Source organism: Pseudomonas sp. W15Feb34, from assembly GCF_023127765.1.
GTDB classification, from domain to species: Bacteria; Pseudomonadota; Gammaproteobacteria; order Pseudomonadales; family Pseudomonadaceae; genus Aquipseudomonas; species Aquipseudomonas synxantha_A.
Genome location: NZ_SPKN01000029.1, coordinates 855 through 55,888 on the forward strand (window position 1 = coordinate 855; position 55,034 = coordinate 55,888).

General features: G+C 59.2%; 56 protein-coding genes. 26 read left to right on the forward strand and 30 right to left on the reverse strand.

Annotation, left to right across the window (positions count from 1 at the left end):
* The 3 genes from E4O97_RS13670 to E4O97_RS13680 all read right to left on the reverse strand — a co-directional run.
* Positions 1-1,845: DUF6531 domain-containing protein (locus tag E4O97_RS13670; RefSeq protein WP_248161525.1), on the reverse strand; the 1,845-nt coding region annotated here is incomplete at its 3' end.
* Positions 1,846-2,043: 198 nt separating this feature from the next.
* Positions 2,044-3,525 (reverse strand): methyl-accepting chemotaxis protein, encoded by a 1,482-nt coding sequence (locus E4O97_RS13675; RefSeq protein ID WP_032877149.1) that lies wholly within the window; start codon positions 3,523-3,525, stop codon positions 2,044-2,046.
* A 96-nt stretch (positions 3,526-3,621) separates the two neighbouring features.
* Entirely contained in the window at positions 3,622-4,428 is an 807-nt protein-coding gene (locus tag E4O97_RS13680; protein ID WP_032877148.1) for a TatD family hydrolase, read from the reverse strand.
* A gap of 236 nt (positions 4,429-4,664) precedes the next feature.
* Between E4O97_RS13680 and E4O97_RS13685 the strand changes: the two genes are divergently transcribed.
* The 3 genes from E4O97_RS13685 to E4O97_RS13695 all read left to right on the forward strand — a co-directional run bounded on the left by E4O97_RS13685 (position 4,665) and on the right by E4O97_RS13695 (position 7,193).
* Complete coding sequence (locus E4O97_RS13685; protein ID WP_248133330.1) at positions 4,665-6,086, forward strand: transglycosylase SLT domain-containing protein; 1,422 nt, start codon at positions 4,665-4,667, stop codon at positions 6,084-6,086.
* A 104-nt stretch (positions 6,087-6,190) separates the two neighbouring features.
* A complete protein-coding gene (locus tag E4O97_RS13690; protein WP_032877146.1) occupies positions 6,191-6,625 on the forward strand; it encodes a DoxX family protein in 435 nt (144 codons plus the stop codon).
* Between the two features lie 259 nt (positions 6,626-6,884).
* On the forward strand, positions 6,885-7,193 hold the full coding sequence (locus tag E4O97_RS13695) for a hypothetical protein (protein WP_032877145.1): 309 nt from the start codon (positions 6,885-6,887) through the stop codon (positions 7,191-7,193).
* A 4-nt stretch (positions 7,194-7,197) separates the two neighbouring features.
* Here E4O97_RS13695 and E4O97_RS13700 read toward each other — a convergent pair whose 3' ends face one another.
* The 3 genes from E4O97_RS13700 to E4O97_RS13710 are packed head-to-tail and all read right to left on the reverse strand — an operon-like array spanning position 7,198 to position 10,604.
* On the reverse strand, positions 7,198-8,940 hold the full coding sequence (locus tag E4O97_RS13700) for a Gldg family protein (protein ID WP_248161526.1): 1,743 nt from the start codon (positions 8,938-8,940) through the stop codon (positions 7,198-7,200).
* Positions 8,941-8,955: 15 nt separating this feature from the next.
* Positions 8,956-9,681 (reverse strand): ABC transporter permease, encoded by a 726-nt coding sequence (locus E4O97_RS13705; protein ID WP_248161527.1) that lies wholly within the window; start codon positions 9,679-9,681, stop codon positions 8,956-8,958.
* The gene (locus tag E4O97_RS13710) at positions 9,678-10,604 is read right to left on the reverse strand and encodes an ABC transporter ATP-binding protein (RefSeq protein WP_078820693.1); all 927 of its coding nucleotides are present in this window, start codon (positions 10,602-10,604) and stop codon (positions 9,678-9,680) included. Before E4O97_RS13710 ends, E4O97_RS13705 begins: the two co-directional genes overlap by 4 nt.
* A 238-nt stretch (positions 10,605-10,842) precedes the next feature.
* Here E4O97_RS13710 and E4O97_RS13715 point away from each other — a divergent pair, with 238 nt between their 5' ends.
* A complete protein-coding gene (locus E4O97_RS13715) occupies positions 10,843-11,841 on the forward strand; it encodes a hypothetical protein (protein ID WP_078820694.1) in 999 nt (332 codons plus the stop codon).
* Between the two features lie 112 nt (positions 11,842-11,953).
* Complete coding sequence (gene greB, locus E4O97_RS13720) at positions 11,954-12,433, forward strand: transcription elongation factor GreB (RefSeq protein WP_005786387.1); 480 nt, start codon at positions 11,954-11,956, stop codon at positions 12,431-12,433.
* Positions 12,434-12,471: 38 nt separating this feature from the next.
* Here greB and E4O97_RS13725 read toward each other — a convergent pair whose 3' ends face one another.
* Both E4O97_RS13725 and E4O97_RS13730 read right to left on the reverse strand, forming a co-directional pair.
* Positions 12,472-14,982, reverse strand: coding sequence for an ABC transporter permease (locus tag E4O97_RS13725; RefSeq protein ID WP_032877140.1), 2,511 nt, complete (start codon positions 14,980-14,982; stop codon positions 12,472-12,474).
* Positions 14,982-15,665 (reverse strand): ABC transporter ATP-binding protein, encoded by a 684-nt coding sequence (locus E4O97_RS13730; protein WP_005786391.1) that lies wholly within the window; start codon positions 15,663-15,665, stop codon positions 14,982-14,984. Before E4O97_RS13730 ends, E4O97_RS13725 begins: the two co-directional genes overlap by 1 nt.
* Positions 15,666-15,675: 10 nt before the next feature.
* Here E4O97_RS13730 and E4O97_RS13735 point away from each other — a divergent pair, with 10 nt between their 5' ends.
* From E4O97_RS13735 to E4O97_RS13745, 3 genes are all read left to right on the forward strand, one after another.
* Positions 15,676-16,281, forward strand: a complete 606-nt coding sequence (locus tag E4O97_RS13735; RefSeq protein WP_032877139.1) for an arylesterase — start codon at positions 15,676-15,678, stop codon at positions 16,279-16,281.
* 58 nt (positions 16,282-16,339) lie between these two features.
* Positions 16,340-16,633 (forward strand): hypothetical protein, encoded by a 294-nt coding sequence (locus E4O97_RS13740; protein ID WP_003189866.1) that lies wholly within the window; start codon positions 16,340-16,342, stop codon positions 16,631-16,633.
* 78 nt (positions 16,634-16,711) lie between these two features.
* Positions 16,712-17,674, forward strand: coding sequence for a L,D-transpeptidase family protein (locus tag E4O97_RS13745; RefSeq protein ID WP_248161528.1), 963 nt, complete (start codon positions 16,712-16,714; stop codon positions 17,672-17,674).
* Between the two features lie 71 nt (positions 17,675-17,745).
* Here E4O97_RS13745 and oprI read toward each other — a convergent pair whose 3' ends face one another.
* Positions 17,746-17,997 (reverse strand): outer membrane lipoprotei OprI, encoded by a 252-nt coding sequence (gene oprI, locus E4O97_RS13750; RefSeq protein ID WP_003172710.1) that lies wholly within the window; start codon positions 17,995-17,997, stop codon positions 17,746-17,748.
* A 613-nt stretch (positions 17,998-18,610) separates the two neighbouring features.
* Here oprI and E4O97_RS13755 point away from each other — a divergent pair.
* Entirely contained in the window at positions 18,611-18,892 is a 282-nt protein-coding gene (locus tag E4O97_RS13755; protein WP_003189869.1) for a GNAT family N-acetyltransferase, read from the forward strand.
* A gap of 75 nt (positions 18,893-18,967) precedes the next feature.
* On the opposite strand, the gene E4O97_RS13760 is transcribed toward E4O97_RS13755, so the two are convergent.
* Together E4O97_RS13760 and E4O97_RS13765 are read right to left on the reverse strand one after the other, a co-directional pair.
* Positions 18,968-20,044 (reverse strand): 3-deoxy-7-phosphoheptulonate synthase, encoded by a 1,077-nt coding sequence (locus E4O97_RS13760; RefSeq protein WP_032877137.1) that lies wholly within the window; start codon positions 20,042-20,044, stop codon positions 18,968-18,970.
* A 130-nt stretch (positions 20,045-20,174) separates the two neighbouring features.
* Positions 20,175-20,609 carry a pilus assembly protein PilZ gene (locus tag E4O97_RS13765; protein ID WP_078820697.1) on the reverse strand — a complete coding sequence of 145 codons (435 nt, stop codon included), beginning with the start codon at positions 20,607-20,609 and terminating at the stop codon, positions 20,175-20,177.
* Here E4O97_RS13765 and E4O97_RS13770 point away from each other — a divergent pair.
* From E4O97_RS13770 to cysB, 5 genes are all read left to right on the forward strand, one after another.
* Positions 20,608-20,994 carry a hypothetical protein gene (locus tag E4O97_RS13770; RefSeq protein ID WP_005786417.1) on the forward strand — a complete coding sequence of 129 codons (387 nt, stop codon included), beginning with the start codon at positions 20,608-20,610 and terminating at the stop codon, positions 20,992-20,994. The genes E4O97_RS13765 and E4O97_RS13770 overlap by 2 nt on opposite strands.
* The gene (locus E4O97_RS13775; RefSeq protein WP_078820698.1) at positions 20,991-21,953 is read left to right on the forward strand and encodes a putative 2-dehydropantoate 2-reductase; all 963 of its coding nucleotides are present in this window, start codon (positions 20,991-20,993) and stop codon (positions 21,951-21,953) included. The genes E4O97_RS13770 and E4O97_RS13775 overlap by 4 nt, the downstream gene beginning before the upstream one ends.
* Before the next feature lie 15 nt (positions 21,954-21,968).
* Positions 21,969-22,886, forward strand: a complete 918-nt coding sequence (locus E4O97_RS13780) for a 5'-nucleotidase (protein WP_005786420.1) — start codon at positions 21,969-21,971, stop codon at positions 22,884-22,886.
* Positions 22,887-22,934: 48 nt separating this feature from the next.
* Entirely contained in the window at positions 22,935-23,435 is a 501-nt protein-coding gene (locus tag E4O97_RS13785) for a universal stress protein (protein WP_032877135.1), read from the forward strand.
* Positions 23,436-23,538: 103 nt separating this feature from the next.
* Positions 23,539-24,513 carry an HTH-type transcriptional regulator CysB gene (cysB, locus tag E4O97_RS13790; protein ID WP_005786423.1) on the forward strand — a complete coding sequence of 325 codons (975 nt, stop codon included), beginning with the start codon at positions 23,539-23,541 and terminating at the stop codon, positions 24,511-24,513.
* 5 nt (positions 24,514-24,518) lie between these two features.
* On the opposite strand, the gene E4O97_RS13795 is transcribed toward cysB, so the two are convergent.
* Together E4O97_RS13795 and E4O97_RS13800 are read right to left on the reverse strand one after the other, a co-directional pair.
* Positions 24,519-25,001, reverse strand: a complete 483-nt coding sequence (locus tag E4O97_RS13795; protein WP_005786425.1) for a GreA/GreB family elongation factor — start codon at positions 24,999-25,001, stop codon at positions 24,519-24,521.
* 5 nt (positions 25,002-25,006) lie between these two features.
* On the reverse strand, positions 25,007-25,375 hold the full coding sequence (locus E4O97_RS13800) for a hypothetical protein (protein ID WP_005786426.1): 369 nt from the start codon (positions 25,373-25,375) through the stop codon (positions 25,007-25,009).
* 132 nt (positions 25,376-25,507) lie between these two features.
* Between E4O97_RS13800 and earP the strand changes: the two genes are divergently transcribed.
* Positions 25,508-26,641, forward strand: a complete 1,134-nt coding sequence (earP, locus tag E4O97_RS13805) for an elongation factor P maturation arginine rhamnosyltransferase EarP (protein ID WP_248161529.1) — start codon at positions 25,508-25,510, stop codon at positions 26,639-26,641.
* A gap of 49 nt (positions 26,642-26,690) precedes the next feature.
* Positions 26,691-27,263 carry an elongation factor P gene (locus tag E4O97_RS13810; protein WP_003172723.1) on the forward strand — a complete coding sequence of 191 codons (573 nt, stop codon included), beginning with the start codon at positions 26,691-26,693 and terminating at the stop codon, positions 27,261-27,263.
* 65 nt (positions 27,264-27,328) lie between these two features.
* Here the strand turns inward: E4O97_RS13810 and E4O97_RS13815 are convergent, their stop codons facing one another.
* From E4O97_RS13815 to E4O97_RS13825, 3 genes are all read right to left on the reverse strand, one after another.
* Entirely contained in the window at positions 27,329-27,748 is a 420-nt protein-coding gene (locus E4O97_RS13815) for an organic hydroperoxide resistance protein (RefSeq protein ID WP_005786430.1), read from the reverse strand.
* A 167-nt stretch (positions 27,749-27,915) separates the two neighbouring features.
* Complete coding sequence (locus E4O97_RS13820; protein WP_005786431.1) at positions 27,916-28,368, reverse strand: MarR family transcriptional regulator; 453 nt, start codon at positions 28,366-28,368, stop codon at positions 27,916-27,918.
* Positions 28,369-28,448: 80 nt separating this feature from the next.
* Positions 28,449-29,399 (reverse strand): LysR family transcriptional regulator, encoded by a 951-nt coding sequence (locus E4O97_RS13825; RefSeq protein WP_248161531.1) that lies wholly within the window; start codon positions 29,397-29,399, stop codon positions 28,449-28,451.
* 106 nt (positions 29,400-29,505) lie between these two features.
* Here E4O97_RS13825 and E4O97_RS13830 point away from each other — a divergent pair, with 106 nt between their 5' ends.
* On the forward strand, positions 29,506-30,255 hold the full coding sequence (locus E4O97_RS13830; protein ID WP_032877131.1) for a sulfite exporter TauE/SafE family protein: 750 nt from the start codon (positions 29,506-29,508) through the stop codon (positions 30,253-30,255).
* On the opposite strand, the gene E4O97_RS13835 is transcribed toward E4O97_RS13830, so the two are convergent.
* Positions 30,245-31,126 carry a LysR family transcriptional regulator gene (locus E4O97_RS13835; RefSeq protein WP_248161533.1) on the reverse strand — a complete coding sequence of 294 codons (882 nt, stop codon included), beginning with the start codon at positions 31,124-31,126 and terminating at the stop codon, positions 30,245-30,247. The two genes, E4O97_RS13830 and E4O97_RS13835, sit on opposite strands and share 11 nt — an antisense overlap.
* Positions 31,127-31,196: 70 nt before the next feature.
* Here E4O97_RS13835 and E4O97_RS13840 point away from each other — a divergent pair, with 70 nt between their 5' ends.
* Positions 31,197-31,403, forward strand: a complete 207-nt coding sequence (locus tag E4O97_RS13840; RefSeq protein WP_032877129.1) for a DUF1127 domain-containing protein — start codon at positions 31,197-31,199, stop codon at positions 31,401-31,403.
* 45 nt (positions 31,404-31,448) lie between these two features.
* Positions 31,449-32,669, forward strand: coding sequence for a winged helix-turn-helix domain-containing protein (locus E4O97_RS13845; protein WP_248161535.1), 1,221 nt, complete (start codon positions 31,449-31,451; stop codon positions 32,667-32,669).
* Here the strand turns inward: E4O97_RS13845 and E4O97_RS13850 are convergent.
* Entirely contained in the window at positions 32,659-34,005 is a 1,347-nt protein-coding gene (locus E4O97_RS13850) for a 3-deoxy-7-phosphoheptulonate synthase class II (protein ID WP_248161537.1), read from the reverse strand. The two genes, E4O97_RS13845 and E4O97_RS13850, sit on opposite strands and share 11 nt — an antisense overlap.
* A 122-nt stretch (positions 34,006-34,127) precedes the next feature.
* Between E4O97_RS13850 and E4O97_RS13855 the strand changes: the two genes are divergently transcribed.
* On the forward strand, positions 34,128-34,883 hold the full coding sequence (locus E4O97_RS13855; RefSeq protein WP_078820702.1) for a spermidine synthase: 756 nt from the start codon (positions 34,128-34,130) through the stop codon (positions 34,881-34,883).
* A gap of 118 nt (positions 34,884-35,001) precedes the next feature.
* On the opposite strand, the gene E4O97_RS13860 is transcribed toward E4O97_RS13855, so the two are convergent.
* On the reverse strand, positions 35,002-35,793 hold the full coding sequence (locus tag E4O97_RS13860; protein ID WP_005786443.1) for a crotonase/enoyl-CoA hydratase family protein: 792 nt from the start codon (positions 35,791-35,793) through the stop codon (positions 35,002-35,004).
* 422 nt (positions 35,794-36,215) lie between these two features.
* On the opposite strand from E4O97_RS13860, the gene E4O97_RS13865 reads away from it, so the two are divergent.
* Positions 36,216-37,889 carry a DEAD/DEAH box helicase gene (locus E4O97_RS13865; RefSeq protein WP_005786445.1) on the forward strand — a complete coding sequence of 558 codons (1,674 nt, stop codon included), beginning with the start codon at positions 36,216-36,218 and terminating at the stop codon, positions 37,887-37,889.
* An 89-nt stretch (positions 37,890-37,978) separates the two neighbouring features.
* Here E4O97_RS13865 and E4O97_RS13870 read toward each other — a convergent pair whose 3' ends face one another.
* Positions 37,979-38,746 carry a class III extradiol ring-cleavage dioxygenase gene (locus E4O97_RS13870; protein ID WP_248133336.1) on the reverse strand — a complete coding sequence of 256 codons (768 nt, stop codon included), beginning with the start codon at positions 38,744-38,746 and terminating at the stop codon, positions 37,979-37,981.
* Between the two features lie 104 nt (positions 38,747-38,850).
* On the opposite strand from E4O97_RS13870, the gene E4O97_RS13875 reads away from it, so the two are divergent.
* Positions 38,851-39,507 carry a thiopurine S-methyltransferase gene (locus E4O97_RS13875; protein ID WP_248133337.1) on the forward strand — a complete coding sequence of 219 codons (657 nt, stop codon included), beginning with the start codon at positions 38,851-38,853 and terminating at the stop codon, positions 39,505-39,507.
* A gap of 57 nt (positions 39,508-39,564) precedes the next feature.
* On the opposite strand, the gene htpX is transcribed toward E4O97_RS13875, so the two are convergent.
* Together htpX and E4O97_RS13885 are read right to left on the reverse strand one after the other, a co-directional pair.
* Entirely contained in the window at positions 39,565-40,452 is an 888-nt protein-coding gene (gene htpX, locus E4O97_RS13880) for a protease HtpX (protein WP_005786451.1), read from the reverse strand.
* Between the two features lie 304 nt (positions 40,453-40,756).
* Entirely contained in the window at positions 40,757-41,968 is a 1,212-nt protein-coding gene (locus E4O97_RS13885) for a pyridoxal phosphate-dependent aminotransferase (RefSeq protein WP_003189906.1), read from the reverse strand.
* A gap of 202 nt (positions 41,969-42,170) precedes the next feature.
* On the opposite strand from E4O97_RS13885, the gene msrB reads away from it, so the two are divergent.
* Together msrB and E4O97_RS13895 are read left to right on the forward strand one after the other, a co-directional pair.
* On the forward strand, positions 42,171-42,569 hold the full coding sequence (gene msrB, locus E4O97_RS13890) for a peptide-methionine (R)-S-oxide reductase MsrB (protein WP_005786454.1): 399 nt from the start codon (positions 42,171-42,173) through the stop codon (positions 42,567-42,569).
* Positions 42,570-42,643: 74 nt separating this feature from the next.
* Complete coding sequence (locus E4O97_RS13895; protein ID WP_005786456.1) at positions 42,644-43,129, forward strand: glutathione peroxidase; 486 nt, start codon at positions 42,644-42,646, stop codon at positions 43,127-43,129.
* 22 nt (positions 43,130-43,151) lie between these two features.
* On the opposite strand, the gene E4O97_RS13900 is transcribed toward E4O97_RS13895, so the two are convergent.
* On the reverse strand, positions 43,152-45,461 hold the full coding sequence (locus tag E4O97_RS13900) for a response regulator (RefSeq protein ID WP_248161650.1): 2,310 nt from the start codon (positions 45,459-45,461) through the stop codon (positions 43,152-43,154).
* Positions 45,462-45,625: 164 nt separating this feature from the next.
* Between E4O97_RS13900 and E4O97_RS13905 the strand changes: the two genes are divergently transcribed.
* Positions 45,626-46,516 carry an ATP-binding protein gene (locus tag E4O97_RS13905; protein ID WP_032877123.1) on the forward strand — a complete coding sequence of 297 codons (891 nt, stop codon included), beginning with the start codon at positions 45,626-45,628 and terminating at the stop codon, positions 46,514-46,516.
* Positions 46,513-46,995, forward strand: a complete 483-nt coding sequence (locus E4O97_RS13910; RefSeq protein WP_032877122.1) for a GAF domain-containing protein — start codon at positions 46,513-46,515, stop codon at positions 46,993-46,995. The genes E4O97_RS13905 and E4O97_RS13910 overlap by 4 nt, the downstream gene beginning before the upstream one ends.
* Positions 46,996-47,062: 67 nt before the next feature.
* Here E4O97_RS13910 and E4O97_RS13915 read toward each other — a convergent pair whose 3' ends face one another.
* The 7 genes from E4O97_RS13915 to E4O97_RS13945 form a co-directional block, all read right to left on the reverse strand.
* Complete coding sequence (locus tag E4O97_RS13915; RefSeq protein ID WP_078820706.1) at positions 47,063-50,698, reverse strand: transporter substrate-binding domain-containing protein; 3,636 nt, start codon at positions 50,696-50,698, stop codon at positions 47,063-47,065.
* A gap of 8 nt (positions 50,699-50,706) precedes the next feature.
* Positions 50,707-51,333 (reverse strand): response regulator transcription factor, encoded by a 627-nt coding sequence (locus E4O97_RS13920; protein WP_005786466.1) that lies wholly within the window; start codon positions 51,331-51,333, stop codon positions 50,707-50,709.
* 269 nt (positions 51,334-51,602) lie between these two features.
* A complete protein-coding gene (locus E4O97_RS13925) occupies positions 51,603-51,983 on the reverse strand; it encodes a response regulator (protein WP_248161651.1) in 381 nt (126 codons plus the stop codon).
* A gap of 169 nt (positions 51,984-52,152) precedes the next feature.
* Positions 52,153-53,484, reverse strand: coding sequence for a deoxyguanosinetriphosphate triphosphohydrolase (locus tag E4O97_RS13930; protein WP_005786469.1), 1,332 nt, complete (start codon positions 53,482-53,484; stop codon positions 52,153-52,155).
* 163 nt (positions 53,485-53,647) lie between these two features.
* Positions 53,648-53,986 carry a hypothetical protein gene (locus E4O97_RS13935; protein ID WP_032877120.1) on the reverse strand — a complete coding sequence of 113 codons (339 nt, stop codon included), beginning with the start codon at positions 53,984-53,986 and terminating at the stop codon, positions 53,648-53,650.
* Positions 53,983-54,387 carry a phage holin family protein gene (locus tag E4O97_RS13940; protein ID WP_005786473.1) on the reverse strand — a complete coding sequence of 135 codons (405 nt, stop codon included), beginning with the start codon at positions 54,385-54,387 and terminating at the stop codon, positions 53,983-53,985. Before E4O97_RS13940 ends, E4O97_RS13935 begins: the two co-directional genes overlap by 4 nt.
* 2 nt (positions 54,388-54,389) lie before the next feature.
* The gene (locus tag E4O97_RS13945) at positions 54,390-54,704 is read right to left on the reverse strand and encodes a YqjD family protein (RefSeq protein WP_005786475.1); all 315 of its coding nucleotides are present in this window, start codon (positions 54,702-54,704) and stop codon (positions 54,390-54,392) included.
* Between the last annotated feature and the right edge of the window lie 330 nt (positions 54,705-55,034).

The following is a 55,034-nucleotide window of genomic DNA, read 5'->3' on the forward strand; positions in this document are numbered from 1 at the left end:
ATCTTCGTCATAGGCGTAGGAAACAACGTTCTGCTCGGTTTCCCAGACGTAAGGTGCACGCCCTGTGGCGCGATGAACCTGGTAGTCCACCGCGACGATTCGATCCAGCTCATAACGCAGCAGCAGCGAGCGACCAGCACCGTTATCCAACCGCTCAATTCGCCCGGAACGATCACGGCAAATGCGTAGACGGTTGTCATACGCATCGCTGATCGCAGTCAGTACACCGTCGCGAAAGTGATAGAACCGCGACGCCTGGGCCAGCACCAGCTCATCAGGAGCCGAGCCTAAATAGATCGCCGCTTCGGCCAGGCTATTGGTGATCGCTGGCCGAGAATCGGTGGGCAAGGGAAACTGCGTACGGCGGTTCTCATGATCAGTCCACACCACCGAATCGCCCGACACACAAAGCCTGTGCGCCAGCGCATGGCTCCAGCCAAACCCCAACCCGCAATCCACATCCACCGCACTGGTGCGATACAGCCGTGTCCACTCAAACGGCAAGATCCCGTCCAGCGCACCATCGGTAAGAGTGAGCAATTCTTCCCCGGTGACCATCGACACCGGGCAGCCGTTAGTAACCGTCTTGTCCGCAGGTGCCGCCGCATCCCCCTTCGGATTGGAAGCCACGGCAGGCGCATCATCCACATGCTCCTGCCGGACCAATACCGTCTGCCGAGTCTTGTTGCGAACCACCGGCACCGGGTTCGAAACCAGCGTGTCGCCGGCCTTCAACGGCACCACCGGCACGGCCTTGACCGGCGTCGCCGAACTGCTCAGCAACACAGGCTTGGCGGCCTCAACATGCGTGTCCAGCCGCGGCCCCGCCACCTGCCTGGCCAGCAACTCCAACAACGCCCGCGCCCCGCCGGACTTGACGCCACTCAGCACCTGCGCACCCAGCCGCAGCTGTACGCCAATACCCCGCGTAGCCCAGATCAGTAGCAAATTGATCAACACTTCGCCGGTGATTTCACCCAGCAGCTCGTACATTTCGGGCGGCGGCAGCATCCGTATCCAGGCCACCACCGCTGCCACGTAGATAAACAGCAGCGGCTCATCACTGAGCACCAGCAATCCCTTGGCCAGCGTGTCTTTACCCAGCGCAAGCAGCGCGTCCAGTTCGGCCCGGGAGAGGTACTTCAGCAACTTTTCGCTGTTGGATTTGAGGTTCGCGAGCAGGTCATACAGCTCGGTGATGCTGTCCCACAGGTTGTAGAGCGCCTTGCCAAGTCCGGTAGCGAAGGCAATGCCCTGCATCGCACTGCGCTTGTAAGCAGGATCTTTGGCAAAGTCTGCCCATTGAGGCGCGAAACGCTCGTCCCACTGTTTACGCAGATCAGCTTCCAACCCGGCAATCACTGACGTGTAGGAGGCATACAGCGCCTTGACGTGATCCCTGGAGACATTGGGGTAAAAGGTGATTTGGTACTGCTGATCGCGGGTACAGTCGTTGACTTCGAGAATGCCGCTGGGGCCGATGGTCCGATGAAGCGGCGCGCCGACTGGGCTGCCATCCCGAGCCAGGGCTTGCAGTTCCACCTGGGTGTTGCCGATGGGTACAAACCGGGTACTTTCAAACAGATGCACCAGGGTCAACCCACCCTGGGCTTTGCATTGAGCGACGGTACGGCTGGGTTTATCGGAAGAAGCCGGCGCGACCAGTGCGACGTCTTCCCCAACCTTGAACACCTGCTCCACGGCAAGTGCCGAACCACCCAACAGGCTGTCGGCCCACGAGTCGAACGTGTTCAGGCAGGTACGAAAATCCGCTAGAACGCGAGTGACATCCGGCGCCTTGGGATCCATGGGGGCCAACACAAAGCCAGCGATCACCGGAATCAAGAGCCAGCCCCGTCAACCAGGGCTCTAACGAAAACAACCATCTGCAATCCCTCGCACTGTTTGATCAGGCGAGGGACTTTGCAGAGGTTCTTGGGTAAAAGAAGTCGGCGTTATTCGCGGAGATGGCGAGGAAGTTTCGCCTAAACTTCAGGTAAACCGAGGCTTGGTGGTAGGAATCGGATTACAGGTGGAACAGTCTTACAGCTTCAACTGCCCAATCGCCTTGCTCAACTCACCCGCCAACGTCGCCAGTTCATTGCTGGTGGTCGCCGACGACACGGTCTGCTGTACAGTGTTTTCGGTGACATCGCGAATACTCACCACGGCGCGGTTCATCTCTTCGGCCACATGGCTTTGCTGTTCGGCGGCGACGGCGATCTGAGTATTGCTTTCGCGCATCTGCGCCACGGCACCGGTGATTTGCGCCAGTGCGGCGCCAGCTTCCTGGGCTTGTTGTACGCAGTCGTCGGCCTTGAATGAGCTTTCCTGCATAAAGTCCACCGCATCGCGAGTACCGGCTTGCAATGCCGAGACCATGCGGGTGATTTCGTCGGTAGAGCTTTGCACGCGCTTGGCCAGGTTGCGAACTTCGTCGGCAACCACCGCGAAACCTCGGCCCATTTCCCCGGCGCGGGCGGCTTCGATGGCGGCGTTGAGGGCGAGCAGGTTGGTCTGTTCGGCGATGCTGTGGATCACCCCGACCACGCCGTTGATCTGTTGGCTGTCCTGGGCCAGTTTCTGGATCATTTCGGCGGTCTGTTGTACGCCGTTGGACAGCCCGGCGATTGAACGCTGTACGCGGATGACCACCTCCTGGCCGCTGCCGGCGAGGGTGTCGGCGGTCTGGGACAGGTCGCGGGTAGCGCCGGCGTGCTGGGCGATATGGTGGACGGTGGCGGTCATCTCATTGATGGCGGTGGCGGCCTGGTCGGTTTCGCTCTGCTGGCCGAGCATACCGTGCTGCACCTCGTTCATGCTGCTGGCCAGGCGTGCGGCGCCGTCATCCAGTTGCCGGGCGGTGCGTGCCACGGTGTTGACCACGCGCTGGTAGCCGGCCTGCATGGCGTTGAATGCACTGGCCATCTGGCCGACTTCGTCCTTGCAGGCCAAGGGCACGCGTGCCGACAGGTCGCCGGTTTTCTCGACGTGCAGCATCACGTCCTTGAGGGTGTTGAGTTGGCTGAGCAGGAAGCGGATCAACAGTTGTGAGGCGCCGAGCATGGCCAGCATCAGGATTGCCACGGCGACGGCATAGTTGGCGAAGCGCTCGCTGAACACTTGGCCAAGGCTGGGTGCGTAGGCGAGGACGGCGACGTGTTGACCGTCAACGCGATCGATCACCTCGGCGCCTATCAGTGGGTTTTTGCCCAACAGCGGCATGTGATTGAGTTCGACCCAGCCGCTGGCAGTACTCAAGGCTGGAAGAGGCTGGTCGCCCAATTGTGGGATTTGCCCCTGGGCATAGGCCAGCCATTGCTCGCCGGTGGGCAGGGCTTTGTCGGCTGGCCAGGCGCTGAGCAACCGCCCCTGAGCCTGGGCCGAAGCCTGGGATGCCTGGCTGCGTGCCTGTTGCTCAAGCTGTACCGCGTACAGCACCAGCAGCAGGGTGGTAATGAAGGCGACCGCATTGACGGCCCAGAATTTGTACTTGAGCGAGATATTGCTAAGCCAGGCACCCATGGAAGGTTTTCTCTGATAGCGGAAACAGTATTGGCAAGGTGCCATTATTGTGCCGCTACTCAGAAAAGCGTTTTTGACATGCGTCAATGCACGGCATCAATCCACATCAGGTAAGCCGAAAAAACGGCGGGCGCAGGCGGTGCTGTGCAATGCCAGGTCTTCGAGGGTTTCATGACGGTGCAAGGCCACTTCGCGCAGGACTTCGGGCAAGTACGCCGGTTCATTGCGACCGTTTTTTGGCTTGGGGCGCAGGGTGCGCGGCAGCAGGTACGGCGCGTCGCTTTCCAGCATCAGGCGGCCCCTGGGAATTTCCCTGACCAGCGGATGCAGGTGCGTCCCACGGCGTTCATCGCAGATCCAGCCGGTGATGCCGATATGCAAGTCCAGGTCCAGGTAGCTGAACAGCGCCGCTTGTTCACCGGTGAAGCAGTGCACCACGGCGGCGGGCAGGTGGTCGCGGTAGTCTTTGAGGATCTCCAGCAGGCGCTGGTTGGCGTCGCGCTCGTGGAGAAACACCGGCAGTTTCAGCTCGACGGCCAGGGCCAGGTGGTGTTCGAGGACTTTTTCCTGCTGGGGGCGAGGGGAGAAGTCGCGGTTGAAATCCAGCCCGCACTCGCCCACGGCACGCACCCGACTTTCTCCCAACAGGCTACGCAGGCGCTGTGCACTGTCGCCGTTCCAGTCGCTGGCAGAGTGAGGGTGGATGCCAGCGGTACTGAACAAGCGCTGGCCGCTTTCATCAAGTTTTGCACACAGCTCCAGGGCCTGTTCACTGCCCTCGATGCTGGTGCCGGTGAGCACCAATTGCTGCACGCCAGCGGCGTAGGCGCGTTCGAGGACAGCCTGGTGCCTCTCGTCGAAACTGGGGTTGGTCAGGTTGACGCCGATATCAATGAGTTGCATGGTGCTATCTCCGCCTGCGGCCGGAAAGCATATCAGAGCTGTAGATTTATAAGAAAAACCAAGAACTACAACGCGTTATCGCTGTCTTTGAACGTCGCAAGCGACATTGTGGTTGGCCAGTTGCCTGTCACTGTGTCGCCGTTGCGCGCCTTGCCAGCGCATAGAGCGCTCTGTTTCTGACCTCCAGCACTTTGTTATTCGCGAAGGCGCTGGCCAGTATTCTTTCCGGAGAGCGGATGATCCGACCCTCGGCGTTGCTTATGTTGTGCCTGACGTTGCTACTGCCCATGGCGGCGGTCGCACGTCTGGACGGGCCGTTGGAAGTCACCAAGCCTGGCAAGGTGCGTGACCTGGCGCAAATTCGTTCCAGTCGCACCCTGCGCGTACTGGTCAACCAGAGCCGCAACAGCTCCGGTGAAGTGCAGGGCCAGGCCATCGGCGTCGAATACCATCGGTTGCGTGCCTTCGAACAGTACCTCAACGGTCACGCCCGCGATGGCCAGGAAATCAACCTCAAGATCATCCCCAAGGCCAAGGACCAGTTACTCGGCGCGTTGGCCCGTGGCGAAGGCGACCTGGTGGCGCCCGGCGAGTTGCTGGATGTGAAGGCCATACACAAAATCAGCGCCAGCGAGCCGATTGTCAGCGATGTGCCGTTGTGGCTGGTCGGCGTCAAGGGAGAGCGACGATTTACCAAGTTGGAGCAATTATCTGGTCGCACGTTGACGCTGACCACCGGCAGTGCGGCGGCGGATGCCATCAGTCAGGTCAATCAGAAACTGGCGCTGCACAAACGAGCGCCGGTGAAGGTGGAGTGGGTTGACCCTAGCCTGGCGGTAGAGGATGTACTGGAGATGGTGCAGGCCGGGATTTTTCACCTGACGATCGTTGAAAAACCGATTGCCGAGCGCTGGTCGAAAATCCTGCCCAAGCTGCGCTTTGACAAGCAGGTGGTAATCAGCGAACCGGGTGACGAGTTCTGGTTCGTGCGCCAGGACGCTTCGATGCTGCGCGCCAGCATTGACCGATTTCTCAAGACCTATCGAACCCCTGCCGATCAGGACGTGGCGTTCCAGCGTATCTACCGACGCCTCTATCAGGTGCGCAACCCGCTGGCGCGCGCCGACCGCCAGCGTCTGGAAAAACTGCGCCCGGTCCTGCAAAAACATGCGCGCGAGCAAGGGATGGACTGGCTGAACCTGGCGGCGTTGGCATTCAAGGAGTCCTCCCTGGACCCAGGCGCACGCAATAGCGGCGGCCCGACCGGCCTGATGCAAATCACGCCTTCGGCGGCGCAACGGGTGGGGGTCAACAACATCGAGAGTCTCGATAGCAATGTGCAAGCTGGCGCACGTTACCTGGCGTTGATCCGGCGTAAATTTTTCTCCAGCCCCAAGCTCAACGAGCGCGAGCGCATGGCTTTTGTGCTGGCGGCCTACAACATGGGCCCGGAGCGGGTCCAGGGGATGCGCACCGAGGCCAGGCGCCGCGGGCTGAACCCCAATCAATGGTTCTTCCAGGTTGAACGCATCGCCATGGAGCAGGTGGGGATGGGCGGCGTCAGCTATGTTAATAGCGTCAACAAGTATTACTTGGCGTTCGACCGGGAGCGAGAGTCCCTGGAGCCGCCTGCAGCAAAAATTGCCTTACGCAAATAATCAAATTTATCGATATTAATTAGGCAATATTTGCGCTTTTGTCATTGTTTAAACTGATTAATATAGCGGCCAACCAACCCCTACCTGGAAAAGGATTTACTTAAATGAGCCCAATGATTACACGCGTCCTGTCCACCCGCGCCGGTTACGGCCTGACTATCCTGCGCATCTTCGTCGGCATCATCTTTGCCGCTCACGGTTCGCAAAAACTGTTCGGCTGGTTTGGCGGCGGCGGCCTGGCGGGTACTGCCCAATTCATGGAAAGCCTCGGCCTGACGCCGGGTACCCTGATGGCAGTGTTGTCGGGCGGTACCGAGTTTTTCGCCGGCCTGGCCCTGATCATTGGTTTGCTCGCTCGCCCGGCAGCATTGGGCCTGACCTTCCTCACGCTGGTTGCGATCTTCTCGGTGCATATCCATAACGGCTTGTTCATGGCCAACAACGGGTATGAATTTGCTTTGGCTTTGCTCGGCGGGGCGCTGGCGGTATTGCTCGAAGGTGCGGGCAAACTGTCGGTTGATCGCGCCATCACTGACTGATCTGTTTGCATGTCCCGGAAAAGGCCCGCATCTGCGGGCCTTTTCGTTGCTCGGGATTCTTGACACTGCCCCACCGGCTTCTCTAGGATGCTGTTCATGCGCCGATTTAAACAGCTAATTGCGGGGCGCCACTGGGACTCAATGCAGCCCGATAGAAGTCCGTATCCTCACCCAGGGCGCTCTTCGAAATACCGCTAAAGCGCTGGTTCGGTGTTGCCTCTCACCTGCCCGCAGACTTTTGAGGCAGAGACACGACACGATGAATGCACCACGCCCTCTCATACGCCTGGCCCCGATTACCGCGGACCTGACTCAACGCAATCCGAAAATCCTCCTGGGTGGTAAACACCAGCCGACGCTCCTGCGTTATCTGGACGGCTGGCCACGCCGTAGCGGTCGGCCCTCGGCGTTCCTGATCCAGTTTGTCGAGGACGGCGAATCCCTGGCTCGTTTTGCCAGCAATAGTTTCGACCTTGCAGTGATCCAGGCGCCCAATGCCGGCGACGCCCATGAAGTGATTCACCAACTGACGCGTATTGCCCGCCAGGGGTTGATTGCGCGGCGTTGAGCCGTCAGTCATAGACCGCTGGCGCGGCTGATCGGCGTCGACGTTGGTGGAGGGAAAGTCCCCAGGCAATCAGGCATAACAGTAACGGCATCGTGGCGATCATCAGCCCTTTAAGGTATCGCTCGAAACGCTGCAAGGGCGCGTATGCCTGGGCTTTGAGTGCATGCAACTCGATGGGCAATTGCAGGCGTTCCTTGTTGAGTGCCTGCAACTGGGTGTTGGTATCCACGGCCTGTGTGACCAGGCTTGCGTGCCCTGGATTCAGCCTTTGCCATGCTTGCTCTGTGAGCTCTTGTCGTCGCTCCAGTTCAACCGCACTTTTGCGATAAGCCTGTGCGGCTTCTTCGCGCATGTGTTCGAGCCTGTGCAGTGGCTGGGTGATGACGCGCGGTCGGATGCGCCTGAGTATCTCCGGAACTGCCAGGTTATCCAGGGTATTCAATACAAATTGCGCATTACCGTTGGGCTGAGCGTTGCTGACAGCGTCCGCGAGTACGTCAGTGTCGGCCACGACCACCACCTGGATCTGCTCGGCATGTTGCATCCCCGGTGGCTGGCCCTTGAGGCCGTCGGGAAACACTGAATAAGCGGGGCCCTCAACGCGGGCGGCAATCACGTGGCGCTCTCCTGTCGTGGCGGTTTCATCGATGAGTGAGTCGAACGTGGTCGCAGAAGCAAAGCGCCCTGCATCCAGCAGTGCGGACTGCCGGGAGCTCTGTAGCAAGGGGGTCAGCAGCGTACGATTTTTGTTGGACAGGGAGAGGGCGCCGCTGCTCGACACGGTCACGGCATCCAGGTTCCAGGTGCTCAGGTCTGTCGGGTTCATTGCCTGCCGTGGAAGTTCCAGCCTGGCTGGGTGCAGTACCTTTGGCATTCCGGGGCCGGGCGTAGCCGATGAGGCGTAAATATTATCGACCAACAGCTTGTCCGCAGGCATTTGTATACCCCATGCAGTGAGCAGCGCATCCAGCCTGGCGTTGGTCGTTATGGCTTGCGCAGCTATCTCGCTCACCGGGTCGATAAAGGCCATCAGCGTTGCGCCTCTCATTACCGCTTGCTCAATGGCATACAGAGCCTGCTCGGGCAGGGCACCGGGCTGTACGACCATCAATGTACTTATCGATGACGGCACTTGAGCGATGGTCGATGCCAGTTCCACCACGTTGAATTGTTCGCGCATCTGTTCCAGTAGTTCGCCGGCAGGTTCATGTAGCGCCAGTCCCGACAGCAGGCCGATAGTGGGACGTTCAGGGTGCATGAGTTTGTGGAGCAGGTGGCTGATTTCATATTCAAGCAATGACTCATGCTCGGGATTGAACAGGTCAATGCGTTGCGCGCTATGGCCGGCACGGGTGCCAATAAGGCCTAGGAATCCTTGCGTGTCATCCAGGCCAAACAAACCGGCTTTGTAAGCGTCTTCTGAAAAAGGCGTTGGGTTGATGACATGTAGATTGATCATGCCGTTGGCCGCTTTTTCGACTTCCTTGAGCATGTCTTCAACGCGACGGCCGTAACGCCTCACTGCCTGGCTCCGTTGAGGGGCATTGATAGCATTGAAGTAATACAGGTCCAGTGGGGTTTCAAGTGTTGTCAGCAGTTGGCGCGTTGATGACGATAAGGTATGGATTTGCGTGTGTGAAAAGTCCCAGCGGATATTGGGTAGTTTCGGTACCCAGACCAGATTGAAGGCCAGAAACAGTAGCGATATGACAAGTAAGGTCATACCCGCACGAAGAGCGGATCCCATCAGTGGCTTTCCTTCTCAGCTGTTCTTGTAGTTGAGTGTGATGGTCGTCGCAAAGAGAAAAGCCAGGATCATACTTATAAAGTAAAAGCCGTCATGCAGTGTCAGTTTGCCGTTATCCATCGTGCTAAAGCGAGCAATAGGGTCAAGGGACATCAGGCTGTCGATAATCCAAATGGGTGTCTGGCTATCAAGTGCATCCAGCATTGAGGAAAGCGCGCTGGCAATCAGCAATAAGCCCAGAGTGAGCAGGAAAATAATGATGCGTTGCTTGGCAAGTACACAGATGAAGCAGCCCACCGAGAGATAACTTCCGGCCAGCAACCAACTGGCCAGGAATTGTGACGCGATAACGGCATTATCTGGTGTGCCCAGATAGTTGACCGCGATCACCAAAGGGAAATTAAACATTAAGGCAATGGCGCAGACGGTCCAGGCTGCCATGAATTTTCCGACCACCTGTTCAGTGGCGGTGACAGGCAAGGATTTCAGCGTGTCGCAAAAGCTGCTGTTGTATTCATCCGACCACAACTGCGTCGATAAAATGGGGACCAACAATAGATAAAGCCAGGGGTGCAGTTCGAAGAAAGCCTGCAAATTGCTGCTGTTTCGCTCCATCCATTGCTGGGTGTCCAATCCCAATGTCGTACACAGCACGAGAAAAACCGCCACACTCAGGTAAGTGCTTGGTGAGCAGGCATAACTGGCGAGTTGACGCTTGAAAATAACAGGTAGCAGTCTCAAGCAGGTATCTCCTGGCTCAGATGGTGAACGACATCGCCCAGGCGACCCGGCTCCAGGCTCAAAGACGTTATGTTCCAGCCGCGATGTGCGATAAGCGCGTTAATCGAGGGGAAGATGGAGTGCCCGGGCATGGCCAGGACAGTCACCTTGCCCTGTGCATGTCGGTCCTCCTCGATGCCCGCGACACCGGGTAATACGGCAAGTGCGAGTAAGTCCAAGGGGCTGTCTGATGCCAGGGTCACCGCCTGGAAATGCCGGGAACTGCGCTGCAGATCCGCCAGCGAAGCATCGGCGGCCAGGCGGCCACCGGCGATGACCAGGGCACGGGTGCACATGTCCGTCAGTTCGTGGTACTGGCGGGAGGCGATAACGACCGTCATGTCCTCGGTCAGGGACTTGATGAGTGCGCTGAACTTGAGCCTTTGATCAGGGCATAGCCCCTGCGTGGGTTCATCGAGCAGGAGCAGGCTTGGGGAGTGGACTAAAGCCTGGGCCAATGCAACTCTGCGCTTCAAATCAGGGGGCAGTATGTCGGCGGGGCAGTCGAGCACGGGCATCAGGTCCAGCCGTGCGGCTACCTGCTCTACCTGGCTGCGCTTTTCCAGGCCCCTCAAACCACGAATGGCCGCAATAAAATCAAGTATGTTTTTGACGGACATTCTATGGTGGGTGAGTCCGCCTTGAAGTTGATAGCCAATGGCTTTTTTGGCTTGAAGTGAATGAGTTTGGGTATTGAACCCCAGAATATTGATTTGCCCAGAAGTCGGTTTGATCGTACCGGCGATCAAGTTCAATAAGGTCGTTTTCCCTGCGCCACTTTCTCCCAGCAGGCCCACGCATTCCTGATGCTGCGCACTGAAGGAAATATTGGTAATTGCGCTTGTTCTGCCCAGCTGTTTTGTTAAGTTGCTTATCTCGATCATGTCGTTACCGAATAAGTGTTCGGGGCGTGTGCGAAGCGGCGCTGTATAGGGAAGGGCCTTAAAAAGAGTACGTTCATTAGTTGTGGTTGGGAACGCACGGCGCGACTTATAAGAAGAATCCTACGTTCGGCTCGATAATTCGCTGAAACAATTGTTTTGTTTGGAGGGCTTATTAATGTTCGGATGTTTATCTGATGTTTATATAAGGTTTTCTCTTTTGTAACGAGGCCTGATCGCCATGATGCTTCTACGTACTCTTGTTCTTGAGCGCAGCGATGCGCAGGCACCTGTAAACGGTGCGCTGCTCTGTGGGTTTGCTGTCGCCCAAACCGCTTCTAACTTTCTTGTGTATAGCCTCGATGAAGAAGCCGAACCTGGTCATTCCAGGGTCTACATCGCGGTTCTGCGTAAAAAGCTTGAACGCTATTTCCTGGGCGGCGTTGATTCGAAGGAGGATTTGCAGGTGGCGATGCAGGTCTTCAAGCAGGTTCTGACGCAGGCGGCCGCACCAGGCTCCAAGGCGATTCCGGCTGCCGAGCCCCAGGTTCCGTTCCATTTCATTGACCTGAAGGGGTGCAGGTTGCCGCCTGCCCGACCCGAGGATCACCATTCGGTGATCATCAAGAAAGCGTTGGTGATGAAGGTGATTACCCTGGGCATGTCAGCCCCTGCGCTGCCTGCCATCGAAAGTAGTACGGTGATCGTGCCGTCGATCCGCTTCTCATCGCAAATGGTTGCACCGCCACGCAACCCAACCCCACCCAGGATTGCGCCACAGCCTGTGGTGGAAGATATCGTGGAAGAACCGGTGCCATCGTTTGTGCAGATGCCGCAGGCGCCCGCTGAGGCAGTTAAGGTGCCTTTTCAGGTTGAACAGCCTGAAGTCCCACCGTTTGAGGAGCCTGCGCCGCTGGAGCAAGAGTCTTTGCTTGAGATGGATAGCACCCTGAGCAATCTCGCCAAGGTCGCTCAGGAGCTGACGCAAAAAAAACGCGCTGTCCTCGAAAAGGAAGAGCAACTTGAGCAGTGGCAGATGCGGCTGCAAGAGCAGCAAAGCCAATTGGACGAAAAACACCGAGAGCTGGAGCAGCGTCATACTCAATTGCAGGATCAGCAATCAGAGGTCAACCAAAAGGCGGAAAAGCTGGCGATGATGATGTCGCAGCTGTCAGGAGTGCGCCAGCATCTGCACGGGACGCTCTTTGGCCTGGATCAGGTCCTGGATGGCCAGGGATAAGCCGATGGGCTCGCCGCCCAGGTTCATTTATCATCACCCCCAGCCAGCCAACGCCTGGGCATGATGCCTGGCGTATTTGGCACCATTGGACACTGCCTGGGGATGCAAGCGTTTGAGTACCAAGCTGATTACCAAAGAAGGCCATGAAGCGCTTAAAAAAGAGTTGGATTACCTGTGGCGGGAAAAGCGTCCGGACACCACGCGCAAAGTGACTTGGGCGGCCTCCCTGGGCGATCGCAGTGAAAACGCGGACTACCAGTACAACAAGAAACTGTTGCGGGAGATCGACCGGCGGGTGCGCTACCTGCGTAAACGCCTGGAAGATATGCGCGTGGTGGAATACATGCCCGAGCAGGAGGGCAAGGTGTTTTTCGGCGCATGGGTCGAAATCGAAAACGAACAGGGTGACACCAAGCGTTTTCGTATCGTGGGTTATGACGAGATTTATGACCGAATGGATTACATCTCCATCGACTCGCCCATGGCACGGGCTCTGCTGCGCAAGGAGGTGGACGATGAGGCAATCGTGCACACCCCAGGCGGCGAGGTGTGCTGGTGGATCACCAAGATTGAATATGTGAAGCAGGCATAATGGCCCGTGCTCTGAACCGAGCACGGGCCAGCCAGGTCTCAGCCTTCGCGCAATACGGTCAGCGGGCTGGCATTCAGTGCGCGACGCGTGCCGAATACCCCGGCAGCGCCGATCAGCACGGCCCCGATCACGGGTAGCAGTAGCAGCCACGGGTGGGGGTGCCACGCCAGGTCAAAGGCGTAGCGGTACAGCACCCACGTCACCAGTTCGGTGCCCAATGCCGCCAGCAGGCCACTGACGGCACCCAGCAGGCCGAACTCAATGCGTCGCGCCTTGATCAGCAATTTGCGCTCGGCACCCAGGGCTCGCAGCAAGGCTCCCTGGCGGATGCGTTCGTCCAGAGTGGCCTGCAAGCCGGAGAACAACACCGCCATGCCCGCCGCCAACACAAACAACAGCACGTACTCCACCGCCAGGGTCACTTGGGCAAGGATGCTGCGCAACTGCTCCAGCAACGCTTCGACCTGCAGGATAGTGACAGCCGGGAAGGCCCGTGCAAGATCGACGATCTGTTGGTCGTGACCGGGTGCCAGGTAGAAACTGGTCAGGTAGGTCGCGGGTAAGTCTTTCAAGGTGCCGGGCTGGAAGATCATGAAGAAGTTAGGCTGGAAATTATCCCAGTTGATGGTCCGCAGGCTGGTGACCCGTGCCTCGCGGTTTTCCCCGCCGATGGTGAACAGCAAATGGTCGTTGAGCTTGAGTTTCAGGCTCTCGGCCACCTTGGCTTCCACCGACACGCCAGGAATCTCATCGCTTGGTTGCGCCGACCACCAGGCGCCTGCCGTCAGGGCGTTACCCGGAGGTAAATCGGCAGCCCAGGTCAGGCTCAGATCGCGTTGAATCGCACGGTCGCCACTGGAGTCCTTGCTGACAATCTCTTGCACGGGTTCGCCGTTGATGCTGATCAATCGCCCCGGCACTACCGGATACAACGGTGCCGCTTGCGCCTGTACTTCCAGCAGGCGGGCGCCAAAGGTGTCCTTGTCGGCCGGCAGGATATTCAATGCGAAGTAGTTGGGCGCGTCTTTGGGCAGTTGATTTTGCCAGGTGTCGAGCAATTCGCCCCGCAACAGTGCGATCAATCCCATGGACAGCAGAATCAGGCCAAAGGCCAGGGATTGGCCTGCCGCCGCCAGCGGGTGGCGCAGCAATTGGCCCAGGCCCAGGCGCCAGGGCAAGGAGGCGCGAGCCAATAGGCGTCGCAGGCTTTGCAACATCAGCAGCAACAAGCCGCCAAGGATCAATGCCGCGACCACGCCGCCGCCCAGCAGAGCGAAGGTCAATACCAGGTCCAGGCTCAGGCGCCACATGATCAGGCCCAAGGCAAACAGCGCCGCGCCGTAGACCATCCAGGTGCTTGAGGGGATGGGCAGCAAATCGCGGCGCAATACCCGCAGCGGCGGTACGCGCCCCAGTGCCGCCAGTGGTGGGAGGGCGAAGCCTGCGAGGGCGACCAGCCCGGTGCCGATCCCCGCGACGGCCGGCAGCAATCCGCCCGGCGGCACATCGGCGGGCAGCAGGTCGTGGAGGAAATAGAACAAACCAAATTGCGCCAGCCAGCCGAGCAGGGCGCCGACCAGGCTTGCCAGCAAGCCCAGTACGCTCAGTTGCAGGCTGAACAGCAACATGGCTTCACGTCGTGACAATCCCAGGCAGCGCAACAACGCGCTGGCATCGAAACGACGACTGGCGAATCGGTTGGCCGACAGTGCCACGGCTACGCCGGCCAGCAGCACGGCCACCAGGCTGGCCATGTTCAGGTAGCGCTCGGCCTTGCCCAGGGCGCCGCCGATCTGCTGGTTGCCATCGCGCGAGTCCTGCAGTCGCTGGTTGGCGGCAAGGCCAGGCTTGATCAAGTCGCGATAGGTTTGCAGCGCCGTGCTGCCTTGCGGGGCGCGCCACAGTTCGCGGTAACTCACACGGCTACCTGGCTGGACTACTCCGGTGGCGTCCAAGTCGGTCAGGTTGATCATCACCCTGGGCGTGAGGCTGTAGAAGTTGCCGGCCCGGTCGGGCTCATACGTCAGGATACGCGCCAGGCGCAGGGTCTTCATGCCGACATCGATGCTGTCGCCGACTTTCAGGTCCAGCGCGGTCAGCAGCCTTGCTTCCACCCAGGCTTCACCGGGTTTGGGGCCGCCGCCCTGCGTTTGCGTACCGAAGGGCTCGGCGCTGCTTTTCAACTCGCCGCGCAAGGGGTACTGCTCGTTGACGGCCTTGATACTGGAAAGCTGAATGCCATTGTCCGTGGCGATAACGCTGGAGAACTCCACGATGCGGGCGTGATCCAGGCCCAGTTCGGCCCCGGACCTGATTTGCTCGGGGCGGGCAGGTGAGCTGCCTTCGAGCACCAGGTCGGCGCCGAGGAACTCGGTGGCACGCAACAGCATGGCGCCGTTGAGGCGCGCGCCGAAGTAGCCGATGGCGGTGCTGGCCGCCACGGCCACCAGCAGGGCAAAGAACAGCACGCGCAGTTCACCTGCGCGGGCGTCGCGCAGTAACTGGCGCATGGCAAGGCTGAACAGGCGCAACAGCGGCAAACGTGCCATCAAGGCTCCAGGGGCGCGACCATCAGGCCGGCTTCAAGGCGGATCAGGCGTCGGCAACGGTGGGCCAGGCGCTCGTCATGGGTGACCAGTACCAGGGTCGTGCCGCTCTCTTTATTGAGCTCGAACAGCAGGTCGCTGATGCGCTCGCCGGTATGGCTGTCGAGGTTGCCGGTGGGTTCGTCGGCAAACAGCACGTCCGGTTCGGCGGCAAACGCGCGGGCAATGGCGACCCGTTGCTGCTCGCCACCGGACAGTTGGCGCGGCGAGTGGGTCAGGCGCTGGCCCAGACCCACACGTTCCAACAGATGCCGGGCACGCTCGCGGGCGTCCTTGCGGCCGTCCAGCTCCAGCGGCAGCATCACGTTTTCCAGTGCGTTGAGGCTGTCGAGCAGTTGGAAGGATTGAAAGACGAAACCCACATGTTCGGCACGGATGCGTGCACGCTGGTCTTCGTCAAGCGTGCTCAAGGCTTGCCCCGCCAGAGTGACTTCGCCGCTGCTGGGCAGGTCGAGGCCGGCCAGCAGGCCCAGCAGGGTGGATTTACCGGAACCGGAGCTGCCGACGATAGCCAGGCTATCGCCCTTGTTCAGTTCCAGGCTCAGTTCGTGCAGGATAGTCAGTTCACCTTCCGCGCTGGGAACCACTTTGCTAAGGTTTCGCGCGGTGAGAATGCTTGCGCCCATGGAGAATCCGATGCGAATGTGGTTTTTGAGTGCTGGCCTGGCCTTGATGTGCATGGCCCAGAACGCAGCGGCGGGTACAGTCCTGATCGTTGGCGATAGTATCAGTGCCGGTTTCGGCCTGGATACCCGCAAAGGGTGGGTTGCGCTGCTGGAGCAACGGCTCAAGCAGGAGGGTTTTGACGACAAAGTGGTCAACGCATCCCTCAGTGGCGACACCAGTGCGGGTGGCCTCGCACGCCTGCCTGCGGCGCTTGCAGAGCATAAGCCTGACGTAGTGGTTATCGAACTTGGGGGCAATGATGGCTTGCGCGGGCAGCCGCCGGCGCAATTGAAACAAAATCTTGCGTCGATGATTGACCAGTCCAAGGCTGGCGGTGCCAAGGTGCTGCTGCTGGGTATGCAGTTGCCACCCAATTACGGGCCTCGATACACCACCGCATTTGCACAAGTCTATGGTGAGTTGGCCAAGGAAAATGACATTCCCCTGGTGCCGTTTTTCCTTGAGGGGGTGGGCGGTCATCCAGAGCTGATGCAGGCTGATCAATTGCACCCGGCGGTCGCGGCCCAAGGCAAGTTGCTGGAAAATGTCTGGCCGGCGCTAAAACCGCTGTTATGACGCTTTTCTACCGGCAGGCTTTCGGCTAAGGTGGCGCCCCCCTGATTTGGAGCCCTCGATGTCGCGCCCTGCCTGGTCCCTGTTTAACTACCAACTGATCGAGCCGGACGAGCAGCTGGATCTGTTCGCCTGTCAGGAAGTTCGGGTGCATCTGGTGGCGCGTCAATTGGAGTTGGGCGGCTCGATCGACCGCACGCTCTGTGGCACTTTATTGCCGGCGCAGCCACGCTGGTCGTCGGTGAATCGCTCGATCTTCCAGGATCAGCGCCTGTGCCCGTTGTGCCGGGCGATTCTGGAATCGCAAAAGCGCGGCACGCCGCCGATCTGGCCGGAGCTGCGGTTCGAGCTATAAAACAGCTTGAAGCCTGGCGCTGCGAAGCCGTATACAATCAATTTTTCCCTACCCGTCGTCTTGCGAAGGATTTTCCGGATGTTGTCGCGCCTTTCCGTCGTCACCTGCTGCCTGTCTCTCGCTGCGCTTTGTGCGGCCGGTTCGGCGGCAGCCTTGCAGTTGCCCCTGCCGCCGCCAGGCGAGGACATTGTCGGTCAGGTCCAGGTCATCAAGGCCAAGTACGAAGATACCTTTGCCGACCTGGGCACCACGTACGACCTGGGCTACTCGGAAATGGTTGCGGCCAACCCCGGCGTCGATGCCTGGCTGCCGGGCGCGGGCACCGATATTGTGCTGCCGACACGTTTTATCCTGCCGCCGGGGCCACGGGAAGGCATTGTGATCAATTTGGCCGAGTACCGGCTCTACTATTATCCAAAGGGCCTGGACGTCGTCTACACCTTCCCGCTGGGCATCGGCCGTGAAGGCTGGGGCTCGCCGATCGCCCACACCAGTATCATCGCCAAAACGCCGAACCCGACCTGGACGCCACCGGCCTCGATCAAGGCCGAGCACGCCGCCAACGGTGACCCGCTGCCCAACGTGGTGCCTGCCGGTCCGGATAACCCGCTGGGGCCGTTCAAGTTCACGCTGGGCACGCCGGGTTACCTGATCCATGGCTCCAACATGAAATTTGGTATCGGCACGCGTACCAGCCACGGCTGTTTCCGCATGTTCAATAACAACGTACTGGAAATGGCCGGCATGGTGCCGGTGGGCACCTCGGTGCGCATTATCAACGACGCCTACAAGTTCGGCAGCAGTGGTGGCAAGGTCTACCTTGAAGCTCATACCCCGTTGAACGATGACGGCACGCCTTCGGTGGTCGACAAGCACACGGCGGTCATCAACGCGTTGCTCAAGCGTGAAGACCTGTCCAACAACCTGCGCGTGAACTGGGACCAGGTGCGTGATGTGGTCGCGGCCGAGGATGGTTTGCCGACCGAGATTGGCGTACCGGGCGCGGCGCCGGTGGCCTCCAGCACGCCGGCCGACCTGTAGGCGCGTCAAGCGCGAGGCAAAAAAAAGCCGACCCATAAATGGATCGGCTTGATAACAACCCCGAAGGATTATTACTTGCGGCTTGCTTTCTCAAGCATGCGCAGAGCGCGCTCGTTAGCTTCGTCAGCAGTCTGTTGTGCTTTTTGAGCAGCAGCCAGAGCTTCATCAGCTTTACGGTAGGCTTCGTCTGCACGAGCCTGGGAGCGAGCTGCTGCGTCTTCAGTTGCAGTCAGACGAGCTTCGGTTTCTTTGGAGACGCTGCTGCAACCGGTAGCCAGAACTGCGGCCAGAGCCAGAGCAGAGAATTTCAGAACGTTGTTCATCGTGTTCCCCTTCAAGGACTTTCAATTAGATGGCTACTTGCTCAGAGTGAGCTAATAGCCGGCGTACATACTACCCATTACTTGTAGTAAGTAAACTGACGTTGCGCAAGAAGCAAAAAAAATTCCTGTGCCGAATCTATTTTGGCTAACCTTTTGAAGGTTTGTATGAAAACTGTCCAATTTTTTTCATCTCGATCGACATTGGATCCAGGCTGAAAGGGCCGGCCCGCATGTGTTAAGCCTTGTAAACAGATGAAAATTTATATATCGAAGCGGGCACTTTCGTTGCCATCGGCTTTACTCCGGCTGGCATCTTTTGCGCATCTAGAGGTGACTTTAAAAGCGGCAGTTCGTCTCAAGCTTCAACTGCCGGCAATGTTCAGGCTATCGGTCAACGGTTGATCGAGGCCCTTTCTATATATCCAGCCGGGGCAGGGAATGATGAGTGCGCCTTGAGCAATTGCAGGATTGGTGCCTACTATTCCCTACGTGCTGGCTGTGAGCGCTCAGGGTTTTCTCGTTGTCGAAACCGGCACGGGGTGGCGTAGATGTTCCTTCGCCGGAAAAACATCGGTAAGGTAGGGTCAATATTCAAGACCCGCGAGGAGTAGTGATGAGCGAGGCGTTGTCCATCCACCATGACCAGGCTGGTCATCAGTTCGAGACCAATGTGGACGGTCATCGTGCCTATCTGACCTATATGGACCTCGGGAAGCAGACGCTGGATATCTATCGCACGTTCGTGCCCAACGCGCTGCGCGGACGAGGCATTGCCGCCGCGTTGACAGAAGAAGCCTTGAAGTTTGCCGAAGAGGCCGGCTACACGGTGATCCCGTCGTGCTCGTATGTCGAACGCTACATGGAGCGCCACCAGCGCCATGCCGCAAAGCTGTAACTGACCAGTTGCCAATAAAAACGCCGGGCTTAGCCCGGCGTTTTTGTGTGCGTCTGATCCAGAAAAATGCGTGGTTCAGCTGCGTTTGCGCTTGGGCAACACGTCCTTGAGCTTGGCGTGCATGCTGCGCAGGGTGTTTTCGGTAGCCGCCCAGTCGATGCAGGCATCGGTAATCGACACGCCGTACTGCAAATCGGCCAGATCCTTTGGAATTGCCTGGCAACCCCAGTTCAAATGGCTTTCGACCATCAAGCCGATGATCGACTGGTTGCCTTCCAGGATCTGGTTGGCGACGTTTTCCATCACCAGTGGCTGCAAGGCCGGGTCCTTGTTGGAGTTGGCGTGGCTGCAGTCAACCATGATGTTTGGCTTGATCTTGGCTTTGTTCAGCGCCTGTTCGCACAGTGCGACACTGACCGAATCGTAGTTGGGCTTGCCGTTGCCACCGCGCAGCACTACGTGACCGTAGGCGTTGCCCTTGGTGGTGACGATGGAGACGCCACCTTCCTGGTTGATACCCAGGAAACGGTGAGGGCTGGAGACCGATTGCAAGGCATTGATCGCCACGGTCAGACCGCCGTCGGTACCATTCTTGAAGCCTACGGCCGAAGACAGGCCGGACGCCATTTCGCGGTGGGTCTGGGATTCGGTGGTGCGTGCGCCAATGGCCGACCAGCTGATCAGGTCCTGCAGATACTGCGGGGAGATCGGGTCCAGCGCTTCGGTGGCAGTGGGCAGGCCCATTTCAGCCAGGTCCAGCAACAGTTTGCGCCCGATGTGCAAGCCGTCCTGGATCTTGAACGAGTCGTCCAGGTACGGGTCGTTGATCAAGCCTTTCCAGCCGACGGTGGTACGCGGTTTCTCGAAATAGACGCGCATCACCAGATACAGGGTGTCGGACACTTCCGCGGCCAGCACCTTGAGACGCTCGGCGTATTCGTGGGCAGCCTTGAGGTCGTGGATCGAGCAAGGCCCGATCACCACGAAAAGACGGTGGTCGGTGCCATCGAGAATGTCACGGATGACTTCGCGACCCTTGGTGACGGTCTGCAGGGCAGCGTCGCTCAGGGGGATTTCGCGCTTGAGCTGATCGGGTGTGATCAGGGTCTCGTTGGATTCGACGTTAAGGTCATTGATCGGTAAATCAGCCATCGTGTTACTCGCCAGGGTCACGGGTGCCGGCCGCCAGCCATCCCCGTGCGGCGGGCACAGCATGATTTGAATACAGGGGGGAGGAACCTTAGCGCGTAACACGGGCCCGCGACAATGGGCAAAGCCCGGTTTAATCCAGCGCCGATTGCACAACGGCCTCATTGGAGAACTCGGCGGCGTGGCGCGACACCCAGTCACGGGCCATGGCTTCCAGTTGCGCAGGTGTTGGCTCGGTGTTTTCGTGCAGGCGACAGTAACGTTCGATCTGGCACACTTGCTCGCCCATTCGGGCACCGAACAAGGCGTGCTCATCGGTAAAGCAAATACCGACGCGATAAGCGTTTTCGCCTTTGCGGCACCAGGCTACATAGCCCGGATAACGGGCGCTGGGCCCCAGGGAGGGGATATGCAGGTCGACCGCCGTGCCTGGGCGCCAGGCTCGCGGCCAATTGCAGGCGACGCCGCCGCGGCCGATAGTGTGCAGGCGTTGACGGGGCAGGGCAGGAGAGGGACGTTGGATCAACTCGACAGCGACATCATCAGGGTGAGGTAAAAAACGACCCATGTACACGGACTCCGAGCGCCGTCCGGTTGACGGCAGTGGCAGCAGTATAGTGAAGGAACTGGAATTGACCGACCTGGATATTGACCAGCAATTGCTGGGATTGCCAGGTATTTCGCTGGTAGTGTTTACCAGTGTCGGCTGCTCCAGTTGCCGTTGGGCACGCCAGCAACTGCCGAGTTGGCCGCTGCCGGTGGACCGCGTGTGCTGGGTTGATGCCGGGCACAATGGCGGTGCAGTCGAACGCTACCAGATCTTTCATTTGCCGGCGTTGTTCCTGGTGTGCGAGGGTCAGTTCCTCGGGCAATTACAGACACGGCTTACGGCATCCGACCTCGCCAAATGTGTAAACCAGGCGCTCACACGCACACCAGAGGATTTGCCATGACAGCCCTTTCATCCCCGTCGCCACGCATTGGCATTATTGGCACGGGTGCCATTGGTGGTTACTACGGCTTGATGCTGGCGCGTGCTGGCTTCGACGTGCATTTCCTGTTGCGCAGCGAATATGCAGCGGTCAGTCAACATGGCCTGCATGTCAACAGCACGGTGCATGGCCCGTTGCACCTGCATCCGGTTCAGGCCTATGCCTGCGCCGCCGACATGCCGTCATGCGACTGGCTGTTGGTGGGCACCAAATCCACCGGCAACGTGGACCTGGCGCCTACTATCGCCCAGGTCGCGGCGCCGGATGCCAAGGTGGTGCTGCTGCAAAACGGCCTCGATGTAGAGGACAGTCTGCGTGAACATTTGCCAGCGTCGCTGCACCTGCTCGGCGGGCTGTGCTACATCGGCGTGTACCGGTCCGCTCCGGGTGTGGTCGAGCATCAGGCACTGGGCCGGGTCAACCTGGGGTATCACAGCGGTACGGCTGCCAACGATGAGGCGCAGCAAAAGGCAATTGTCGAAGAGGGCGCGGGGCTGTTTCACCGGGCCGGCATCGAGTCCCAGGCCATGGCCAACGTGCATCAGGCGCGCTGGCATAAACTGGTGTGGAACGTGCCGTATAACGGCCTGTCTGTGTTGCTGGGCACGGGAACCAAGGCCATGATGGCGGATGAGTCCAGCCGCGAATTGATCCAGGCCTTGATGGCCGAAGTGGTGCAAGGCGCCCGTGCCTGCGGCCATGAAATTCCCGTCAGCTACGCAGGGCAGATGTTTGCCATGACCGAAACCATGGACGATTACTTGCCCAGCATGTATCACGATCACGTGCATAAGCGCCCATTGGAATTGGCGGCGATCTACGCCCGGCCCCTGGCCGCTGCGAGGGCGGCCGGTTGCGAGCTGCCGCGTATGCGGGCGCTGTTCCAGGCCTTGAGTTTTATTGATCGGCACAATCGCTGATTGGGGGGAGACACCATGGCAAAGGGGTTGGGTGACAAGCTGGTGCTGGCGATTTCCTCGCGGGCGCTGTTCGACCTCAGTGACAGTCACAAGGTCTACCTGGCTGAAGGTGTTGAGGCTTACCGCAAATACCAGATCGAACACGAGGAAGAAACCCTCGAGCCCGGCGATGCCTTCCCGCTGGTCAAAAAACTGCTGAGCCTGAATGCCAGCTTGGGCCGTGCGCGGGTTGAGGTGGTACTGGTGTCGCGCAACAGTGCCGATACCGGGTTGCGGGTGTTCAACTCGATCCAGCATTACGGCCTGGACATTTCGCGCGCCGCTTTCGTCGGCGGGCGTAGTCCTTATCCTTATTTGGCGGCCTTCGGTTGTCATCTGTTTCTCTCCACCCATGCTGAAGATGTGCGCAGCGCCCTGGATGCCGGTTTTGCCGCGGCGACGATTCTGTCGGGCGGTGCGCGTCGGGCTTCGAGCGAAGAACTGCGCATCGCATTCGACGGCGACGCAGTGTTGTTCTCCGACGAGTCCGAGCGTGTCTACCAGGCTGGCGGGCTGGAAGCCTTTCAGGCCAGTGAGCGGGAGTCGGCGCGCCAGCCGTTGCACGGCGGCCCGTTCAAAGGCTTCCTGGCGGCGCTCAACCTGTTGCAGCGCGAGTTTGCCGATGACGCCTGCCCGATCCGCACGGCGCTGGTCACTGCACGTTCGGCGCCGTCCCATGAGCGTGTAATTCGTACGCTGCGTGAGTGGGATATCCGCCTGGACGAGTCGCTGTTTCTCGGGGGGCTGGAAAAATCCGCCTTCCTGGAGGCCTTTGCGGCCGATGTATTTTTTGATGACCAGGCCGGGCATTGCGAGAAAGCCAGGGAGGTGGTGGCCACCGGGCATGTGCCCCATGGCATCAGTAACGAGTTGAGAATCCAGACCGAGAGCTAGCTGCTAAGCTCATTCAATCTCCGCCATCCTGGCAGTCCAGGAGGTTCTATGATTCGTTCGATGTTGTATGCCACGGACCTGGGTCTGTATGCGCCGTACGTGATGCAACATGCGCTGGCGCTGGCGCGAACGTTCAAGGCTGACCTGTATGTGATCCATGTGGTCGAGCCCATCGGGTTGTTCGCCGAATCAGTATTACAGAGCTACCTTGATGAGAAGGCGCTGAGCGAGTGGCAGAGCCAGGGGGTGAGCACGGTCATGGCGACCATCGAACAGCGCGTATTGGACGGCTTTCGCGATGAGTTGGGAGAAGGGGAGCAGGACCTGCAATTGATTCGTTCGGTCAGGGTGATCCAAGGGGATACCTGCGAGGTGATTCTCGACCAACTGCGAAAACTTTCCGTCGACTTGCTGATCGTAGGGAGTCATAGCCAGGCAACCGGCGTGGCCGTGCCCTTGGGGCGCACCGCTGCTCGCGTGTTGCAGCTGTCTCCGGTGCCGGTTTATCTGGTGCCGTCGCTGCAGCGTAGACGCAGCGAAGATAGCTGATCGGTAAAAACGATAAAAAGTTCTAGATTTATCTGTCTAACCTTTAATATAGTTATATATCGTCGCTGATACCCGTGGCGTCTATCTGCTTTGAGGGATTGATATGAAGCTTCAACAACTGCGCTACATCTGGGAAGTGGCGCACCACGACCTCAACGTTTCCGCTACCGCTCAAAGCCTTTACACCTCGCAACCCGGTATCAGCAAGCAGATCCGCCTGCTCGAAGACGAGTTGGGCGTCGAAGTGTTCGCTCGCAGTGGCAAGCACCTGACCCGCGTCACCCCGGCTGGCGAGCGGATCATCACCACCGCTGGCGAGATCTTGCGTAAAGTCGAGAGCATCAAGCAGATCGCCCAGGAATTCTCCAACGAAAAGAAGGGCACCCTGTCGATCGCCACCACCCACACCCAGGCGCGTTATGCATTGCCGCCGGTGATTCGCGATTTCATCAAGCAATACCCAGACGTAGCCCTGCACATGCACCAGGGCTCACCGATGCAGATCGCCGAGATGGCCGCTGATGGCACCGTCGATTTTGCCATCGCCACCGAGGCCCTGGAGCTGTTCGGCGACCTGGTGATGATGCCGTGCTACCGCTGGAACCGCTGCGTGGTCGTGCCCCAGGGGCACCCCTTGGCCAAGCTGCCGAAGCTGACGCTGGAAGCCCTGGCCGAATACCCGATTGTGACTTATGTATTTGGGTTTACCGGTCGTTCGAAGCTCGACGAAGCGTTCAGTCATCGTGGTCTGACGCCAAAAGTGGTGTTCACCGCGGCGGATGCCGACGTGATCAAAACTTATGTTCGCCTGGGCCTGGGCGTCGGGATCGTCGCCAAGATGGCGGTCGACACCAACCTCGACAAAGACCTGGTGGTGCTGGATGCCAGCGAATTGTTCGAGTCGAGCGTGACCAAGATCGGCTTCCGTCGCGGCACCTTCCTGCGGGGGTTCATGTGCGATTTCATCGAGAAATTCGCACCGCACCTGACCCGCGAAGTCATGGCCAAGGCGATCCAGTGCCACAACAAGCAAGAGCTGGAAGATTTGTTCGACGGCGTTGAATTGCCCGTCCACTGAGTGATTTATCGGGCCTCGGTAACCATAAAGTGTTGCCGGGCGCCTGCCACCAGAATCTCTACCTCATCGCCTTCAAACTTGCCGAGCAGGCTTTTGCCCAGGGGCGAGCGCGGGGTGATGACGGTCACCGGTTGCCCGACCACATCGACTTTCAACCCTGCCGCATCCGGCGCCAAAAATAGCCATTGCTGGCGACCGTTCTCGTCTTCCAGGCCCAGCAGCGCACCGACTTCTATCCCGCGTTGTTCATCGTACCCTCGCAACTGAAGGTTCTGGCACAGCGTCAGCGATTGCTTGATCTCCTCGACTCGCTTGGCCTGCCCGGCCGCCAGGTATGACGCCTCCAACCCCAGGGTGTCGTATTTGTTCTCGGCGATGTTTTCTTCGTGGGTCGCGGTTTCGTAGGCAGTCTGTGCGGCGCGTTGGGCAATATCGAGGTCGGCGGTGAGTTTTTCCAGGATCAACTGGAGGACGGCGTGTTTATTCATGGTCTTCAATCGCAAAATTGCAGGACATTGGCCCGAGTCTTTTCACTGGGGGCGTTCTGGTCCTGTTGCAGCCAGAACTGGCATTTGGGGTTGGACAGGTTGCGCGCATTACTGCGGGCCTGGTCCAGGGCCTGTTGTTGTTCCTGCTTTTGCAGGTTTTGTTGATACTGTTCGAACATGCGGTTCGGTGGCTGCGGCACAACTGCGGCCGGCTCGCCCAACTGCTGAACCGCCTGGGCCACGGGTGCCAGGCTTTGGGGAAACAGATAGCGAGTTGCCAGCCAGGCGGTCAGCGCAATGGCGATAAACCCCAGCCACACGCCTGCGGCAATGGCGATGCACAGCTTGAACAGTGACAGCTGACGGTCGGACATGATGGCCTCCTTGCAGACATTGACGGCGTGGTGCCGATTGTCGCACAGCCGCCGTGCAGAATAATCGCGATCAAGCCTTCTGCATCAGCGCATTTATGCGGACAATCGAGCCTTTGGACGATGGAGCCCGGAATGAAAGCCCGCTGGGATATTTTTTGCAGCGTCGTCGACAACTACGGCGACATCGGCGTGACCTGGCGCCTGGCCCGACAGTTGGTGGCGGAGCATGGTTGTGAGGTGCGCTTGTGGGTCGATGACCTGCGGGCGTTCGAGCGCATGTGCCCGCACATTGATGTGCAGATGGACCAGCAATGGCAAGAGGGCGTAGAGGTGCGGCACTGGCCGGCCGAGTGGCCGGGCGCGCAGTCGGCCGATGTGGTGATTGCTGCATTCGCCTGCCAGCTGCCGCCGCACTACATGGAGCGCATGGCCGAGCGTGAGCGCCCGCCGTTGTGGATGAACCTGGATTACCTCAGCGCAGAAGACTGGGTGGTGGGTTGTCATCGCCTGCCTTCGGTGAAGTTCAAGGGGGTGCAGAAGTACTTTTTCTTCCCCGGCTTTCGTCCTGGTACCGGTGGTTTGCTGCGTGAAGCCGGGTTGGTGGAGCGACGCCAGGCTTTTCAGCAGGATGACGTTGCGCAACGACAATTCCTGCAGAGCCTGGGCGTGTCTCCTGTGGGCGGGGCACGATTGATCTCATTGTTTGCCTATGAGAATCCTGGGCTGGCCGGTTGGCTGGACGTGCTCGCCAAGGATGGGCGTGCCACTCACTTGCTGGTGCCGGAAGGGCGAATTCTGGGGGATGTGCAACGCTGGTTGGGCGTGACCAGCCTGTCGGCGGGAGACATCCAGGTACGCGGGGCGCTGACGGTGCAGGTCATTGCATTCATGCGCCAGGAGCAATATGACCATTTGCTGTGGTGTTGCGAGTTCAACGCCGTGCGCGGTGAGGATTCCTTCGTGCGCGCCCAATGGGCGGGGAGGCCGTTGCTGTGGCATATCTACCGCCAGGATGAAGACATCCACCTGGACAAACTGGATGCCTTCCTTGAGTTGTACACCGCTGCACTCTCGCCTGCCGCCAGAGCGGCTGTCTTTGCGCTTTGGCAAGCCTGGAACGCTGATGGCGACATGGCACAGTCCTGGAAAATGCTGCTGGAACACTGGCCCGAGGTGAATGAGCACGCGCAGAACTGGTGTCTGGAACAAGGCTTGCAGGCCGATCTTGCGACGGCGCTGGTACAGTTTTATGAAAGTTGGATATGATACGCCACCTTGATTTTTGTAAATCCCATCCAAATTTCGGATATATGCAATGAAAACTGGTAAAGAACTGAAACCCGGTACAGTGATCCGTCTCGAAAACGACCCTTGGCTGGTTCAGAAAGCTGAGTTCACCAAGTCTGGTCGTAACAGCGCAATCATGAAGACCAAGCTGAAGAACCTGCTGACCGGTTACAAGACCGAGATCGTCTACAGCGCTGACGACAAACTGGACGACGTGATCCTCGACCGCAAGGAAGCGACCCTGTCCTTCATCAGCGGCGACACCTACACGTTCATGGACACCACCGACTACACCATGTACGAGCTGAACGCTGAAGATATCGAAGCCGTTCTGCCGTTCATCGAAGAAGGCATGGAAGACGTCTGCGAAGCGATTTTCTTCGAAGAGCGCCTGGTGTCCGTAGAGCTGCCGACTACCATCGTGCGTAAGGTTGCCTACACCGAAGGTTCCGCTCGCGGCGACACTTCGGGCAAGGTGATGAAGCCTGCCAAGCTGAGCAACGGTACCGAACTGCAAGTGGCCGATTTCATCGAAATCGACGACCTGATCGAGATCGACACCCGCGAAGGTGGTTCGTACAAAGGTCGCGCCAAGAAGTAATTCTGGCCCCGCCGGTACGCAAAAAGCCCGACCTGGTGTCGGGCTTTTTTGTGGGCGTCTGTTTATCAGACTGTTACATGCAAGCGCACATCCACGTTGCCACGGGTGGCGTTGGAATAAGGGCATACCTGGTGGGCGGCGTCGACCAGGCTTTGCGCATCCTCCTGGGCCAGGCCCGGCAGGCTGACGTGCAGGTCGATGTCCAGGCCGAAACCGCCGGGGATCTGACCGATGCCAACGTGGGCGGTGATAGAGGCGTCATCCGGGATTTTGCGTTTGGTCTGGCTGGCGACAAATTTCAGCGCCCCGATAAAGCAAGCGGAGTAGCCCGCGGCGAACAGTTGCTCCGGGTTTGTAGCCTGGCCACCAGCACCGCCCAGTTCCTTGGGGGTGGAGAGTTTGACGTCGAGGATGTTATCGCTGGAAACAGCGCGACCATCACGGCCGCCAGTGGCGGTGGCTACAGCGGTATAGAGCGTTTGCATGGGGCGTTCCTCTTTGATTGTTAGCGCTAAATATTTGCGCGCTAAGTAGTTGGTTGAGCCAATGTATAGCGCTAATGTTTTGCGCGCAAGATAAATGTTTTTGACTTGCTGAAATTTAATGTGGGAGGGCGCACGGCCCCTCCCACATTCAAGTGATTTGCTGTTTTCTAAATAGCGCTTTGCAGATTGCCGCGCAACGCGATCAGGTCGGCTTGCAGCTTGCGCAATTGCGCAAGCTGCATCCCGCTGGCGCCCAGGATGCATTGGGGCACATCCTTGGCCTTGCCCTGCAAGGCACGCCCGGCGTCGGTCAGCTCTACCACCACCACCCGCTCATCTTCGCGGCTACGGGTGCGGCTAAGCAGGCCCTCGGCTTCCAGGCGTTTGAGTAATGGCGTGAGTGAACCGGGGTCCGTCAGCAGGCGGCTGCTGATTTCGCTGACGGTCAAACCATCCTCTTCCCACAGCACCATCATGGCCAGGTACTGCGGGTAGGTCAGGCCGAGCGCCTGGAGCAAGGGTTTGTACACCTTTGTCATCAGCAACGAGGTGGAATGCAAGGCGAAGCACAGCTGATTGTCCAGCAGCAGCGATTGGCAGGGATCAGGGTTTTTACTCATTGGGGTGCCTCGTAAACGCGTGTCTGCGCTGGAATCTAGCGGGCAAATCTTTAATGCGCCAGGTAATTTTGCCAGGCGGGTCAGATCAGGCCGCTTTGCAAGGCCAAATCCCAAGGCGGCGCTGGGCTGAAGCGCGACTTGAGGTATTCAAGGAGTAATCGGCTACGGGCGTTGGGTTGTTGTTCCAGGCGCAGCGCATAAATGCCGGCGGTCTCCGGGCTGGGCAGGCCGTTTTCACAAAACAGCGGCAGCAGCTCACCCCGTACCAGGTATTCACTGGCAAGCCAGGTAGGCAAATGCGCGATGCCCAGCCCCGCCAGCGCACCGCTGAGCAGGGCCTCGGCGTTGTTGGCGCTCAGGCGGATACGCCGCGGACGATAAGTGGTGCGGCGCCCGTCGTGCTCAAAGCGCCAGGCAAACATCGGCGCCAGGCCATCCCAGTCAAGGCCGTCATGCTCGCTCAGTTCTCGAGGATGGGTCGGTGTGCCGCGGCTCTTCAAGTAGGCCGGGCTGGCACAGGCGATACGCACGATGCTCGCCAGCGGGGTAGCGATCAACCGCGTGTCTACGATATGCCCGGCGCGCAGCACCAGGTCGACCTTGCCCAGGTGTGCGCCCTGCATATCGACAAAGCTGTCGATCAGGTGCAGGTGCACGTCCAGGCCCGGGTACACGTTCAAAAAATCCGCAATCACCGGTGCCAGGTGCCGTCGACCGAATGCCGCAGGTGCATCCACCCGGATCAAGCCTTCCGGCGCGTGGCTCAGGGACACTGCTTCCGCCCGCGCCAGTTGCAACTCACTGACGATCCGCCGGGCCCGTTCGGCAAAGGCCAAACCCGCCGGTGTCGGCAGCACCGCATGGGTGCTTCGCTGGAACAGCTGGCTGCCCACTGAGCTTTCCAGGCTGTCGATACGCCTAGCCACCGCGGAGGGCGTCAGCGGATGGCGCCGTGCGGCGGCGGAAAAGCTGCCGGTTTCCAATACGTCCAGAAACAGGCCCAGTTGTTCGGTGAGGGTATTGGGGTTCATTGGCTAGCGCTTGTGCGAGATTGGCATAGCCATTGTGCGTTGCTGTGCGTTTCCGCGCTAGAGCCGACTGCGTAGCATGCAAGGCTTGGGATGACGGAGTAGCGCGGTGTTGGATTTAGTGATGTACCTGATATTGGGCGCGGCCCTGGGCACGGTGGGTGGGCTGTTTGGCATTGGCGGCGGGCTGATTGCTATCCCGGTGCTGGGCGTGCTGTTCGGCCTGGATCAGCAGATCGCCCAGGGCACCGCCTTGGTCATGGTGGTGCCCAATGTGATGCTTGCCCTGTGGCGCTATCACCAGCGTAATCGCATCGAATTGCGTCACGCCTTGCCATTGGGCGTGATGGGATTCTGCTTTGCCTGGCTGGGATCTATCTGGGCGGTGGGGCTGGATGCGGGCGCAATGCGTATCGGCTTTATTGCGTTCCTGGTGGCGCTGTCGGCCTACAACTTGCTGCGCATGTTCACCCGCAACGCGCCGCCCACGGCGCAGATGCGCTATTCATGGCCGTGGCTTGGGGTATTGGGTGCGGCGTCCGGCTCCATGGGCGGATTATTCGGCGTGGGTGGCGCGGTGGTCGCCACGCCGGTACTCACCAGTGTGTTCGGCACCACCCAAGTGGTTGCCCAAGGCTTATCGTTGGCCTTGGCGCTGCCCAGCACCAGCGTGACCCTGGTCACTTATGCCTGGCACCACGAGGTGGACTGGATGATCGGCCTGCCACTGGCGGTAGGTGGCCTGCTCAGTATCAGTTGGGGTGTGAAAGTCGCGCACGCCATGCCGGAGCGCCTGTTGCGCGGCCTGTTCTGTGGTTTTTTAGTGGTGTGCGCGGTGATGCTGACCTTTAAAGTTTGAAGCCTTCAACGATGTACTCCGCCAGGCATTCCGTGATCGGCGACGTCATCTGCGGGTTGCGCAGCAAGCGCAGATTCATCGACGGCAGCGGGGGAAAGCCTTCTTCGCTGCCAAGCACTCGCAGGTCGTCGGTGATCAGGCTTTCCATGCTGACCATCGCCGCCAGGCCAGCACTGACCACCGCCTGGATCGCCGCGCCGTTGGAGCTGTGATAGGCCAGGCGATAATCCCGTCCGGCCGCATCCAGTGCGGCGCGTGCCCAATGGGTGTACAGGCAGTCATCGCCGGAAATCGCCAGTGGCAGGGCATCGTGCTCATCGACACAGAAGCACGGTGACGCAGCCCACACCATGCGTTCAGTGCGCAACAACTCACCGATATCATTACCGGGCTCGCGGCTGATGACGGTCAGCGCCAGGTCCCGCCGTTGCATCAATACAGACGACGCCTCGCAGTGCATCTCAAGCTGAATCAGTGGGTAAGCTTTGGAAAACTGCTTCAGGATTCCCGGCAAAAAACGCATGACGTAGTCATCCGGCGTGCCGATGCGTACCAGCCCCACCATATGTGGCTCGCGCAGGGTATTGAACACCTCGCTGTGCAGTTTCAGGATGCGCCGCGCATACCCCAGCAGCACCTGGCCTTCGGGCGTGAGCCGCACTTGTCGGCCGTCACGCTCGAACAGCTTGCGCTGCAACACATCCTTTTCCAGGCGTTTCATCTGCATGCTCACCGCCGATTGAGTGCGGTTGACCAGCTCACCGGCGCGGGTAAAGCCGCCTTGGTCAGCAATGGCCACGAAGGTGCGTAGCACGTCAGTGTCGATACTCGGGTAGCCGGACAATGGATCAATCTCCGAGATGTATTGCATAAGAAACATTCGTTGGATTGATCATAGCGGCAGGCACACACTTTCGTCATCCCTACTGGAGGGCGAGAAGATGAAAGGTCAAAAAGGTTTTGTATTACTGAATAAGTGGTGGTTTGCCGGTCTGTTTAATAGGGTTGCGCGTTGGCAGTTGTTGCATCAAGAGCGCAATATGCTGGCGACGTTGAGCGATGACGCACTCAAGGATATCGGGCTTAACCGCGCCGACGTCGAGCAGGAAAGCCATCGGCATTTCTGGGAAGACCCGCTGCGAAAGTAAGCCAGGATGCAGTAGGGTAGGGGGCGAGCTTTTATGGAGATTGCCATGCCCGCCGACCTGTCCTTTTCACTCAAGCAAGCTCGACGCATGGCGCTGGCCGCCCAGGGTTTCTCGGGGCGCCAGGCGCCTGCCCAGATAAAAGCTGCGCACCTCAACCGGCTGATCGAACGCCTGGGCGTTATACAAATCGACTCGGTCAACGCATTGGTGCGTTCCCACTACCTGCCGTTGTTCTCCCGCCTTGGCCAGTACACCCCGTTGCTCCTTGAGCAAGCAGCCTGGAGCCAGGGGCGGCGGCGTTCATTGTTCGAGTATTGGGGGCATGAGGCGTCGCTGTTGCCGATGGCGATGTACCCGCTGATGCGCTGGCGCATGGAGCGGGCCAGGCAAGGGCAAGGCATCTATGCGCAGATGGCGCGTTTTGGCCGTGAGCAGCAGGCGACTATTGGGCGTGTGTTGCACAGCGTCGAGCAGCAGGGCGCCTTGGGTGCGGGCAGTTTGTCGACCCGAGAGGAGCGTGCTGGGCCCTGGTGGGATTGGAGTGATGAGAAGCACGCACTGGAATGGCTGTTCGCCGCCGGTTTGGTCACCGTCGCGGGGCGCCGAGGTTTTGAGCGACTGTATGATTTGCCGGAGCGTGTGATCCCGGGCGAGATTCTTCAAGCGTCCATGAGCGAGGCTCAAGCCCAGCGCGGCTTGCTGATGCATAGCGCAACGGCGCTGGGTATCGCCACCGAAAAGGACCTGCGCGATTATTTCCGCCTCGACCCCGCGGACAGCCGCCCGCGCTTGGCCGAACTGGTCGAGGACGGGCAGTTGCTGACGTGCCAGGTGCAAGGCTTCAAGCAACCAGCGTACTGTCTGCCGGAGCCCAAAGTGCCACGCAAAGTGCCGGCGAGCGCTTTGCTGTCACCGTTCGATTCATTGATATGGGAGCGCAGCCGCACCGAGCGCCTGTTCGATTTCCGCTATCGACTGGAGATCTACACCCCGCAAGACAAGCGGGTGTATGGCTACTACGTGCTGCCGTTTTTGCACAATGAGCGGATCGCTGCGCGCGTCGACCTGCGGGCCGAGCGTGCCCACGGGCGGCTGGCGGTGCATGCAGTGCACGAAGAAGAATCGGGGCTGGATGACGAAGGCATGTTGGCGCTGGCCGTCAACCTGCGGCGAATGGCCGCCTGGCTGGGGCTGGAGCAGGTCCAGCTCAATTGCCTGCGACCCGATGCCGCCCGATTAAGGGCGGCGATGTTGATCAGCGTTTGACCTGTTTCAAGGTCTCGGCAATCAGAAACGCCAGCTCCAGCGACTGATCGGCATTCATCCGTGGGTCGCAATGGGTGTGATAGCGGTCCGACAGCCCGTCTTCGGTAATCGGCCGTGCGCCGCCGATGCATTCGGTGACGTTCTGCCCGGTCATCTCGATATGAATACCGCCGGCGTAGCTGCCTTCGGCGTGGTGCACCTGAAAGAACTCCTTCACTTCGCCGAGGATTTGCGCAAAGTCGCGGGTCTTGTAGCCGCTGCTGGCCTTAATGGTGTTGCCGTGCATCGGATCGGAGCTCCACAGCACCTGCTTGCCCTCGCGCTGTACGGCGCGGATCAGGTTGGGCAAGTGGTCGCCGACTTTGCCTGCGCCCATGCGCGCAATCAGGTTGAGGCGACCAGGGTCATTGTTCGGGTTAAGGATATCAATCAGGCGGATCAGATCGTCCGGGCTCATGCTCGGCCCGACTTTCACGCCGATCGGGTTGTTCACGCCGCGCAGGAATTCGACGTGGGCACCGTCCAACTGGCGTGTACGGTCGCCGATCCACAGCATATGGGCTGAGCAGTCGTAGTAGTCGTTGGTCAGGCTGTCGCGGCGCACGAAGGCTTGTTCATAGTTGAGCAGCAACGCTTCGTGGGCGGTGAAGAAGCTGGTTTCGCGCAATTGCGGCGAGCTGTCCATGCCACAGGCGCGCATGAAGGCCAGGGTCTCGTCGATGCGGTCGGCCAGTTGGCTGTACTTCTCGGCCAGGGCTGAGTTGGCGATAAAGTCCAGGTTCCACTTGTGCACCTGGTGCAGGTCGGCGAACCCCCCTTGGGCAAACGCGCGTAGCAGGTTGAGGGTGGCGGTGGACTGGTGGTAGGACTGCAACAGGCGGTCCGGGTCCGGCACACGGCTTTTTTCATCGAAGCCGATGCCGTTGACGATGTCGCCACGGTAGGCAGGCAGGGTGATACCGTCGATGGTCTCATCGTTGGACGAGCGCGGTTTGGCAAACTGGCCGGCCATGCGTCCGACTTTCACCACCGGGCAACCGGCAGCGAAGGTCATGACAATCGCCATCTGCAGCAGCACCTTGAAGGTGTCGCGGATTTTTGCCGCGGAGAACTCGGCAAAACTCTCGGCACAATCGCCACCTTGCAGGAGGAAGGCGCGGCCTTGGGTCACTTCGGCAAACTGGCGACGCAACTCACGGGCTTCCCCGGCAAACACCAGCGGCGGGTAGCTGGCCAGGTTCTGCTCCACCTGCAACAGGTGTGCAGCGTCCGGATACTGGGGTTGTTGCTGGATTGGCAGGGCGCGCCAGCTGTCGGGGCTCCAAGGTTGGCTCATCATGAACTCGATTGGGTGATTGACGGATAACGCTGATGTTATCAGCAATTAGTGCGTGACCTGTTGCTGCCGGTTGGCCGACAATCGCGCCTTTGCCAAGCGGTAACCCCTTAGGAGTAGTGATGACCGAGGAGCGTGTCGAGCGCCTGCTGGCCGAAGTCCATGATGATTTCGGCATGATCCGTGTGCTCGAAGTAGCCGATTACCGCTTTCTCGAATTCGGCGACGCCATCGAGCAAAGCTGCGTGTTCACCGCCGACCCTAGCTGGTTGGAGTATGACTACACCCGGGCCATGTTGATCGGTGCGCTGTGCCATGAGCAGCCGGAGAGCGCGTTGTTCCTCGGTTTGGGCGCGGGCACGTTGACCCAGGCATGCCTCAGGTTTCTGCCTTTGGAAGACGTCGAGGCCATTGAACTGCGCCCTGATGTACCGCGCCTGGCCATCGAATACCTGGGGCTCGATGACGACCCGCGCTTGTACATTCGAGTGGGGGACGCCCTGCAATTGCTCGATACCGCTGAATCGGCCGACCTGATCTTCGTCGACCTCTACACCGATGTCGGCCCCGGTGTGGGGCATCTGGCCTGGACCTTTCTGGAAAGCTGCCAGAAGAAACTCAACCCCGGCGGCTGGCTGGTGATCAACCAGTGGGCCACCGATGATGGTAAACCGCTGGGCGCGGCATTGCTGCGTGGGTTGTATCACCGACACTACTGGGAGCTGCCGGTGAAGGAGGGCAATGTGATTCTGCTGGTGCCTTCCGAGCTGGATCAGGAACTGGACCTCGAGGCCCTGTCAGCCCGCGCCGAAGCTTTGGCGCCGCGATTGGGGTACTCGTTGCAGCCGTTGATCAAGGCTATTCGGCCGGCAACCTAGTTGTCTGTTCCGGCGCGATCGGGAGCAAGCCCCCTCCCACATTTGACCGCATTTCAGATCCGTTTACACGTACACATGTGGGAGGGGGCTTGCCCCCGATCGCGACGGTATTGCCAACTCAAATCCCCTTGAACACCCCCGGTCGCTTCTCGATCATCGCCCGCACACCTTCCTTGGCATCCTCGCTGTTGAGCAATTTATCCACCATGGGTGGCAGGGCGGCGGCTGCGACAGCTTCGCCTTCCATACGCGCCAGACGCGCCGACATCAACGTCGCCTGCACGCCAAGCGGCGCCTGACGAGCAATGCGGTTGGCCAGTTCGATGGCGCGGGGCAACAGGTCTTCACTGGCCATTACTTCCTGTACCAGGCCCAGGCGCAGGGCTTCATGGGCGTCGAACTCGTCTCCGGTAAGCAGCCAGCGCATCGCATTGCCCCAGCCCGCGATCTGGTGCAAGCGCATTGTCGCGCCGCCAAACGGAAAGATCCCACGTTGCACTTCCATCTGTGCAAAGCGTGTATTGCTGGCGCAGAGGTTGATATCCGCCGCCAGCATCAACTCGATACCAATGGTCAGGCAGTAGCCCTGGGCCGCGACGATCACCGGTTTGCTGACCCTGGGCCCTGCGAATACGCCCCAGGGATCGCACCCGCCCAGCGGCGGTTGCCAGCCGCCCGCCATCACGCCGCTGACATTGGCCAAGTCCAGCCCCGCCGTGAAGTGATCGCCGTGGGCAAATACCACGGCCACCCGGGCGTCATCGTTTCGATCAAATTCGCCATAGGCCAGGCTCAGCTCATTGAGTAAATCCAGATCGAAGGCATTGCGTTTGGCCACGCGGTCCAGGCCCAGCAACAGAACATGGCCCTCAAGTGCACGGCTGACGCGGCTACTGCTGGCTTGTTTCATCGGGTGTGCCCTCGGGCGCGGGTAGGGTTTCAGACCGAAGGGCCTGAGTGGGTGGGTGAACCGTTTAAGCTTGATGACCAGCAGGGCCGGGCCTTTGAAAAATAGACCCTGGCGCACAGATCTGCAAAGCCCGCGACGCAGCGCGGTTTATCAGTGCGCTGCGATAAAAAAAGCTCCCTTTTTCAGCTATTTCCGGTATAGTGCGCGCCGGCCTTTAACCGGGCCGCGTTTAGGTAGCGCAATTCCCCGAAGTCAGCTTCGGCTGCACGTCCGCACAGCGGACTCTCCCTTGACGAATCTTTTTCATTCATTCGTTTTCGCAAATCCCCGCCGACAAAGCAGCCAGGGCGACTCTTGAGTCTCAACACGGCATGCGCAGCTTTGGAGCATGGGTCTTTGCGGATGCACTTAGAGGCAGACCCATGACCCAGGAAACCGGCGGCTTCGCCGCTTTTAATCTTAACCCGAACATTCTCGCCGCTGTCATCGCGACTGGCTACGAAGAACCTTCGGCTATTCAGCAGCAATCGATCCCGATCATCATGGCCGGCCAGGACATGATTGGCCAGGCGCAAACCGGTACCGGTAAAACCGCCGCGTTCGCCCTGCCTATTTTGCATTGCATCGATCCTGCCAAGCGCGAGCCGCAAGCCCTGATCCTGGCGCCAACCCGAGAGTTGGCGCTGCAAGTAGCAACCGCTTTTGAAACCTACGCCAAGCAAATGCCAGGCGTAACCGTTGTGGCCGTTTACGGCGGCGCGCCGATGGGCCCACAACTCAAGGCTATCCGTAACGGCGCACAGATCGTTGTCGCCACCCCGGGCCGTCTGTGCGACCACCTGCGTCGTGACGAGAAAGTCCTGTCGACCGTGAACCACCTGGTTCTGGACGAAGCTGACGAAATGTTGAAGCTGGGCTTTATGGATGACCTGGAAGTCATCTTCAAGGCACTGCCACCGACCCGTCAGACCGTATTGTTCTCGGCTACCCTGCCGCAGTCGATCCGTGCCATTGCCGAACGCCACCTGCGCGATCCGCAACACGTGAAGATCCAGACCAAGACCCAGACCGTTACCGCGATCGAACAGGCTCACCTGTTGGTTCACGCTGACCAGAAGACCTCGGCTGTATTGAGCCTGCTGGAAGTCGAAGACTTCGACGCCCTGATCATGTTCGTGCGCACCAAGCAAGCGACCCTGGACCTGGCCAGTGCCCTGGAAGCCAAAGGCTACAAAGCCGCTGCGCTGAACGGTGACATCGCCCAGAACCAACGTGAGCGCGTGATCGACTCCCTCAAGGATGGCCGTCTGGACATCGTTGTGGCGACCGACGTTGCTGCCCGTGGCCTCGACGTTCCACGTATCACCCACGTGTTCAACGTTGACATGCCGTACGATCCAGAGTCCTACGTTCACCGTATCGGCCGTACCGGCCGTGCGGGTCGCGAAGGTCGTGCACTGCTGCTGGTGACTCCGCGCGAGCGCCGCATGCTGCAAGTGATCGAGCGTGTCACCGGTCAGAAAGTTGCCGAAGTACGCCTGCCGGATGCCCAGGCCGTTCTTGATGCTCGCATCAAGAAATTGACCAACAGCCTGGCGCCATTGGTGGCTGACGCTGAATCGACCCACGGCGACCTGCTGGACCGCCTGACCGCCGATATCGGTTGCACCCCGCGTGCCCTGGCTGCAGCCCTGCTGCGCAAAGCGACCAATGGTCAAGCCCTGACCCTGGCTGCCATCGAGAAAGAGCGCCCACTGGTACCGAACAACGCCCCGCGCGGTGATCGTCCAGAGCGTTCCGGCGACCGTCCAGAACGTGGCGATCGTGAGCGTCGTGCTCCGGTTCCATTGGCTGAAGGTCGTGCTCGTTGCCGTACCGCGCTGGGTGCGCGTGACGGTATCGCTGCCAAGAACCTGCTGGGCGCTATCCTCAACGAGGGTGGCCTGGCGCGTGAAGCCATCGGTCGCATCCAGGTACGTGACAGCTTCTCCCTGGTGGAGCTGCCGGAGGATGGCCTGGAAAAACTGCTGGCCAAGCTCAAAGACACTCGCGTTGCCGGTAAGCAGCTCAAACTGCGTCGCTACCGCGAAGATTGATCCGCCTCTGGGCTGATTGATCGCACATAAAAAATCCCCGACTGGTTCGGGGATTTTTTTTGCCTGGGATTTCAGGCTGTGCATCTGCGTTAGCCAAAGCGGTAGATGTCCATGCCCAAGGCGCCGAGGGTGAAGCCCTGATGCGCCACGCTGAAATCACCGCCGGCACCCCGCGCAAAGTACAGCGGCAACAAATGCTCGTCGCTGGGGTGGCTGCGCACTGCATGGGGCGCCAGGAGGCGATAGTCATGCAAGGCTGTTTCGTCACCGGCAGCGAGTTTTTCGACCACCCAGTCGCGAAAGGCTAGCGCCCATGGCGTGATGGTTTCCGGCCCGGCGCGCCAGTCCAGCTCACCGAGATTATGGGTGATGCTGCCGGAGCCGATCAGTAGCACACCTTGATCGCGAAGGCGGCAGAGGGCGTATCCAACCCGGGTTTGAAAAGCCGGGCCCATGCGGCTTGGCAGGGAGACTTGCACCACCGGAATATCCGCCGCCGGGTACATCAGCGACAGGGGCACCCAGGTGCCATGGTCGAAGGGCCGTTGGTTGTCGACGCGTGCAGTCAGGCCGTCAGCCTGCAATAACTCGACAATTTCATTTGCCAGCTGTGGATCACCCGGCGCAGGGTATTGCACCGCAAACAGTTCGCGAGGGAAGCCGCCGAAGTCGTGCCAGGTTTCGGGCGCGGCGCTGCCACTCACCAGTAACTCGTGGCTTTCCCAATGCGCCGATACCACCACAATCGCCTTGGGCCGTGGCAACGCGGCTGCCAGGGCCTGCAGCGCCGGGCCGCTGGCACCGGGTTGCAGGGCCAGCATCGGGGAGCCATGGGAGATAAACAGGCTGGGGAGCATAAGAGGGGTCCTGAAGAATAATATGGCGCTATCTTCATTCAGATTATTGATCGAGATCTAATATAAGATTTAGTGTCTTTTAATCGATTTTTTCAGGGTGATGCATGGACGCAAAAATTTGGCAGGAACGCTGGGCAACCAATCAGATCGGTTTTCATCAGTCCGACGTTAATCCTTACTTGCAGCGGCATTGGTCAGCGTTGGCCCTGGCTGATGGTGCCAGGGTTTTCGTGCCTTTGTGTGGCAAGAGCCTGGACATGAAGTGGTTGGCGGATCGCGGGCATCGCGTGATGGGTGTGGAGGTGTCTGAACAAGCCGTTGAGGCGTTCTTCAGCGAGCAGGGGCTTACGCCGCAGATCGATCAGAGAGGCGTGTTCAAGGTGTATCAGGCGGGCCTGATCGAAGTGTGGTGCGGTGACTTCTTCGCCCTTGACGCAAGTGCCGTGGCTGATTGCACGGCGCTGTATGACCGTGCGGCACTGATCGCCTTGCCGCAGCCAATGCGCTCGCGATACACCGAGCATCTCGATACCCTGCTGACCCCCGTCTGTGAGGGGTTGTTGATCACTGTCGACTACGACCAGGCACAAAGGGCTGGCCCGCCTTTCGCCGTCCCGGATGAGGAAGTGCAGTCGTTGCTGGGCCCGCACTGGAATGTGGTCACGCTGCAAGAGCGGGACATTTTGAGTGAAAGCAGCAAATTCAAGGCGGACGGCGTTACTCGGCTTGATGAGCGTGTTTATCGGCTGACCAGGCGGTAAATCACGTCCACGAAAAAGGGGCGATTCAATCGCCCCTTTTTTGTCTTGCCTGGGTTATCAGCCCCGACGACGCAGTGCGTCGATCCGCTCTTCCAGCGGCGGGTGGCTCATGAACAGGCGAGCCATGCCCTGTTTGATGCCACCGTTGATGCCAAAGGCCGTCAGGCTGTCCGGCATATGCACCGGCAGGCCCTGTTCGGAGCGCAAGCGTTGCAGCGCGCCGATCATTGCGCTGGTGCCCGCCAGGCGTGCGCCGGCTTCATCTGCGCGGAACTCGCGTTTGCGCGAGAACCACATGGTGATCGCGCTGGCCAGGAAGCCCAGCACCAACTCGGCGAAGATGGTCGCCACGAAGTAGGCAATGCCGCGACCTTCTTCGTTCTTGAAGATGACCTTGTCGACAAAGTTGCCGATGATCCGCGCAAAGAACATCACGAAGGTGTTCACTACGCCCTGTACCAGCGCGAGGGTGACCATGTCGCCGTTGGCCACGTGACCGATCTCGTGGGCCAGCACCGCCTTGACTTCATCGGGCGAAAAACGCTCCAGCAAGCCCTGGCTTACGGCCACCAGCGCGTCGTTCTTGTTCCAGCCGGTGGCGAAGGCGTTGGCCTCATAGGCAGGGAAAATCCCCACTTCGGGCATTTTGATGCCTGCTTCTTGAGATAGCTGCTCCACGGTTTGCATCAGCCATTGTTCATGGCGAGTGCGAGGTTGAGTGATGACCTGGGTGCTGGTACTCATCTTCGCCATCCACTTGGAGATGAACAGCGAAAACAGCGAGCCGGCAAAACCAAAGACCGCACAGAAAACCAACAGCTGATTGAGGTTCAGGTCAACCCCGTTGGCCGCCATGAACCCGTTGAAGCCGAACAGGCTCAGGGTGATGCTGGCAATCAGCACGACCGCCAGGTTAGTGGCCAAGAACAGCAGGATGCGCATCATGGTTGTAGGGTTCTCCTCATGCTTAATATGTCGCGTACTGCGGGGTATATAAGGTGCCGCATGGGGTGATTCAACCGAGCGACTATTTCAAACTGTGTCCTACAGCATGAACGTAAGGCCCTGAAGGGATTTTCCGACCTGTATTGTCGGCCATGACCGGCGTGAGTTTGCCTTGCCGCCCCGTGATTATAGGGGGCACGCCTCAGGCAGGGGCTGAGTGAACTACCACCGCGCGTAAGCGAGAAAGAAGTGTTGCCAGATAATCGCTGTACGACCCAATGTGAGTCGTACAGCGTCAATTTCCTTACTGGCGATAGGACTTCAGGAAGTTGCCGATGCGACCGATGGCCATTTCCAGGTCATCCACACGTGGCAAAGTCACCACGCGGAAGTGATCCGGCCATGGCCAGTTGAACGCAGTGCCCTGGACCACCAGCAGCTTTTCCGACAGTAGCAGGTCGAGCACGAACTTCTCGTCGTTGAGAATCGGGCAGACTTTCGGGTCGATCCGCGGGAACGCATACAACGCGCCCATAGGCTTCACACAGCTCACACCGGGGATCGCGTTGAGCAACTCCCAGGTGCGGTTGCGCTGCTCCAGCAGGCGACCCTGGGGCAAGATCAGGTCATTGATGCTCTGGTAGCCGCCGAGGGCGGTCTGGATGGCGTGCTGGCTCGGCACGTTGGCACACAGGCGCATGTTGGCCAGCATGTCGATGCCTTCGATGTAGCTCTGGGCATTATGCTTGGGGCCGGAAATGGCGATCCATCCGGAGCGGAAGCCCGCCACGCGATACGACTTGGACAGGCCGTTGAAGGTCAGGCATAGCAGGTCCGGAGCCAGGGAGGCGGTGCATATGTGAACGGCGTCATCGTAGAGGATCTTGTCGTAGATCTCGTCGGAGAACACTACCAGGTTGTGCTGGCGTGCCAGTTCAAGCATGCCCAGCAGCACTTCCTTGGAGTACACGGCGCCGGTAGGGTTGTTCGGATTGATGATCACCAGCGCCTTGGTGTTGGGGGTGATCTTGGCCTTGATGTCGGCCAGGTCCGGAAACCAGTCGGCGCCTTCATCACACAGGTAATGCACCGGATGGCCGCCAGCCAGGGTCACGGCAGCGGTCCAGAGCGGATAGTCCGGTGCCGGCACCAGCACTTCATCGCCATTGTTGAGCAGCGCCTGCATCGACATCACGATCAGCTCGGACACGCCGTTGCCCAGGTAGATGTCCTCGATGCCGACACCTTCGACCTGCTTCTGCTGGTAGTACTGCATTACCGCCTTGCGTGCACTGAACAGGCCCTTGGAGTCGCTGTAGCCTTGGGCGGTCGGCAGGTTGCGGATCACGTCCTGGAGGATTTCGTCCGGCGCTTCGAAACCAAACGGCGCCGGGTTGCCAATGTTCAACTTGAGGATGCGATGGCCTTCCTCTTCCAGGCGCTTGGCGTGCTTGAGCACTGGGCCGCGAATGTCGTAGCAGACGTTGGCGAGCTTGTTCGATTTGCTGACCTGCATGGCGATGTGATCCTGAAAATGAACGATTCAGACGGCGTAGGCACTACCGTAGGGTGAATCCTGCGCGGTTCGCCCCCATAAATACGTTTGAATGCCGATGGCGCGGGTGCCAGACTGGCGTTTTGAAGAGGCGCAATCATACGTGCCGCCTGATCCATGGAAAAGACACAGATCAGGGTTTTTCAGTTGCCGAGGTGTACCGATGGAAAAGTTGCAGAAAACCGTTGATGAGTGGAAGGCCATGCTCGACCCTGAGCAGTACAACGTGTGCCGCCTCAAGGGCACCGAGCGGCCTTTCAGCGGCAAGTACAACGGCACCAGGACTGACGGCGTGTATCACTGCATCTGCTGTAATGAGCCGCTGTTCGATTCGACCACCAAGTTTGATTCCGGCTGCGGCTGGCCGAGCTTCTACGCGCCGATTGCCGACAGCGCGATGATCGAAATTCGTGACGTCAGCCACGGCATGATTCGTACCGAAGTCACCTGCGCCAAGTGCGACGCACACCTGGGGCATGTGTTCCCGGACGGGCCGCCGCCGACGGGCCTGCGCTACTGCATCAACTCGGTGTGCCTGGACCTGGTGCCGCGCTCGGCTTGAAGCGATAAACAGGCCCGAATGCCAGTCGGTCAAGCGTACGCGTATCACTTCTTCCCCTGAATTGAGGCATTGCCATGAGCGACTCCCTGCTGAGCATCCCTTGCACCACCATCAAGGGTGAGCAAAAGACCCTGGCCGATTTCGCCGGCAAGGCCATTTTGGTGGTCAACACCGCCAGCAAATGTGGCTTCACCCCCCAGTACAAGGGCCTGGAGCAACTTTGGCAGCGCTACAAGGACCAGGGGCTGGTGGTGCTGGGGTTTCCCTGCAACCAGTTCGGCAAGCAGGAACCGGGTAACGAAGGCGCGATAGCCGAGTTCTGCGAGCTGAACTTCGGTGTCAGTTTTCCGCTGTTCAAGAAGGTCGACGTCAATGGCAGCGATGCCCACCCATTGTTCGTACAGTTGAAAAAGCAGGCCCCGGGGCTGCTGGGCTCCAAGAATATCAAGTGGAACTTCACCAAGTTCCTCATCGGCCCCGACGGCAAGCAGGTCAAGCGATTTGCGCCAACGACCAAGCCACAGGACCTGAGCCAGGAGATCGAAGCCTTGCTCAAATGACCACGATAGTGCGGGCGCAGCCTCAGAGGCTTGTCGTCGTCGGTACCCACAACTCCAGCAGCGCATGGAGCTCTTCGCGGCGAAACGGCTTGGCCAGGTAATCGTTCATGCCCGCCGCCCGGCAACGCTCGCGCTCTTCGGACAGGGCATTGGCGGTCAAGGCGACAATGGGCAGGTCTGGCCAGCGCCCGCTACGGCGAATTTGCCGGCTGGCCTCGTAGCCATCCATCACCGGCATGTTGCAGTCCATCAGCACCATATCGAAGCGCTGGTCCTCAAGCAGCTTGAGCGCTTCCCCACCATGGGCAGCCACAATCACCTCACACCCCAGCTTGCTGAGCATCCCCTTGGCCACCAGTTGATTGACCGCGTTGTCCTCCACCAACAAGATGCGCGCGCGGTGAGCCAGCGGCGCGGCTTCCATCTGGATCGGGTCGAGGATCGGTTGCGTGCTGCTGCGCAGGTTGCGTTGCAGGATCTGGTACAGCGCGTTACGGCTCAATGGGCGTGCTTGTTGCTGCAGCGGTGCCAGCGCCGCGACTTCTTCACTGGGCATGAAGTTGCCATAGGCGGTGACCAGCAGAATCGGCGCGCTGATTGCCGGGCGCAAGCGGAACAAGCATTCAGGGCAGTCGGTAATCAACAGGTCAGGGGCCAGTGCGCTCAAATCATCGTCTTGGGAATAGCACCTTGGTGTCAGCCCCCAAGAGGGCAGCAGGGTGGTGAGCAGCTCTGTCAACCCGCCACCGGCATGGGTGATGGCGATTACATCACCTGTGAGCGGTGTATAGCGCGTGGCAGGTAAATGGGTGGGTAGCGGGAGGTCGGCGCAGAACTGGCTGCCAAAGCCCACCTCCGAGCTGATACTCAAGCGGCCTTGCATGGCTTCACACAGATTGTGCGTCAAGGCCAGTCCCAAACCCGTACCGCCAAATTGACGGGTGATGCCCGCACCGGCCTGGGTGAAGGGTTGGAAGATTTTCACCTGGGCTTCCTGGGCGATACCGATGCCGGTATCACAGACTTCAATATTGACCCTGCCTTCCAGGGCACGCAGGCGCACATTGACCCGGCCGAAGCGCGTGAACTTCAAGGCATTGGAAAGCAGATTACTGACGATTTGCCGCACCCTGGTCGGGTCGCCGATGACCTGGGCGGGAAACTGTGGATCAATCAGGCACGTCAGCTCGACACTCGGCGCCGCATTCTGCGACAGCAGGTTGGCAGTGTCTTCCACCAGTGAGCCCAGGTCGAAGGGGATATGTTCCAGTTCCAGTTGGCCGGCATCGAACTTGGACAGATCGAGAATATCGTTGAGCAATTCGACCAGCACTTTGCCCGAGTCATGGGCGATCGACAGTTGCTGGCGCTGCTCGGCATTCAGTGGGCTGTCGAGCGACAGTGCAATCATCCCCAGCAGGCCATTGAGCGGCGTACGGATTTCATGGCTCATATTGGCCAGGAACGCGGCCCGTGCCTGTGCCATCCCCAGCGCGGTCATCCTGGCTGCTTCCAGTTCATCATTGGATTGGCTCAAGCGTTGGTTGCTGGCCTTGAGTTCAAGGGTGCGCGCCGAAACGATATTTTCCAATTGGCCCAGGTATTCGGTGAGGCGGTCCTCGGCGTGACGCCGCTGATGGATCTCGGTTTCCATGTTTTCAAATTGCTGGTTGGCGACGTCGACCAATACGCCGATTTCGTCGTGCTCATGCCCCGGCGGGCAATCCAGGCGTGCCTGTTTGCGGGTACTCAACTCTCGGATAATACGTACCAGCGGTTGCGTGAGCATTACGTAGAATAAGCCCAGCAAGATCCCGGTCAGCAGCAGGCTGCGGGTAAATCCGTTGAGCAGGGTGATCTCGGCGCGATGCAGGAAACGGCTGCCAAAGGCATAGGTATCAACGTCGAGGCGCAATACGCCGAGGGATTCGTTGGGCATATGGTTGAGAAACAGTCGGTCCTCGAACTGACGATTGGCGCCAAACAGAAAATCGCTGACCGGACGATAGTTGCTTTCTTTGCGCGGGCGGTTGACGTCGGCCAGCACCGCGCCATTGTTGTCGATCAGCTGCGCACGGGTGATGGCAGGGGAGTGCAGCAGGCCCAGGGTCAGCTCCTGGGCGAGTTCGGCATCGATGTTGTAGGCGATACGCGACGCGGGGTTATGGCTGATTTCAATCAGTGAGCGTATTTCACGGTTGATGGATGCGTCTTCACTGGCATAATCAATGCCGATTTGGATCAGACTGAGCAAGGTTCCCAACACGAAACCGACCAGCACAGTCAATCTGGCTTGTTTATAAGACAAGCGGTGGGCGAACTTGATATCCATCGAGTGTTGAACCACTTCACGTTTCCTTTCGCCCGGCAAGCATAGCTGAACATCCCCAAGCTTCTGCTTGCCGGGCACGAATCGTTTTTTGACGCAGCCTCATGCGGTCTGCCGCAGGGTTGCCAATACGCCATCTTTTACAAGAACTTGCCAGAGGAATAATCATGGATTCTCGATTGAATGCCTTCCTTGAGCGGGCCGACGCCGTACTTGCTCGCCTGGAACCCTTATTGCCGGCCCCGCGCCAAGCCATCGACTGGCGCCAATGCCTGGCCGCTCGTTGGCAGCGTGAAGGTCGCAGTGGCTTCCTGTTGCCGCTGGAAGTGAGCCTGGATATGCGCTTGTCGGACCTGATTGGCGTCGACAAGCAACGTGAACAACTGGCGCGTAATACCCAGCAGTTCCTCGATGGCCTGCCCGCCAACCATGCGCTGCTGTGGGGTTCTCGCGGCACCGGCAAGTCTTCCATGGTGCGCGCCTTGCTGGCTCAGCACGCCACGGCGGGTCTGCGCTTGATCGAAATCGAACGCGACCACCTGGCCGACCTGCCGCGCGTGGTCGAACAGTTGATAAAACTGCCGCAGCGCTTCATTTTGTTTTGCGATGACCTCTCGTTCGAAGCCGGCGAAGGCGATTATCGCGTGCTCAAAAGCGTGCTGGACGGCTCCCTGGAGCAGGCGCCGGAAAACGTGCTGCTGTATGCCACGTCCAACCGCCGTCATCTGGTGCCGGAGAACCAGAGCGACAACGACAACTGGAAACGTGTGGATGGCGAGTTGCACCCGAGCGAGGCGGTAGAGGACAAGATTGCCTTGTCGGACCGTTTTGGCTTGTGGCTGTCGTTCTATCCGTTTTCCCAGGAGCATTTCCTGGATGTGGTGGAACACTGGATCGGCGAGTTGGCCGGCAAGGCCGGCTTGCAGTGGCAGCGCGATGAGCAGCTTGATGTACTCGCGGTGCGCTGGGCCACAGGGCGCGGTAACCGCAATGGCCGTTGTGCCTATCAGTTTGCCCGTTACTGGGTAGGTCTTAAATTGCTGGAACGTCAACCATGATCGATTTGCAACAGGCCGGCAGCGGTCTTGATGGCTACGCCATGCTGTGTGCACAACTGGAGTCATTGCTGGCGGATGAGCGTGACTTTATTGCCAACAGTGCACAGTTTTCTGCGTTTCTGTTCAACCAGCTCGATGACCTGAACTGGGCAGGCTTTTACCTTAATCGCAATGAAGAACTGGTGCTTGGGCCGTTCCAGGGTCAGATAGCCTGCGTACGTATCCCGTTCGGCCGTGGCGTATGTGGCGCTGCTGCGGCTTCACGACAAACCCAGCGAGTAGAGGATGTGCATGCGTTCCCAGGCCATATCGCCTGTGACAGCGCCTCGAACAGTGAGTTGGTGGTGCCATTGGTCAAAGACGGTCAGCTGATTGGCGTGCTTGACCTCGACAGTCCCTCGCTGGCCCGTTTTACACCTCAGGACCAGGCAGGGATTGAACGGCTGGCGGCGATTTTCCTGCGGCTGACCGACTGCTGAACCTGGGAGCCACGGCAGAGGAGTGCAGGAGCGAGTGACTCGCTCCTGCCGTTGCGGGCCCGGGCGTTTATTGGCCTTGCAGCTCGGCCAGTTGAATCTGCAGCATCCTCTCCAGTTCCAGCATGAGATGCTCCAGCGCCTTGATGCCGGTTTCAATGGTTGCCCACTCTTCATTGCGAGCGCAGGTTTGCTCCAGCGCTTCGCATTGCCCAGCCAATGAATGGGCCTGAACGATACGGGCAGCGCCCTTGATTTTGTGGGCTTGTTCAATGATCTCGGGGGGGTGGGCCTGCCGATTCAACAGCGTGACAAGCGCCTGACGGTCGTCACGGCTGCTGCTCAGCAGCTCCTCCAGCAGGCGTCGACTCAATTGCGGGTCGCCGCCGGTCAACGCTTGCAGGCACTCGAGGTTCAGGCGCTGGTTCGCAGGTTTGGGAGCGATTTGCGCCAGTTGCCGTTCCAGTACGGTCAGGCTGATGGGCTTGAACAGGCAGTCATCCATGCCGGCCTGCACGCAACGTTGTCTTTCCTCTGGCTGGGCGTTGGCAGTAAAGCCCAGCACCACACAAGGTACCAATTGCTCGCGTTGCTCATATTCACGGATTGAACGGCTCAGCTCATAGCCATTCATGATGGGCATGTTGCAATCGGCGATCACCAGGTCGAAATGCTCCTTGCGCCAGGCCTGGAACCCTGCAGCACCGTGCTCGGCGGCAGTGAATTGATGACCCAGGTAGCCCAGTTGCTGGCACATCAGCAGGCGGTTCGCCGGGTGGTCGTCTACCACCAGTACATTCAGCACCCGAGTGGCGGCCGGTGCTTCAGGCTGTTGCTCACCCACCACCGTGATCGTTTGCAGGCGGGGTACGCTCAGGTTGACGTGCACCTGGGTACCTACCATGGGCACGCTGCTCAGGCTCAACTGGCCGCCCATCATGGCGCACAGGCTGCGGCAGATCACCAGCCCCAGCCCCGCGCCGCTCCTGGCCAGTTGACCGGAATTGTCCGCTTGGGCAAAGGGTTCGAACAGACGCAGTTGATCCTCCCTGCTGATGCCGATGCCGGTGTCTTCCACCACCAGCTTCAGCTCGATCTGCTCCGGTGCCTGGGTCGGCTGTACTTCCACTTTGATCTTCACCTGGCCTTGCTCGGTGAACTTGATCGCGTTGCTCACCAGGTTCGACAGTACTTGCTTGAAGCGCAGAGGGTCTATCAGCACTTCGATATCGTTCAGGTCGGGCTTGAATTCCAGCAGCAGGCTGAGGGTTTTCTGGCGTGCCAGACCGTCGAAGACACGCACCACCGACTCAATCACCTCGCGCAGGTTGACGCGCTCCGGCGCCAGGCTGAGACGGCCGGACTCGATACGCGCGATGTCCAGGATGTCACCGATCAACTCCAGCAGATCCTTGGCCGAGTTGTACGCCACTTCGATGGCCGGGCGGTCGAGATGCCCTTGATCGGCGCGCTTGAGCGTCAGTTCGAGCATTCCGATCACGGCGTTCATGGGCGTACGGATCTCGTGGCTCATGGTGGCAAGGAACGTGCTCTTGGCGCGATTGGCCTCATCGGCCCGCTCTTTGGCGGCGCGTAGCTCATCAAACAACTCGCGTCGGTCGCTGATGTCGATCCAGCCGCCGATGATGCCCTGGACTTCGCCTGTGGAGTCGCGGTACGGCAGGATCCAGTGATAGATCGTCAGTTTGCGCTCGTGGATATGCAATGTGCGATCCAGGATCAGCGGAATGCCCTCGGCCACTACGCGCAGATAGTCGGCATGGTATTGCGCCGCCTCCGACTCCAGGGCCATGCTCATCTGGGTGACGCTTTTGCCGATCACGTCTTCGCGTTTGACGTCGAATACCTGCAGGTAGCTGTCGTTGCAGGTTTGCAGCAGGCCGTTGCGGTCACGCACGTAGATCGGATGGGGGGTTTCATTGACCAGCGCACGCATGAATTCGAATTGGTCGTTCAGGGCCCGTTCGGCCATTTTGCGGTGTTTTATCTGGCGCCGCATGTAGGCGTTCCAGGTCAGGGAAATCAGTAGCAACAGCCCGGTACCGATGATGATTCGAGATATCAATTGATGGTAGTTGCGCCAGTAGCTGTCGGACGCGGCGGTGTAACCCCGCCAACGACTGTTGATCACGCCCATTTCATCCGGGGCGATGCTGAGCAGCGCCTTGTCGAGGATTGAGCTCAGTTCCGTGGCGTGGCGCGATGTCGCCAGGGTATAAGTTGCCGGCGTAGTGCCAATGCTGGCGCTGATCTGCAGCTTGTCCTGAAAAGCCTTGGAAGACAGCAGGTAGTTGGCGATCACCAGTGTGCTCACTGCGCCATCCACTTGGCCCTGTGCGAGTAACTCCGATGCCCTGAAAGTATCACTGGTTTCGACCAGGTGAACCTGGGGGAAATCGTTGGTCAAGGTCTCGATCAAGGGGTTGCCCTGGGTTATCGCCAGGCGCTTTCCTGCCATTTGTGCGATGTTCGCGGGTGGCCCTGGCTCCTTGCGTGTCAACAATACGTAGGAGTTTTCCAGGTAGGGTCGGCTGAAATTGAGCTGCGAGTCCCTTGTGTTGCTCGGCACAATGGCCCCGATCATATCGACCTTCTGGCTGGTGACCTGATCGATCATCGCGTTGACATCACGCCCGCGTACAATCGAAAAGCGTAGGCCGGTGCGCAGGCGAATCAGCTCCAGGAGATCGGCGGTAATGCCGCGAAAGTTGCCGTCCGCATCGAAGAACGTGAGAGGCGCGAAGGTTTCATTGACGATCACCTTGACCACCGGATGCTCTTTAAGCCAGCGCTCTTCGCGTTGGGTCAGTTGCAATTTCTTGTCGGTGAGCAGGATATCGCTGCCGGCGCTCCAGCGTTTGGCGATGCTGTCTCGTTCGGTGATGGGGACCGCAGCCAGGACCGCGTCGACAATGCTCAGCAGCACGCGGTTATCTTCACGCATGGCGAAGCTGAAACCATAAGCCTCATGCTTGCCGAAATTGGCCATGCGGATGTTTTTGAGATAACCCTTGTTGATCATGTAGTGGGTGGAAATGGTGTCACCCAGAAACACATCCGCCTGGTCGAAGGCCACCGCATTCAAGGCGTTCTGATAAGACGGATAGGCGCGGATGATGGCCTTGGGGTACAGCTTTTCTACCTCATTGAGCGGCAGGTAATGGTAGACAAGGCTCAAGCGCAGCCCGTCCAGGCCCTCGTTGAGGCTACGGGTTTCTCCCTCGCGGGTGACCAGTACCGGTTGGTCCACGGCGTAGGGTTCAGAGAGGATAAGGTTCGGTGTCGCAGCCTCAAAACCGTTGGATGAGCCCAACAAGTCGATTTCCCCGGTTTCCAAGGCTCGAATGGCAGCATCCCGGGACGGGTAGCGCATTACATTGACCGGCAAGGAGAGTGCTTTGGCCAACAACCCCGCGTAATCGGCGGTCAGCCCTTCATAATCATAGCCGCTGGACGTCAGGTCGAATGGCGGGTAATCGGGCGCGGAGGTGCCCAGCACCAGTTCGCGTTTGTTCTGTAGCCACTGGTGCTGAGCCTTGTCAAAATGAGTGCCGAGTTGAACGGCTCCCGCACGACTCAATAAGGTGAAGCGTTCCGGGTTTGTTTGGTGCTCTGCGAGCACGGCAGTGCTGAAGTACAGACCGGCACTCAATATAATCAGATAGTCCTTTATACGCCTGGGCATCCGCTTTCTCACACTAGCGCGTTTCGTTTTGCCATCTCGATGAGTTCTACCAAGGATTTGGCTTTGAGTTTTTGCATTAACCTCTTTTTATAAGTACTGACAGTCTTGTTGCTCAAAAACATGCCTTTGGCTATTTCCTTGTTAGTGCGGCCTTGTGCAAAAAGTTGCAAGACCATCAGCTCCCGGTCATTGACTGTCTTGAACAGTTCCAGTTCTTGTACATCCAGGCCTTCCGTTCCGGGGCCGTTCAACGCCTGGCTGGGGAAGTAGTTGTAACCGGACAGGACCGCACGGATGGCGCTCAGCAACTCGCTCAAGTCCCCTTCCTTGCACACATAGCCCTCGGCACCCGAGCGCATGCATCGCGTTGCAAACAGCGTAGGGCATTGCGCCGTGAGCACGAGGGTTTTCATCGAGGTGTTCATGGCGTTGAATCGGCAGAGCACCTCAAGGCCGTCGAGTTTCGGGATGCTGATGTCGAGAATCACCAGGTCTGGAAGGCATTCGCGGACCATCTGTATCGCATCGCACCCATTGTCTGTTTCGCCGACGACCTTGTAACCCTCATGCTCCAGTAACATTCGAATGGCAAGCCGGATTACCGGGTGGTCATCGATAATAAAAACTGAGTTCATAATCACATTCCATGCTGGTGCAAATAAAGCGGGCACATTAGCTCAGAAGATGAGGGCTCAGCATGAAGCTCACAGGGAGTAAATGCAAAACAGGAAAGTTCCTACGTTTAATAAGGCAAAAGCCTACAAGTTGTTAGGGGGGCGTTACAGGGTATATCAACAATTTGAAGGTGGTTGCGCCAATAAACGGGGCTTTGGATTTTACGACGGGCCTTATAGTGTTTTTCATTGAAAATGATGTTTAAGTTCCTACATGAGAGAGTTAAAAATTAACCTATTAGCCTTTCCAGCTCATCTTTGTTCAAGGGCTTGGACAAATAGCCAAGCAGTGGAAGACGTCGTTGCAAGGCTTGCCTGCTCAGGTTGATCAATTCCAGTGTGGGTAAGCCGCTTAACAGAATGGCGCCAGTGATGAAGCGCTGGCGGTTGGCGATTTCGATCAGTTCAAGCCCCGGCAGGTCAGGCAGGCATTGGTCACACAGCATCAGGTCGAAGGGGTGTTCGGACCGACTCATCGTGTGTATGGCCTGCTCGGCATTTTCCACAGGTGTCAGTTGCTCGAAGCCGAAGCTTTTGAGCAGGCACTGGGTGGCCAGAAGTTGAAAAGGGTGATCCTCCACCAAAAGAATACGAAGAGAGTGTCTGGGCATAAAAGTGCACACAGTGATGCAAGCGTCGATGGGGGCGGTAGGAATTGCGCGGCTGGCCCGTTAGGAGCGTGCGTGATTATTCTTCGGGTGCCTGTACGAATTCGATCAGGCCGCTCTGTTCCCATCGTAGGGCGATTCGTTTCAGGGAACGGGCGGCTTGATCGGATCGTTATTGAGGGCTGGAGCGCCCGGTCATCTCCCGTGCCATTTCAGTGGCGTAGCTGTCGGTCATACCGGCGATGAAGTCGATCATCCGCAGGAATGAGGCGTGCAGCGGCCAGGCCGGATCCGGCGCGCTATTGCCGAGCAAGTCCAGAATGCGCCGATTCTTGAATGACGGCGTGCGCCCGCCATGTTGTTCAAGGGCCGCGCCGCAGAAGGCGTTCAGCAGGATTTCCAGGGTGGTGTAGGCGCCGATTTCGTGCAGTGTCTTGCGCTTGTCCTGGAAGATCTTCTTGCGCGCCATGTCCTTGGCATCCAGCACACAGCGCTTCGCCGGCCCGTGCATATGCTCGACCAGATCGCCCGGCAGCGTGCCGGCGAGAAGGGCGTCCTGCTGTTCGACAAAGGCCTGCGCCGCTGCATTGGTCAGGTGCTCAATCGCTTTGCCGCGCAAGATCGCCAGCTTGCGGCGCCGAGAGTCAAGCGGGCCCAATTGGCGGTACGTCTGCGGCAAGTCATCGCCCACCAGATCAAGCAACAGCGACTCGACTTCGGCGTACTGCAGCAGCTCCATTTCCAGGCCGTCTTCCAGGTCGATCAGCGCATAGCAGATGTCGTCGGCCGCTTCCATCAGGTATACGAGCGGGTGACGGGCCCAGCGTTGCTCTTCAAGCTGGGGCAGGCCGAGCTTATGGGCGATTTGCTCCAGAATCGGCAGCTCGCTCTGGTAACAGCCGAACTTGTGCTTCTTGTAGCCCAGCGAGTCGGCGTGGCGGGCGGTCCAGGGGTACTTGAGGTACGTCCCCAAGGTGGCGTAGGTCAGCCGCGTGCCGCCGTCGAACTGATGGTATTCAAGTTGGGTCAGTACCCGAAAGCCCTGGGCATTGCCTTCGAAGTTGAGAAAGTCATTGCGTTCGGCGCTGCTCATGTCGTCCAACCAGCCGCGCCCGGCGGCCTGTTGGAACCAGTGGCGAATGGCATCCTCGCCGGAGTGTCCGAACGGCGGGTTACCGATATCGTGGGCAAGGCAAGCCGATTGCACCACCATGCCCAGGTCGCTCGGGTCGCACCAGTCGGGCAGGGCGCCGCGCAACGTTTCACCCACGCGCATACCCAGGGAGCGGCCGACGCAACTGACTTCCAGCGAATGGGTCAGGCGCGTGTGGATATGGTCGTTGCTCGATACCGGATGCACCTGGGTCTTGCGGCCCAGGCGCCGGAACGCGCCGGAGAAAATAATGCGGTCGTGGTCTTTGTGAAAGGGGCTGCGGCCCAGTTCTTCAGGGCTGTGCAGAGGTTTTCCCAGGCGTTCGCGGTTCAGCAGGGTGGGCCAATCCAAGGCAACTACTCTCCGTTCGGTGAATGACATCCGCCAGCTTCCCGTTTCCGGCGTGGCGGAGCAAGCAAAAATCTACAGGTCGGCGGTGCGGGCGAAAAAAGGCCCGGCACCCGTTGACGAGGGCCGGGCCACTGGTATCGGCACGCTAAACGCCGGCAAAGGTTTAACTTTTGCGCGAGCCTTGCATGGCCAATTTGATCAATGGGATCAACCCTGCACCCAGCCGCACCAGACGTGTCACGCTGCTGATACTGCCGCCCTTGGCGCCCTTGCCGGTGAAAAAGCCCATCAGCGTCACCGCCGCCACGCCCCACAGTGGCGCGTGCTTGATGCCCAGGCTGTCCTGCCAGTTGTGGCGCATGTTGCGCATTTTCTGCAGAGGGGCCATCAGTTGCTGGGACTCATGACGGATTTCCTGGCGGTGCATTTCCATGCGCAGGCGGATCAGCGTCTTGCGCATTTCCCGGCGGGAGGTATTTTTCGGGATCTCGGTCATGCTCATGGCAGCAGGCGCTCCCGGTCGTTGGCCAGCTCTTCGAGCGTGGCGTGGAAGGGCGTGGATTCATCGAACACCGCGGCTTTCAGGCGCACACCGCAGAAGGCCGCGGCCAGGCTATAGAACACGCAAAGGCAGATGATCCCCGTCAGGCGGTAGCCGGTATCCCACACCAGGATCATCACCAGCGTCGACAACCCTACCAGCAACAGCAGGGCGAACACCAACGCCAGACCGGCAAACAACAACAGGCTGACAGTGCGGGCCTTTTGCTCCTGCAATTCGATGCCAAACAACTCGACATGGCTGTGCAGCAAGCCCAGCACAGCGGCGCCCAGGCGTCGGGAGGTGGAACCGCTTGCCGAAGAATGTGCGCTCGTTGATGAGCTGGATTCGCCGATAGACATGATTAGCGCCTTGTAGCCAGCAGACCGATCAAAAAGCCCACGCCGGCAGCGATGCCGACTGACTGCCATGGGTTGGCTTGCACGTAGTCTTCGGTGGCGGTGATGGCCGCCTGACCGCGCTCGCGCAGGGAGTCTTCGGTCAGTTGCAAGGTCTCGCGGGCCTTGAGCAGGCTCTCGTGGATCTTGGTGCGCAGTTCGTCGGCCTGATCGCCGGCCAGCACTGCGGTGTCGTCCAGCAACCTTTCGGTATCACTGACCAGGGTTTGAAAATCCGCCATCAGTATCTCTTGAGCAGTCTTTGCTGTTTTACCGGCCATGGTTGTCTCCGTGTGTGGCTGATCTGTACGTGTGGTTTCGAGTCGCGGCGTTCGCTGAAGGTTCACTGCAATTGTGTGGTACAGCTTTTGCTTTGCATTGGTGCGCAGGCTCAGAGGCCCGCGCCGAATATGGGCGGTCGGGGCGCAAGCCTTGAAAAACCTTACCCTAAATAACTAAAACCCGCGGAAAAACCCTGTCGGCAACGGTCAGTTGTGTTGATCGCTGCGCTAAAGCGGTTCGTGCCCTCCCAAGAGGGACGAAGCCGGTGGTACCCATTTAGTGCGCCAACCCTCAGCTTGAACCGATTTGGTGCTTTTTGCCTTGATGCA

What these genes read in the sequence shown, in the direction of transcription:
- E4O97_RS13690 (WP_032877146.1), top strand. Translation starts at nt 6,191, where the DNA reads ATGAGCCCAATGATTACACGCGTCCTGTCCACCCGCGCCGGTTACGGC.
- E4O97_RS13875 (WP_248133337.1), top strand. Translation starts at nt 38,851, where the DNA reads ATGGACGCAAAAATTTGGCAGGAACGCTGGGCAACCAATCAGATCGGT.
- E4O97_RS13770 (WP_005786417.1), top strand. Translation starts at nt 20,608, where the DNA reads ATGTACACGGACTCCGAGCGCCGTCCGGTTGACGGCAGTGGCAGCAGT.
- E4O97_RS13765 (WP_078820697.1), bottom strand. Translation starts at nt 20,609, where the DNA reads ATGGGTCGTTTTTTACCTCACCCTGATGATGTCGCTGTCGAGTTGATC.
- E4O97_RS13785 (WP_032877135.1), top strand. Translation starts at nt 22,935, where the DNA reads ATGATTCGTTCGATGTTGTATGCCACGGACCTGGGTCTGTATGCGCCG.
- E4O97_RS13795 (WP_005786425.1), bottom strand. Translation starts at nt 25,001, where the DNA reads ATGAATAAACACGCCGTCCTCCAGTTGATCCTGGAAAAACTCACCGCC.
- E4O97_RS13755 (WP_003189869.1), top strand. Translation starts at nt 18,611, where the DNA reads ATGAGCGAGGCGTTGTCCATCCACCATGACCAGGCTGGTCATCAGTTC.
- E4O97_RS13810 (WP_003172723.1), top strand. Translation starts at nt 26,691, where the DNA reads ATGAAAACTGGTAAAGAACTGAAACCCGGTACAGTGATCCGTCTCGAA.
- E4O97_RS13850 (WP_248161537.1), bottom strand. Translation starts at nt 34,005, where the DNA reads ATGAGCCAACCTTGGAGCCCCGACAGCTGGCGCGCCCTGCCAATCCAG.
- E4O97_RS13820 (WP_005786431.1), bottom strand. Translation starts at nt 28,368, where the DNA reads ATGAGTAAAAACCCTGATCCCTGCCAATCGCTGCTGCTGGACAATCAG.
- E4O97_RS13780 (WP_005786420.1), top strand. Translation starts at nt 21,969, where the DNA reads ATGGCAAAGGGGTTGGGTGACAAGCTGGTGCTGGCGATTTCCTCGCGG.
- E4O97_RS13910 (WP_032877122.1), top strand. Translation starts at nt 46,513, where the DNA reads ATGATCGATTTGCAACAGGCCGGCAGCGGTCTTGATGGCTACGCCATG.
- E4O97_RS13885 (WP_003189906.1), bottom strand. Translation starts at nt 41,968, where the DNA reads ATGCAGGTCAGCAAATCGAACAAGCTCGCCAACGTCTGCTACGACATT.
- E4O97_RS13895 (WP_005786456.1), top strand. Translation starts at nt 42,644, where the DNA reads ATGAGCGACTCCCTGCTGAGCATCCCTTGCACCACCATCAAGGGTGAG.
- E4O97_RS13700 (WP_248161526.1), bottom strand. Translation starts at nt 8,940, where the DNA reads ATGGGATCCGCTCTTCGTGCGGGTATGACCTTACTTGTCATATCGCTA.
- E4O97_RS13695 (WP_032877145.1), top strand. Translation starts at nt 6,885, where the DNA reads ATGAATGCACCACGCCCTCTCATACGCCTGGCCCCGATTACCGCGGAC.
- E4O97_RS13730 (WP_005786391.1), bottom strand. Translation starts at nt 15,665, where the DNA reads ATGGGCGCAAGCATTCTCACCGCGCGAAACCTTAGCAAAGTGGTTCCC.
- E4O97_RS13715 (WP_078820694.1), top strand. Translation starts at nt 10,843, where the DNA reads ATGATGCTTCTACGTACTCTTGTTCTTGAGCGCAGCGATGCGCAGGCA.
- E4O97_RS13855 (WP_078820702.1), top strand. Translation starts at nt 34,128, where the DNA reads ATGACCGAGGAGCGTGTCGAGCGCCTGCTGGCCGAAGTCCATGATGAT.
- E4O97_RS13915 (WP_078820706.1), bottom strand. Translation starts at nt 50,698, where the DNA reads ATGCCCAGGCGTATAAAGGACTATCTGATTATATTGAGTGCCGGTCTG.
- E4O97_RS13685 (WP_248133330.1), top strand. Translation starts at nt 4,665, where the DNA reads ATGATCCGACCCTCGGCGTTGCTTATGTTGTGCCTGACGTTGCTACTG.
- E4O97_RS13680 (WP_032877148.1), bottom strand. Translation starts at nt 4,428, where the DNA reads ATGCAACTCATTGATATCGGCGTCAACCTGACCAACCCCAGTTTCGAC.
- E4O97_RS13870 (WP_248133336.1), bottom strand. Translation starts at nt 38,746, where the DNA reads ATGCTCCCCAGCCTGTTTATCTCCCATGGCTCCCCGATGCTGGCCCTG.
- cysB (WP_005786423.1), top strand. Translation starts at nt 23,539, where the DNA reads ATGAAGCTTCAACAACTGCGCTACATCTGGGAAGTGGCGCACCACGAC.
- earP (WP_248161529.1), top strand. Translation starts at nt 25,508, where the DNA reads ATGAAAGCCCGCTGGGATATTTTTTGCAGCGTCGTCGACAACTACGGC.
- E4O97_RS13920 (WP_005786466.1), bottom strand. Translation starts at nt 51,333, where the DNA reads ATGAACTCAGTTTTTATTATCGATGACCACCCGGTAATCCGGCTTGCC.
- E4O97_RS13925 (WP_248161651.1), bottom strand. Translation starts at nt 51,983, where the DNA reads ATGCCCAGACACTCTCTTCGTATTCTTTTGGTGGAGGATCACCCTTTT.
- E4O97_RS13725 (WP_032877140.1), bottom strand. Translation starts at nt 14,982, where the DNA reads ATGGCACGTTTGCCGCTGTTGCGCCTGTTCAGCCTTGCCATGCGCCAG.
- E4O97_RS13860 (WP_005786443.1), bottom strand. Translation starts at nt 35,793, where the DNA reads ATGAAACAAGCCAGCAGTAGCCGCGTCAGCCGTGCACTTGAGGGCCAT.
- E4O97_RS13945 (WP_005786475.1), bottom strand. Translation starts at nt 54,704, where the DNA reads ATGGCCGGTAAAACAGCAAAGACTGCTCAAGAGATACTGATGGCGGAT.
- E4O97_RS13775 (WP_078820698.1), top strand. Translation starts at nt 20,991, where the DNA reads ATGACAGCCCTTTCATCCCCGTCGCCACGCATTGGCATTATTGGCACG.
- E4O97_RS13825 (WP_248161531.1), bottom strand. Translation starts at nt 29,399, where the DNA reads ATGAACCCCAATACCCTCACCGAACAACTGGGCCTGTTTCTGGACGTA.
- E4O97_RS13835 (WP_248161533.1), bottom strand. Translation starts at nt 31,126, where the DNA reads ATGCAATACATCTCGGAGATTGATCCATTGTCCGGCTACCCGAGTATC.
- E4O97_RS13760 (WP_032877137.1), bottom strand. Translation starts at nt 20,044, where the DNA reads ATGGCTGATTTACCGATCAATGACCTTAACGTCGAATCCAACGAGACC.
- E4O97_RS13900 (WP_248161650.1), bottom strand. Translation starts at nt 45,461, where the DNA reads ATGGATATCAAGTTCGCCCACCGCTTGTCTTATAAACAAGCCAGATTG.
- oprI (WP_003172710.1), bottom strand. Translation starts at nt 17,997, where the DNA reads ATGAACAACGTTCTGAAATTCTCTGCTCTGGCTCTGGCCGCAGTTCTG.
- E4O97_RS13745 (WP_248161528.1), top strand. Translation starts at nt 16,712, where the DNA reads ATGTTGTCGCGCCTTTCCGTCGTCACCTGCTGCCTGTCTCTCGCTGCG.
- htpX (WP_005786451.1), bottom strand. Translation starts at nt 40,452, where the DNA reads ATGATGCGCATCCTGCTGTTCTTGGCCACTAACCTGGCGGTCGTGCTG.
- E4O97_RS13840 (WP_032877129.1), top strand. Translation starts at nt 31,197, where the DNA reads ATGAAAGGTCAAAAAGGTTTTGTATTACTGAATAAGTGGTGGTTTGCC.
- E4O97_RS13935 (WP_032877120.1), bottom strand. Translation starts at nt 53,986, where the DNA reads ATGAGCATGACCGAGATCCCGAAAAATACCTCCCGCCGGGAAATGCGC.
- E4O97_RS13940 (WP_005786473.1), bottom strand. Translation starts at nt 54,387, where the DNA reads ATGTCTATCGGCGAATCCAGCTCATCAACGAGCGCACATTCTTCGGCA.
- E4O97_RS13905 (WP_032877123.1), top strand. Translation starts at nt 45,626, where the DNA reads ATGGATTCTCGATTGAATGCCTTCCTTGAGCGGGCCGACGCCGTACTT.
- msrB (WP_005786454.1), top strand. Translation starts at nt 42,171, where the DNA reads ATGGAAAAGTTGCAGAAAACCGTTGATGAGTGGAAGGCCATGCTCGAC.
- E4O97_RS13865 (WP_005786445.1), top strand. Translation starts at nt 36,216, where the DNA reads ATGACCCAGGAAACCGGCGGCTTCGCCGCTTTTAATCTTAACCCGAAC.
- E4O97_RS13845 (WP_248161535.1), top strand. Translation starts at nt 31,449, where the DNA reads ATGCCCGCCGACCTGTCCTTTTCACTCAAGCAAGCTCGACGCATGGCG.
- E4O97_RS13710 (WP_078820693.1), bottom strand. Translation starts at nt 10,604, where the DNA reads ATGATCGAGATAAGCAACTTAACAAAACAGCTGGGCAGAACAAGCGCA.
- E4O97_RS13815 (WP_005786430.1), bottom strand. Translation starts at nt 27,748, where the DNA reads ATGCAAACGCTCTATACCGCTGTAGCCACCGCCACTGGCGGCCGTGAT.
- E4O97_RS13675 (WP_032877149.1), bottom strand. Translation starts at nt 3,525, where the DNA reads ATGGGTGCCTGGCTTAGCAATATCTCGCTCAAGTACAAATTCTGGGCC.
- E4O97_RS13735 (WP_032877139.1), top strand. Translation starts at nt 15,676, where the DNA reads ATGCGAATGTGGTTTTTGAGTGCTGGCCTGGCCTTGATGTGCATGGCC.
- E4O97_RS13740 (WP_003189866.1), top strand. Translation starts at nt 16,340, where the DNA reads ATGTCGCGCCCTGCCTGGTCCCTGTTTAACTACCAACTGATCGAGCCG.
- E4O97_RS13800 (WP_005786426.1), bottom strand. Translation starts at nt 25,375, where the DNA reads ATGTCCGACCGTCAGCTGTCACTGTTCAAGCTGTGCATCGCCATTGCC.